Consider the following 40,934-nt stretch of genomic DNA (forward strand, 5'->3'; position numbering starts at 1 on the left):
GGCTGGCATGCCCAACAGGTCGCTGTAGAAGTGCCGTGGGCTCAACGTGGCGGAAAACAGCGTCACACTGCGCGCCGCCTGCATGCGTGGTGCCAGCAGCCGCGCCGGGGTGACATTGCGCAGGCACAGGGTGGCCAGCCGCCGTTTGCGCGGGCCCTGGCGCTGGCTGATGTCGAACAGAAAGTGCTCGTCGAACAGTTCGGCAACCCGACAGAACTGCAAGGCCTGATAGAAGAACTGCAACACCTGAGGGTCCATGTGCGTGGGCGTCTGGTTCATCTGCTCCTGAATCAGCCCGACGCACTGCTGCAGGGCACGCAACAGCCCTTCAGGCAGCGACTCGCTGGCCTGGTACGGCGCACGCTGCTCTTTATACAGCGCGTTCCATTGCCTGTTGAGGCGGTCCAGCGCACTGACCAGCCCGGGCGGTTTGCTCTGGCGCAATGCCAGCAGCTGGCCCTGGTCAAGGCTGGCGCTGTACATGCCGCGCCCACGCTCGACCAGGTTGTGCGCTTCGTCCACCAGCACTGCCACTCGCCACTGGTTGAGCTGGGTCAGGCCGAACAGCAAAGCATGCGCATCGAAGTAGTAGTTGTAGTCGGCGACCAGCACGTCGGCCCAGCGCGCCATCTCCTGACCCAGATAGTACGGGCACACCTGGTGCGCCAAGGCCACTTCACGCAGGTTGGCGCGGTCGAGCAACGACACTGCAGCAGCAGCCTCGCGCGCAGCCGGCAAACGGTCATAGAAGCCTGCGGCCAATGGGCAGGACTCACCATGACAGGCCTTGTCCGGGTATTCACAGGCTTTGTCGCGAGCGATCAGCTCCAGTGTGCGCAAGGCAGGTTGGGGCGTGGCATCGGTGATCTGGCGCATGGCGTCCAGCGCAAGCGCCCGGCCCGGCGTCTTGGCGGTGAGAAAGAACAGCTTGTCCAGTTGCTGCGGCACCATGGCTTTCAGCAACGGGAACAAGGTACCGAGGGTCTTGCCAATGCCGGTGCTGGCCTGGGCCATCAGGCAACGGCCGGTGCTAACCGCCTTGTACAAGGTTTCAGCCAACTGCCGCTGGCCCTTTCGGAACTGTGGGTAAGGGAAACTCAGCGCCAGCAGGCCTTGGTCACGTTCGGCCAAGCGTTGTTGCTGCAATCGGGCCCAGCCCAGAAAGCGCTGGCACTGGGTTTCGAAGAAGGCCTGCAACTCGGCAGCCGAACAGTGCTCAGTGAACAGCGTCTGGCTGTCGCTGTCCACGTCGAGGTACACCAGCGCCACCTCGATGGCCGGCAGTTGTCGCGCCTGGCACATCAACCAGCCATAGACCTTGGCCTGTGCCCAGTGCAACTGACGGTGATTGGCCGGTTGACGCGCCAGATCGCCACGGTGCGTCTTGATTTCCTCCAGGCGATTGCTGCCAGGGTCATAGCCATCGGCACGGCCCCGCACCGTCAGGGTTTCGAACTGGCCTTCAAGGGTGATTTCCGACTCGTAGCCAGCAGCCCGCCGTGCTACCACCCGCTGATGACCCTCGATACCCTCCTGGGCGGTGGGCGACGGCGTGAAACGCAGGTCCAGGTCGCCAACCTTGGCGCTGAACTCACACAAGGCGCGCACCGCTACGCTGTAACTCAAGGCGATTCGCTCCAGCGCACGTGGCACACCGCCACCGGCAGGCCGTGTTGCCGGCAGAACTCCAGCCAGCGCAGCTGATTGTCCTGCAGGCGGTCACCGGGCCCCTTGACCTCGACCATGCGATAACGGCCCTGCTCGGGCCAGAACTGGATCAGGTCGGGCATGCCGGCACGGTTGCTGCGAATGTCCTGCAACAGGCGCAGAAAACATTGCTTGAGCGCAGCGGCCGGCAAGCAAGCCAAGGCCTGCTCCAGCAGTGCCTCGCTGAGCATGGACCAGAACACGAACGGCGACTGCAGCCCCTGTTTGGCCACGTAGCAGTCGAGAATCGCCTGGCGGTGGCTGCCATCGTCTAGCCGCCCGAGGCAGCGTTCGAACAGTGCACTGCGCCGTTGCTGGAAGTCGCTGTCGTGCAGGTCCTGTGGCGCGACCTGGAACGGGTTGAAGAATGCGCCGGGCACCGGGGCGAAGATGGCCTCCCAGCACAACAGGCCAAACAGGCTGTTGAACAGTGTGTTCTCCACGTAATGCGCCTGCCCCCCCTCTTGCATCAGGTGCTGACGCACGGCTTCTTCAACGCCCAGCGCAGCATGCCCGCGGGGCAGCTCGAGCTCGATCAGTTCCAGCGGCGTGGTGCGCTGGCGCCGCTGTGGCGGGCCGCCAAGTTTGCGCGCCAGGCGTGGCAGCATGCGCTGCAGCGCCTGCTCCTCCAGCGCGTTGGCAGGTGCCGCAGCCAGTTGCAATGCCAATGCATGGGCCTGGTGCCACTGTTCGCTGCGCTCCAGCACCCTCACCTGGCGAATGCGCGCCTGGGGATGGTTGCACTGCGCATACACGGCCGAGGCCAGGTCCCACTCACCCAGGCGCTCGCATTGTTGGCCCACGGCGAATTGCAGCCGTGCATGGCGCCGGGCCAGCCAGGGGTTGTCGCTGTGCAGGCCCTGCAGGGTGGCAAGGATCGGCACCGGGTCACCGCCCTGCTCCAGGCGTTCGGCGCACTGGTGCAGGGCCATGGCCAGGTCGACATCGTCACGTTGCTGCAGGGCGCGAGAATCGGAGCTGAACGGTACCTGCTCGTAACGCAGCAAGCCCAGGTCGGCGAGGACAAAATCTGACCAGTCCTGGTACAGGTTGCCGAAGAACAGCAGGCGCATGCGGTCGCACAGAGGTTGCAGGCACCACTGCAGAATGCGCACCTCACTGTCGGGAAACCATTCGGCCAGTGACCGCGCCGCCAGCGCCAGGGGTTGCAATTGTGCCAACAGCTCATGCTTGGCTGCGCGCGGGCGGCTCAGTTGCCGGGCGAAGCAGCGGGCCAGCTCTTCTTTGCGCAGCAACGCGAACAGCTGTTCAAGCTCCAGTTGCTCGGGCTCCCTTACCCAGCCAAGGGCCAGCAACGGCTGCAGCGCCAGCGCGGTATCGCCGATTTCGGCGTAGTCGAGCCGATCGCTGCGAAACAACTCGCCTTTGCGCATGACCATACGCACCATCAAGGCCTGGGATGGCGCTTGCAGTTGCCTGAAGGCACGGATGAAGGCCAGTTCCTGGTCATCGAGCAGGTCCTGGTAGCGCTGTTCGACCCACGACACTACCTGGCGGAAGTTATGCAGGTAGTAGAACGGGTCGTCGACGGAATGGGCAATCACGGGATAGCATCAGGTAGCAAAAACAGACACTGGTTATACATACAGAAAAGCGTACCTGACAAGAGCCGTGGGTCAGCCCGTTGACTCGTTCATTTGACTTGTCGGCCCCTTCGCAGCAACTGTCAGCGCCTGTAAGCGTCTTGGTTTCAACTCGAGAAGCGGATATTTCGCCCGCAGTGCACCTCAAGCGCCTGCGCCAGTCGCCTTACCGCCCGCTGCAGTTCATCCGGGTGCCCGCCCAGCCAAATCAGCGCGAGGTGTTGGGGGTAATGCCCCTGCAGGCCGAACTGCTCGCCCGGTAGCGCATGCAATGCAGAGCCAGCCAACGCCAAGGCAATACCGTCCCACGCCAGCGGCTGGCGGAAACTCACCCACAGCATTTGCCCACCTTGCGGCAGCTCGAAGACCACCCGCTGGCCGAATTGCGACTGCAGCACATGCGCCAGGTATTGCGTGCGCCTTTGCAAGTCTGTGCGCTGTTGGACCAGTTGCGTTTCGATTTCCCCCTTGCCGAGCATGTGAGCAAGCGCCTGCAAGCGTAGCGGCGCAAGCCGAAACGCTCGCTCGGCGAATGCCTTGGCCAACACGGTGTCACGGCTCAGTAAATAGGCATACGGCGCCTCCGCCCCCACCGCGGCCTCGAACGTGCCCATCACCAACAGCCAGCGCGGGTCGATCCAGTCACGCAGGCGTGTGCTCGGCGGCCCGTCGTAACAGAGCTCGCTGTCCAGGTCGTTTTCCAGCAGCCATACCGGGTGTTGGCCAAGCAACAGCCCAAGCTGCTGCTGATAATACGGTGAAACCAGCCGCCCTTGTGGCATGCCCAGGCAAGACGGCATGACCAACAGGTTTACCGGCTCGCTAGCAAGCAGCTTGGCCAAAGCGTGCAGCTCGGGGTTGCCACGGGCATCCCGTGGTACCTCCAGCACGCGCATGCCGACACGTCCCAGGGCGCGCAACACTTGCCAGCAACAGGGCGAATGCACCAACGCGGTACCACCTTGCATGGCCAGTGCGGTCAGCAGCGTCTCCAGCAACGCCAGCACATCGGGGGCCAACTGGACATCATCGGCATGCCAGTACTGGTTGGAGCAGCGGGTGTATCGCTCAGCCACAGCATTGCGCAAACGGGCGCTACCCAGCGCTTCCCAGGACGCAACCCTGCGATCACGCTGACGAGCCAAACGCCGTTCATGACCAAGCAGAATGCGCTCCAACAGTGGCTGTGTCGGCAAGGGAGGCTGCCGGGCCACGGCCACAGCCTGATCTTTGCCGCCGTTTTGTACGTAATAACCCGACCTCGGCAGGCAATGTACACGGCCCTCCTCCTCCAGCAGGCTGTAGGCACTCTGTACCGTGGCCAACGACACCCGTAACCGCCGGGACAGCTCACGCAATGACGGCAACCGGCATGTGCCAACGCCTGCAGCCTGGTCGATCAACGCTTCCAGGTAGCGATACACCTTGCGATACGCGAACTCGCCTGGGGCCGCTCGCCCCATCAAGGCAGCCCCGCAGCACCACGCCGCCGCCCCACCGCCTGCTGCGGTAGCAACCTCAGGTGTACATCCCGACGGGCCAAGTGGTTAAGCAGGCGCCATCCCGTCAGCGGTAACTGCCCATCATAAATCTGCCGCAGTTGCCCCAACGGCAGGCCACTGGTGTTCACCAGCCAGGCTTTGACTGCATCAGGGCAGGGTTTGCCTTGCAAGGCCCTGTGCAGGTACGGCAACGCCACGACCATATCGGCATGCCGGCACTGCAAGAACCGCTCGAGGTTTTTCCCCTGCCTGGCAAACGGGCTGAACAGCAGGCACACCATTTGGGCCTGATTGATGCCGTAGGCTTTGCCAAATAGCAACGGGGTGGCGTCACGCTGCTTGCTGCCACCCGCCTGCCCTGCCAGCTTCAGCGCTGGGCGACCGGCCTGCGGCTCCAGGCTACGGGCACGCAGTTCATGCAACTGTGCCGTGGCTAGCGAGTCGACGAACTCAGACAGCGGCAAAGCATCCGCAGCAGCCTCGAAGTGACAACCCAGCATCGCGTCAAGCTGCTGCTCTTCAAGCAAGTGCGGTAACAGGTCATCAATAGCAATCAGCCGCACCGTCGCACGCTCCGGTACGGCGCCCGGTACCAGCCCGTGCTGGCCACCCGGTGCGCCCCCAACAGCGCCGTGCAATCGGCTCAGACCTTGGGCCAGTGCCGCCAGGCACTGGTGCACTGCATGCGGGCCACGCTCGCCGGCCAGGCGCAGGCTACGCCGGGCCCACGCCAGGTATCGGCGCCGCTGGAACCCGGGCACGGCAGTGACCAATGCATCGGGAGGCACCGCTGACTGCAATGCATGATCCACGGCCCCCGCCAGCTCCAGGTGCAAGCGGCAACCCAGCAGGGCTTCAGGCCTGGCATCGATCATGTGGCCGAACATCAACAACGCATCCCTGGCGAGCAGCCAGCGCTCCGGCATTACCGAAAGCCGACGACTGAACGGCACCACTGCGCGCCCCTCGATCATCTGCAATTGCACCCGCGGGTCATCCTGCATGAACAGGGCGCTAAAACTGCGCTCGTGAGCTTCCAGCGTGGCGCTGTCGGCAACCGGCAGGCTGACCACCAATACCCGCAGCTGGAAGGTTACCGGCGAACGCAGGGCAATGCTCAGTTGCGCGGCACGCAACATGGCCAGCAGCCGGCTGCTATGGCGGTCGCTACCTTGCAATAGCTGCAAGCTGAAAGTACCGATGTACTCGGGCCCGCCTGCAGCAACCAACAGGCGTTGTATCAACAACTGCAAGGAAGCGCGCTGCGCCTGAGACATGTGGTTCAACAAGCGCTCAAGTACTTGCTGGTAGATATAATGCATCGCCTGGTCGTGAATAGCAGTCACGCAATCACCTCATCAACTTCATGTAGCCAGCGCATGCCGTACCAACCATTTCAACTTGAACATGCGCCAAACTTACCCAGAAGAAATTTCCTACAACTTAAATGAAAGTAATGACGTAACCCTTCACTGTCGCCAGGCCATCGATAAAAAACCACCGCTGCGATGGCCTGTCGCTTTCACTTGTTGCTCTATACCAGGCATAGCCATGCTCATCTCACGTTCCTTGCACAAACTATCATTGGGCCATTATCGAGAGGGAGGCAGCGCGAATTGAAGACACAGTTCACGGTAAAAAAACCATTCAGCGGCCGTGTCAGTTCACAGTGGCTCGCAAGGGAAAAGCGTTCAAGGCTGAATATTTGGCGGGATATTTCTGAAACCCCAAAGACCACTGACTTATATGTAGTCCGCGTCGCAACTTATTGTAGGAACAGTCCTACTTTAAAGTTGAATCACTTTACCCCGCGCACAAAAAACCCGGGGGCTGCCCGGGTTTGCTGGTCATTTCAGTAACCGTCAGTGTTGCGCCATGTCCAGCACCACGCGCCCGCCGCACGGGCATTTGTCCATGTAACGATGCGCCTCGACCACCTGCTCGAACGGGTACACCTTGATGATCTGCGGCGTCAGCAGTTGGTCGGCGGTGAACTGGTTGATATCGCGCAAGGCACGCTGCAGTGCCACCTGGTCCTGGCTGATGCCAAGCTCTGGCTTGCCGGTGAAATTACCGATGCAGTGCACATAGAACTGAATGTTTTTCTGGAATGCCGCGCAGGCCGGGAACGGTGTCTGGTTGCCGCCTTGCAGGCCGTACAGCACCAGGCTGCCACGCGGCGCCAACACATCGCCCAACAGCGACATCTGCGGGCCACCCATGCCATCGAGCACCATGTCCACGCCGCGGCCATCGGTGTACTTGCCAATCTGCAACAGCAGGTCCTGCTCTTCAGTGACAATCACTTTGTCTGCGCCCAGACCCAGCAGGTACTCTCGCTGCGCCGCATCCTTGGTAGCGGCGAACACTTTCAGCCCCAGGGCCCTGCCCAGCTGCACGAAGGCAGGCCCGGCGCAATGACTGGCATCGGTGACCAATGCTGTCTGCCCAGCCTTGGCCCGAGCCAGGTCGACGTAGGCGAAATAGGCAATCAGCAGCGGGGTGTAGTGCACGCTGGCTTCGATCGGGGTGAGCACATTCGGGTAGCGAGTAATGGCTGTACGCGGCAGTACGATGACATCGCCATATACCGGGTGGTCGTTGGCGCTGGTTGCCGGGAAACTGGCAACCCGGTCACCGACGGCAATGTCATCGACCCCTTCACCGACCGCCGTCACCACCCCGGCCATTTCGTGACCGATCCCTGCTGGCAGACGTGCCTGGGACGGTGCCAGATTCTGGCGCCAAAGCACGTCATACCAGCTGACGCCAACCGCTTCGACGCGGATCTGCACCTCGTCGGCAGCGGGTGACGGTTCGGCCTGCTCTTCGCAACGAAGCACGTCAGCAGCGCCGAACTTGTGGAAACGGATCATGCGGGACATCGCATACCTCGCCTTTGTGAACCTCTAATTACCACTGACTCTATCCGGGCTTTGCCCGTTAGACCATCAGTGGCCATTAATAGTCGACATGCTTGTCATCGATTGGGCACCTGACTTTCCCTGCGATTGGTCCCCCTAAACCCGTGCAGGGTAACAGCCTTTGGCCTTAAGATTCACCTCTGCCCCACATTAGGCGAAGCGCACCGATGAATCGAAACGACCTGCGTCGTGTAGACCTCAACCTGCTGATTGTGTTCGAAACGCTGATGCACGAGCGCAGCGTGACCCGCGCCGCAGAAAAACTGTTTCTCGGCCAACCGGCCATCAGCGCGGCGCTGTCGCGCCTGCGCAACCTGTTCGATGACCCGCTGTTCGTGCGCACCGGGCGCAGCATGGAGCCGTCGGCACGGGCCCACGAGATCTTCGCCCTGCTGTCACCGGCACTGGATTCGATTTCCACGGCAGTCAGCCGCGCTGCCGAATTCGACCCGGCCACCAGCAATGCAGTGTTCCGCATCGGCTTGTCGGACGACGCCGAGTTCGCCTTGCTGCCGCAACTGCTCAAGCGCATTCGCGCCGAGGCGCCCGGTATCGTGCTGGTGGTGCGACGGGTCAACTACTTGCTGATGCCAACCCTGCTGGCCTCGGGCGAGATTTCGGTGGGTGTCAGCTACACCAGCGAACTGCCGGCCAACGCCAAGCGCAAGGTGCTGCGCCGCAGCATGCCGAAACTGCTGCGCGCCGACAGCGTACCCGGCAGCATCACCCTGGATGACTTCTGCGCCCGGCCCCATGCGCTGGTGTCGTTTGCCGGGGACTTGTCCGGTTTCATCGACGAAGCCCTCGAGGAAATCGGCCGCAAGCGCCACGTGGTGCTGGCGGTACCGCAGTTCAACGGGCTGGGGAGCTTGCTGGCAGGCACCGATATCGTGGCTACGGTACCGGACTACACGGCGGATGCACTGACGGCCGCCGGCGGCTTGCGGGCCGAGGATCTGCCGATACCCGTGCGCAGTTTCGAACTGCACATGGCCTGGCGCGGGGCACAGGACAATGACCCGGCGGAGCGGTGGCTGCGGTCGCGGATACAGATGTTTTTTGGGGATCCTGACAGTCTTTAGGCGTCGTCGGGCGGGCTGTTGATGAGTGCAGCTCCGACCGGACTCTTCTGCGACTGGCTATACCGGCCCGTGACTTTCAGCGGAAAGGTGAACATCCAGCCGGTGAATAATTGACTGATTCTCCGACATCACGCTGAATAAAATATGTGCAAATGTAAAAAATCATGATGGCATAATGCCTCGGAAACCAGCAATATCCACACGTTCCCAGCGGATATGAAGGAGCGGTTCCGATGACATGGCCAGTCACGCTGAAACTCGACAGAGCAGCCTACCCGCTCAGCGTGGTGCAACGCGCCGCTTATTCCCTGGCCGACATTGTCGCGATCCAGGTCGGTATTGAAACCAATCTGATAAGCCTCACGGCCCATCCCGCTGAAGCAAGGCTAACGCTTTCCCCGGAGCAGGCTCACTCGCTGATCCTCCAGCATCTGAACGACTTCGCCCTACGCGACCATATCAATCGCGAAACAGCAGGGTTGCGCGAAGTCCTGGCCCGAGCCGCGCTCGCTGGATGTGGGGTTTCGCAGTGACACTGATTGCGACAGACGCCAAGCACTACCGCTTGCTGCCTTTTCGATTCATGCGCATGAACACGGGACATGACCGTGACATCCTACTCACCTCCGATACCGGTGAGTACCTGCACGTTAACGACGCGCAATTACGAGCCCTCAGTTACTTCGACGTTCAAGCAGGTACGCCTTTTTACAAGGACCTGCTGGCCCGCCACTTCATCTACGAACCAGGCCGCCACGACCCGTTCCCGGAAATGACCGCGCAGTATCGCAGCCGCAAGGACTTCATCTTCCAGGGCCCTGCACTGCACTTGTTCGTGGTTACATTGCGCTGCAACCACACCTGCCAGTACTGCCAGGTGTCGCGGGCCCCTCTGGGAGGATCCGGCCATGACCTGTCGGAAGCGGATGCACAGGCGGCGGTCGCTCGCTTGTTCGAATCGAACGCTCCCGCCCTGACTGTGGAGTTTCAGGGTGGCGAGCCGCTTCTGGCCTTCGAGCGCGTCCGCCAGATTGTCGAATGGGTCGTTGAACGGAACGTGGTCGAACAACGGGATATCCAGTTCGTCATCACCACCACGCTGCACCACCTGACGGAGGAAATACTCGACTTCGCAGAACAAAATCGCATCCAGTTTTCGACCTCGCTCGATGGGCCGGCGCCCTTGCACAATGCCAACCGCCCTACCCCGTCACGAGACTCGTACGAACGCACCGTAAAAGGCATCCACTGGGTCCGTGAGCGCCTTGGTCATGATGCAGTTTCCGCGCTGACCACGCTGACTTCAAGAAGCCTCGAACAACCTGAAGCGATCATCGATGAATATGTAAGCCAGGGCTTCACCAGCATCTCACTTCGGCCTCTGAGCCCTTATGGGTTTGCCACCAAGAGTGCTCATCGACTTGATTACCCTATTGAGCGATACCTGGCCTTCTACAAAAGGGCACTGGCCTATTTACTACGTATCAACCAAGAGGGCGTATACCTCTCAGAGAGTTATACGAGCCTGTTGCTGAAGAATATCCTGACACCCTTCTCCTCCGGCTATGTAGACCTGCGCTCCCCCGCTGGCGCAGGCACTGCGGCGCTGGTCTACAACTATGACGGTTACGTCTATCCCTCGGACGAAGCCCGAATGTTGCTGGAGATGGGTGAAGCTGGCTTGAGGCTCGGCACCGTGCAGCAACCCTTGTCTGAATTACTCGCATCGCCCGTTATGAATGCGTTGCTCGCCAGTGGTGTAGCAGAGGCGCTGCCGGGCTGCTCCGATTGCGCACTTGTCCCGTACTGTGGTGCTGACCCCATCGAACACTATGCCCGCCAAGCTGACCCGATCGGACACCGAGTGTTCAGCAGCTTCTGCAAGAAGAACATGGGGCTGCTGAAGCATCTTTTCGGCCTGCTTCGCGATGGCGACGACAACGTGCAGAGGGTGCTGCTGTCTTGGTTGAACAGGCGCTCTTACAACGATATCCGGTTTCCGGGTTACAGGGGCTGATGGCGATGCTGCGCAAAGATACCCACTTCGAAATCCATCACCTGAATGAGCCGAAACTGCTCAAGGTCATCACTCTGGATGAGTTCATCGAACAAGGCCTGGCGGTTTGTGCCGGAAGCGCCGAGTTCGGTGACCTGCTGCTTTGGCTGCCAAACGAAGAACGGCTACGGAGCCCGCATCTGCTCTCATTGCCAGTGGGTGGATTCCTGATTCCGGAACCATTGATCGGCGACTTCGACAGCGCGCGGCCACACCTGCACACCCCTAAAGATGCGGATGTCGTGCAGCCCGGCGATGTCATTGCCATCACACCAGGCAACGCGATGGTGCGAGTGCTCTATCGACGAGGCTCAGACAGCAACCTTCTGTTCATGACTGATCGTTGCAACAGCCTCTGCCTAATGTGCTCGCAGCCGCCCAAAGATATCGATGACCGTTGGCACATCGAGGAGAACCTACAGCTGATCGACCTGATGGACCCGGGCGAGGAAAATCTGGGAATCAGCGGCGGAGAACCCACGCTTTATCGCGACGGCCTGCTCGAAATCCTGGCCAAGTGCAAAGCCGTTTTGCCGCAGAAATCCATTCACGTGCTCAGCAACGGGCGTCTGTTCCAGGACCCGAGCTGGATCGCAGCGCTCTCTGCCATCGGCCACCCTCAGTTGAGCTGGGGCATCCCGCTGTATGCCGACAATGCCGAAGACCATGACCATGTGGTGCAGGCTCCAGGCGCGTTCAGCGAAACCCTGCAAGGTCTTTACAACCTGGCGCGCGCCAACCAGATCATCGAGATACGCGTGGTGCTCAATCGTCTGACCACACCACGCTTGCCAGAGCTCGCCCATTATGTATTCAGAAACCTGCCCTTCGTGCGGCATGTTGCGCTGATGGGTATCGAAAGTACCGGCCTGGCCAGGAAGAACTACGAAGAACTGTGGATTGACCCGCTGGACTATCAGGAGTCGTTGAGCCAGGCCGTGTATTTCCTGTTCAACCGCGGAGTGCCGGTTTCGATCTACAACTTGCCCCTGTGCCTGATCCCCGCCCACCTCTCGCGTTTCGCCCGCCAGAGCATCTCGGACTGGAAGAACCTGTTCATCGATACCTGCCAGCAATGCGCTGCCGTCAAACATTGCTCTGGCTTCTTCAAATCCCACACCGACCGCTGGCAGAGCCGCGGCGTACAACTACTATCGACCGAGGCCTTTAGCGCCTATGCAAGGAGTGCACAGTGAAATTGCTTGACCGCTGGAAAGTCCTGATCAGTGGGATCAGCTTGCTGCCAATGGCAGGTACCCCCCTGGCACAGGCGGGACATCTGTCGCTCGCCGATGCAAATTGGCAACCCAACGATAAGCTACAGCCCCCGGTATTTGCCGATACGCTCAATGCGCCAGACACCGTCAACATCTATGCGGCACATCGCTCGCACAGTTCACACCGGTCCCACAGCTCGCACAGTTCTCACTACAGCGGTTCGGGTGGCTATAGCGCACCTCGCTACTCCAGCCCACCCGCTACCAGTACCCGAAACTACAGCGCGCCGAGTGCTTCGAGCAGCACCTCAAGCAGCAACAGCCTTTATCAGTCGTCTGGCACTACCAGCGGGACAAGTTCGAGCACTTCAAAGAGCCGCGCGACCAATGAGCAGAAAAGCAACCTGGTTACCCGTGTGCAGACTGCGCTGATGGTGCGCCAGTATTACCAAGGCACCATTGACGGGGTGATGGGCAAGGCGACACGTGGTGCGTTGATGGCCTTTCAGATGGACAGTGGGCTGACCGTGAATGGCCGGATGGATACGCCATCGCTGAATGCGTTGGGTATCAAGATTCCATAAGTCGCTTCAGGTTAAAGCTAGGGAAACTCCGAACAAGTTGCTCATCAGTCGAAAATGGGCGGCTTAGGGATGCCGAAAAGCCCGCTTTTCAGTCGCTGATTATTGGATAACCAAGGCAAAGCCTTGGTTATCTGGACTCACGGGCGCACCTCTCCCGCAGCAGGCAATAATTGCCGGCGCACCATCCACAGATTCGACAGGGCAAACAGCGTGGTCAGTTGCCCCGTGTTCTTGGCCAAGCCACGAAAACGAGTCTTCACATAGCCGAACTGGCGTTTGACCACCCGGAACGGGTGCTCCACCTTCGCACGCACTTGCGCCTTGGCCTTTTCGATCTTGCGCTTGGCTTGGTAGAGCACGCTGCGTTTGCTCAAGTGCTTGTAGGTGCTGCGGCGGGCAGCGACCTGCCATATCACCTGCCGTCCCTCGTGTTCTGGCCGCTTTTCCAAGCCTGTGTAACCCGCATCCGCACACACGACATTCTCTTCGCCATGCAATAGCTGAGCGACCTCCGTCACGTCAGCTACGTTCGCGGCGGTACCATGAACGTGATGCACCAGACCCGATTCAGCATCCGCGCCGATGTGGGCCTTCATGCCGAAATAGTACTGGTTGCCCTTCTTCGTTTGATGCATTTCAGGATCGCGCTTGCCTTCCTTGTTGTTGGTCGAACTGGGCGCGTGGATGATGGTAGCGTCGACAATGGTGCCCTGGCGCAACGACAGGCCCTTGTCTTGCAGGTAATTGTTGATGGTTTCCAGAATGCCGGCCGCCAACTGATGCTTCTCCAGCGGGTGCCGGAAGTTCATGATCGTCGTGTCTTCGGGGATCGGAGCGCTGAGCGTCAGACGAGCGAACTGGCGCATCGAAGTGATCTCGTACAGCGCCTCTTCCATGGCGGAATCGCTCAAAGAGAACCAGTTCTGCAGCAGGTGAATGCGCAGCATGGTTTCCAGAGGATAAGGCTTGCGGCCACCGCCAGCCTTTGGGTAGTGAGGCTCGATCAACGCCACCAGTCCACTCCACGGAACCACCTGTTCCATCTCGGCCAGGAAACGCTCGTGACGGGTTTGCTTGCGCTTACCGGCGTACTCGAAATCGGAAAAGCTCATCTGGCTCATGGGATGGCGGACTTGTAGAAGGCAGTTGGACGGAGGGCTATTTCAGCACAGGTCAGATGGCCTGTGCTGACTTGATCGGAGAATCCCTAGAGATCGCAAAGTTACGATTATGTTGACCGGCAACGCCTCTGTCAGCTCGGGTTCGTATGCACGTAGTCGAGCCTTTGCCTTAAGAGGGTTAGTACCGATAGCTTGCCTGCACTAAAAATATATTCGCACTGTTCTCGTAATTTGCACTGTATTCGGGTTGAAGGCCAGAGTTGTTCGCTTGGTTTACCGAGGCTTTGGATTCCCAGAGATAGCCATAAGCAAAGTCTATCGTCAGATCGGGGCTCGGCAAATAAGCGCCACCCAGGGTCACGACTTGGCGGTTACCAACCGGAACGCGCACGCTACGATCGGCATTGCTGATTGGCGACGGATCGTAGGCGTAGCCTGCACGCAGCAACCATTGTTGGTTCAATTGAAAGGATGTACCAACGGCGGTGGACCATGTGTCGTGCCAGTTCAATGGTTCGTCCACACGCTCCAGGCCCGCACTCTGGCCAAGGGCGGAAACATCGCTGTTGATTGCCTCGATCTTTTTCAGTCGACTCCAACGCTTCCAAGTGGTTCCCAGGTAGCCCGTCCAGCGACTATTGAAATGATGGGTGATAGAGGTGTCCACGGATTCGGGCATCGTGATGTCTATCTTGTTGTCATACTTTCCGTCCAGCGGGATAACGCTCGGAGAGCCGGAAACCTCGGTATGCCCTTTTAGGTGATAGCTCACCTTCGAGTGATAGTTAATCCCCCAACTTGTTGCATCACTCAAGTCAACCAAGAGGCCGACGTTGTAGCCAATTGCCGTGTCATCGCCTTTGAGGGTGATCTGTGTGTCCTGGCCGTTGTTCAGGGCCCCGCTGGCCAGGTAATTCTGAAGTTCTGCATCGAAATGGTTTATGGTCGGCCCGCCACCAATGGACACGTAATCATTGATCCGATAGGCAATGGTGGGCTGCAGGGTGACCTCCTTGGTCGAGCTATAGGAACCTTGGTAGCGCCCCTGAAAAGTGCTCTCGTATTCGTTGATCAGACCACTCGGAGCATAGAGGCCCAGACCAATCGAAAAACGATCATCAAGCGGCGTCGACATATAGGCGAAGGGCAGGATCGTCAAAGGTACCGAGTCCCCCTTATTTGTTCCTGCGACACTGCTCTGCGCATCACTAATGTCGTCGCTCCCCGAGATGATCGCCGCCCCGCCGGAAATCTCGGCACGTTTCAACTTGGTCAAGCCAGCAGGATTTCCGTAGATGGTGCTGGCGTCCAGTGCGGAAGACGACCTTCCCGCATAAGCAGTTCCCGCGCTGCTGGCACTTTGTTCGTTAAGAGCAATGCCATTGGCACCTGCAATTGTAGAGGCACTGAGCAGTGCCATTACACTGGTGTACTTAACCCACGCAGCACACTTTCGCTGAGCGGAGAGACACGGGATTTCACAGCCATTGATTTTCATTTTCCACCTCTCGTTTATTGTTTTTGTTGATTGCACGCAGGCAAGGCTTTGCCTTCCTGTGCACTTTTGAGTGCCGGTTGGAGTTGATCGAAGTGGTGTAAAAGAACCTGAAGAAACACCGCCAGGGCAAGACTGCTGGACTTACAAATGCGAGCCAGGGACTCAATTAAGCCATTCGACTTGGAGCTATAGCGCAAGAGCGGCGCCACGATTTACTGGTTAGTTCCGGCCCGGATGCGGGCGAAATGCCCGCGACCAGAAGTGGTCATTCGTTCAGGCTGCGACCCTGACCTAAGGAAGCCTTGACTTCATCGCTTAGTCTTACCGCTTCGGCGACTTTTCCAGCGTCGAAACCGATCCACTCGATAAGCCGGCGCAGCAAGCCTGGCGCTTTCGCCACCAGCATCTGGCTGCGTGGCACCGTCACCAAGTCATGCCGCTGCTCGATGCAATCCACCAGGGCGGCCACCACCTGCTCCAACGCGACGAACTGCCAGATCCCCTGATGGTTATTCCAGACCAGGGTGGAGGACGGCCCATCAACGATCGCCTCCATCATCGGCGTTTGGAAGAAGGTCGGGTGGAACGAGCCGACGCTCACACCGTGCTGACGAAGCTCCAGACGCAAGCTGTCACACAGGGCCCAGACTCCTGCCTTGCTGGCGGTGTAGGCCGTGTTCAACGGCGAATGAACGAAAGCCGCCATAGACGAGATGGCCAGTAGATAACCCTGGCGTGCCTTCACGTGGGGCAGTGAAGCGCGGAAGGTGCGCGCCACGCCGTTGAGGTTGATATCGATTACCCGGTCAAACGTGGCGGGATCGATATGCTCTAGGGCTACCACCGAGCTGACGCCAGCGCCGGCGACCACAACATCAATTCCGCCGAAATGCTGCGCGGCCTCTTTTAACGCCGTTTCCAGACTCTCAATTGAGCGCACATTGGCCACCCAACCGACAGCGACATTAGGCCCGCCCAGGGTGACAGCCATGGCATTCAGGCTATCCAGATCGAGATCCAGCAAGACCAGCTTCGCGCCTTTGTCGCGAAGGGCCTGCGCGGCGGCTCTGCCGAGACCTCCCGTGGCACCAGTGATAGCGATGACGCGGTCGTTTAATGAGTAGCTCTTCATGGGTGAACCTTAAGCAAGTAGTGGGGCATCAACTTGGGCTCTGGGTGCGAACGGTTTCTTCTTCCAATTGGTAGAGCAACCGTTGCAGGTGGGCATCGCGTGTCAGATGCCAGTCTGTGAAGACGTTGAACAGGCCACGCAACAGTGAGATGGGCGCCCAGCGAGCCGGTACAACGATGCGCGGCTGGCGCTTTTGTAGACCGCGCACCACGCCACGTGCCACCTGTTCAGGTGCAATCGCCCGATGCAGGAAGGCCGGCAATAGGGTCTCGTTCATCTGGGTGGCGATGGCGTTGCCACCGAAAGCGACCTTGGCGATGGCGGTCGCCGTCCAGCCGGGATAGAGCACGCTGGCGCTGGCGCCGGTCGCACTTAACTCGGCGCGCAGCGAGCGGGCCAGCGACTCCACCGCTGCCTTGCTCGCGGCATAGGGCGCGTTGGCCATGCCGTTCAAGTAGGCATAGGTCGACGACGTGACCAGCACTTGACCCCGATTGCGCACGACCTCCGGCAGTGCGGCGCGCATCGCGTGCCACACCCCGAACAGATCCACCTCAATGATGCGACGGAACTCCGCTTCGTCGCAGGTGCGTAGGGTCGCCGGTACGCCTCGCCAGGAGATGCCGGCATTGGCGAAGGCCACATCGAGACGGCCGAAACGCTCGACTGCTTGGCGTATCACTGCCTTTGCCGCCTCGGCGTCGGTGACGTCGAACGCCAGCGGCAACACGCGTTGGCTGTTGAACTCCTGAGCCAACTTGTCCACCGCCTCCTGCGAGGTATCGGTCAGCACTAGGCTGGCACCCTGCACATACAGTTCGCGTGCACTGGCGGCGCCGATGCCGCCAGCCGCGCCGGTGATCAGAACCACTTTGCCTTGAAGGTCGTACATATTCTTATCTCTTCGTTGGCGTGCTTGGCACGTTGCGCTTGAGGAAGTCGAGTTGATCACCCACCACCTGCTCGAAGGCTTCGCCTACATAAATATCGAAATGCCCATGGGCATAGCGATGGATCTCATGACGTGGCGCGCGCCTGGCGTGACGCAGCGTCTGCTTCGCCGGTGCCACGCTGTCGGGATCGCACACGCAAAACAGCACGGGGGCCTGGATACGAGGTGTACTGTGCCCGGGGTAGTAGCGAATGATGTCCAGGGCAAAGCGCGCGGCGGCCTCTTTGCGGATGTGCGCACCTGACGGGATCAGCCCGTTATAGCCACTCCAGGCATCCGGCGAAGTCATGAATGCCGTATCGCCAGGTTGACCGGCGAGCGGAACCAGAATGGGTTTGGCGCCGAACCACGAGCCGATACGGTCGGCCAGGGCCAGCAAGGTGAGGCGAAGTGACACCAGAAGTTCGGTGGCAAGACTGGAGCTCAGGCCGTCGGTGAAGGGACATTGGGAAATGACAGCGGCCACCCTGGCATCGTCGGCGGCGGTGGCCAGCACATGCCCGCCACCGAACGAGGTGCCCCAGATAACGACACGCTGCGAGTCCACATCCGCGTGGCGGCGGGCGTGATCTATCGCGGCTTTCCAGTCTTCGAGTTGGCGGTTGATATCCAACAGTTGGCGAGGTTCGCCATCGCTGTCGCCGAAGTGGCGATAGTCGAATACCAGGCAAGCGTAACCGGCGGCGGCGAAGCGGGTGGCAAAGGCCGGCAAGCGCATCTTGCGCGTCCCGCCAAGCCCATGCGCCATCACCACCACCGGGAAAGGTCCTGCGCCCAGTGGGCGGTAAAAGTCGGCAACGCAACGCGAGCCGTTGGAGAAGAACTGGATTGTCGCTGGTGCCAGAAGATCGGTGATCGTGTTCATGAACGGCATCTGCTGGAATGGCTGGAGTGTCATCATTCTCGGCCGCTGCCGTTAGGAAGGCTTGACGGTATCCGACGACTTGCTTGACACTTTGCGCCAAACAACAAAAAGCCAACCGACCCAAAGAGGCCCGATGAGCCAGCCTTTGTATAGGCGCGTGGTGCCCGAGACCTACGTGCAACTGCTCTATGAATACCTGGAGGCGCTCGGTCATGAGCCTGAGTCGGTGCTTGGCCAGCCCTGGCCCACACCTGCCCAGGAGGGTGTCGGCGGCGTTGATGTGGAATGCTGGGATCGCCTGCTGGTGACGGCGGCGCAGGCACTGGACGACCCGCTGCTGGGCCTGCACGTCGGTCAAACCATCAGCGCCCGGCATATCGGTGTGCTCGGTTCGGTGCTGCTGGCCTGTGGTAATTTCGGTACGGCTATGCAACGCCTGGAGCGCTACATTCGCCTGGTGTACGACGTCATTCCCATGACTCGCCGCGACGGCGACGGCTGGTTCGAACTGGTCTGGGATGTCAGCCAGTACCAGCCCGGACCCTTGGTGAACGAAACCGGTATGGTTGCCATAGTGCAGTTCTGCCGTGCCCTAGCGCGCGGCACGGCCAACCCGTTACGAATCGATTTCAATCATCCCAGCCCAATCGATACCAGTCCGTATGAAGCCTTCTTCGGCTGTCCGGTACGCTTCGGTCAGACCGAGGCGGTATTGCGTTTCTCCGCGCAACTGCTCGAACTGCCCTTCAAGAGCCCTGACCCGGCGCTGGTCTCCCTATTGGAACAACATGCGGATCGCCTGCTGGCCCAGTTGCCACAGCAGGATGAATTCGTGGAACAGCTGCGTAAGACCATCACCCATGCTCTGCGCGAAGGTGAGCCGAGCATAGAGCGAATAAGCCCCCAGCTGGGCACCTCGTCACGCACGCTACAGCGCCGTCTACAAGAAGCCGGCACCAGCTTTCGCTATGAGCTGAACTTGGTCCGCCACGAACTAGCGTTGTCGTACCTGCGCGATCCACGCCTGCAAATCGTGGATATCGCCATGCTGCTGGGCTATTCGGAGCACAGCGCCTTCACTCGCGCCTTCAAGGAGTGGAGTGGAAGGTCGCCCCATGAGGCGAGGCAACTCAACTCGGAGAGTTACTGAGCGGGGAGTCCATGGAATTAGGGAAGGCTTCGGGAGCAGGCTCAGTCTCTGTTCGGCCTCGGGACATCAGGCCCTTTTTGAGTGGTCCATTGAGTGGCCGCTGAGCGTTTCGTTATCAGGGCTTGAATCTGCGCTAGCGTGTTGCGAAGACAGGTTGGCGGCCCCCGAAGACTCGATGCAACCTTCAGAGATATGATCCTGCGATCACAACCCGAAGGTGGCCTATGGTTTCAACATCCCAGACGGCCATATGTTCAAGGACTGCTTCGTCGATGGCGGGGTATTCGATGACGACTGGCGTCGATTCCGGAAGCTGTACAAGGTGCGAGTGAATATGTTGGTGTTCTACCCCCATGGCAGCTTGGCTTTGTGCCGCAACAACATAGAGGAAGAGTTCAAGATCCGCGCTTTGGGCGGCGGTTTGCTGGAGGCCATTCTGCAGGAGTGGAAAAACGAGCGTGTGGTACCGCTGTTTGTCAGTGAAGGAACCATGCGGCAGAAGGTAGCTTCGATTCAAAATAGTTACTACCTGTCTGGCAGCGCAGACAAAGTAGAGGTCAACCCTTAATCACGGCCTCGCCTGTCATGCCTTCAGGCACGGCCAATCCCATGGTGAGAATAGTCGGCGCCAAATCGCACCTCTCGTACCTTGGTCAATTAACCCCAACTGGATCCTGCTGCCATGCGCCGCGCTGCTTGCTTACATGATGGCCATAACCGCTGCATCCTTCTAAAAACACCTCTGATCAATGGACTGTAGTATCTGGCAATCGGTCAGAGCTCGCACTATCCCACAAATTCGGTTTTTTCCACTCACTGTTCGATGATCCCTTAATGTGGGACGTGCTTCGCATACCCGACTATTCCAGCGTCAACAAAACACAAATCAGTGTGTGCTGGTCACAAGGCTAGAAAGCCATAGATGGAACTTTTCCACCAACAAGTCAATTTCCTCGACACTGATCGTCAATGGCGGCAGGAACCGAACCACCGCACCATGCCGCCCGCCCAGTTCGAGGATGACGCCCTCGCGAAAACATTGCTGCTGCACGGCCTTGGCCAGTCCGCCGTCGCCAGCCGGCACTCGTGCCTGGCCCGGCGCCGTGGAAACGAACTCCACACCGACCATTAGGCCGCGCCCACGGACATCGCCCATGCACGCAAAGTCGCGCTGCACCTAGCGCAGTCGCGCCTTCATGTTCTTCGGGGACCCCGATAGCTTGTGACTGACTTCCATCGAGAGCCATATCGCAACCCTTGACCGTCGCTGTACGACCCATAACCGACTTTTGAGGTGAAGCAGCTGAAGATCGGTCAACTGAGTATTAGCCCATGGACGCTCCATTATCTTGCAGCGCCCGCGGGCGGTGGCTGCGTACCTCGGCCTCAGGAGCCTTGGCCGCCTGCAAGTGGAAGTCAAACGCCAGTTCGGCAAAACGCTCGCCCTGCACACCGCGATTGTGGGCCGCTGCAGCATCGTCGACAAACTGCAGGTCGCCGATCAGGCCGTCGCGGGTGGCGTAGGCGAAGTCGTCCCACAGGTACTTGTCACCGGCGAAGTTGATCTGCGTGGTCAGGTGGCGGTGGCCTGGAGCCGAGATGAAGAAGTGCACATGTGCCGGCCGCTGGCCGTGACGGCCAAGCAGGTTCAGGCACTCCTGGGTCGGGCCCTGCGGGTCGCAGCCGTAGCCCGATGGCACGATGGAACGGGCGCGGTAGCGGCCTTCGGCATCGGTGACGATGCGCCGGCGCAGGTTATAGTCGGACTGGGTGGAGTCGAAGTACGAGTAGGTGCCCTGGGTGTTGGCGTGCCACAGGTCGACGATGGCGCCGGCCAGCGGCTGGCCGTCGGCATCGAACACCTGGCCCTGGAGGAACATGACCACTCCGGGGTCGGTGCCGTCGTCCATGCGCGCGTCACCCTCGGACAGCGGCGCCCCGGCCACGTACAGCGGGCCCTCGATGGTGCGCGGGGTGCCGCTGGTCAAACCGGCTTCGGCGTCCTTGGCGTCCTGCAGCAGGTCGAGGAAGTGCTCGATGCCCAAGCCTGCCGCCAGCAGGCCTGTCTCGTTGCGCCCGCCCAGGCGGTTGAGGTAGGCGACGGCATGCCAGAACTCGTCCTCGCTGACCTCCAGGTCTTCGATCAGGCGCGCGGTGTCCTGCAGTACGCGAAGCATGATCTGCTTGAAGCGCGGGTTGCCCTCGGCCTGGCCAAGGCCGGCCACTTGCTCGAAGAAGGCCTGGATATCGGCGGTGTGGGAGATCTTCACGGTCATTTCTGCTTACCTCGAATTGTTCTTGTCAGGTAGTCGTGGCTCAAAGTCGAATCAGCGGTCGTTGCTGTGGATCGACGACGGGTGGCAGCACAGGCCGGCGACCTCGATGTCCATGTACGGGAAAAGCGGCAGCTGCATCAACGTGTGGTGCAACGCCTCGACACTGGGCTGGATGCGCCACAGGGTGGTGCCAGCTGCCATCGCACTGCAGACGATGGGCCAGCTCCCTCTCGTCGGCCTTGAGCTGGTCGGCCTTGGCGGCTTGATGTCGACCGGTAGTTTCATGGGCATCTTTACGTGGAACAGCATCATTGTCTCCTTGCTTGCTTGCGATCAGCTGCGGGCGAAACGAGCCAGGCGCTTCGTCTAGGGTCAGGCCCAGCCATGGGTTTGTAGAATGTGCAAAGGCGCGGGTGGTATCGCCGCTGGCCAGGGTCCAGGCCGTTTCCAGGCTGTCGCGCACGCGGCCGCCCAGCAGTTCGCTGACCGGCAGGCCAAAGCGCTTGCTCTGGGCGTCGAGCAAAGCAATCTCGATACGCGACTTGGCAACGGAAATGAAAGAGTGAGGTTACTGCCTCACAGCTCCTTCCCTACTCATATGTTAGAAGTCGCATTTTTTGACTGCTCACGATTTCCTGCACCGAAGACAGGCAATCAATGGCCGCGGATATACTGTTCGAGTTGCAGAATCAGGTCTGCTTGCTCTGCGATTGCAGCCTTGACCAAATCACCTATCGACAGCAAACCCACCAGTTTTTCGTTTTCTACCACCGGCAAATGACGAAGATGTTGTTCGGTCATAATCTTCATGCAAGTCTCAATGCTCTGATGAGGGGCCACTGTTACCACTGGTGAACTCATGATAGACCTGACAGGCGTACCAGCCGAGGAACGCCCCTGCAGGATCATCTTCCGCGCGTAGTCTCGCTCACTGATAACACCGATAACAATACCGTTCTCAATGACAGGCAGCGCACCCACATTGCGTTCCGCCATGGTCCTGACAGCTTCGAGGACCATTTGCTCTGGGGCAACAGCGTAAACTTTACGCTCAGTCTTTAAACAGATCAACTGCGCAACCGTCTTCATAATTGGCCTCTCTTGTTTTTATGACCCGCAAACATCCAGCACAGAACATTAAGCTGGCAAATAATCTGATTAGCTTCAAAAAGTCAAATAGCGACAACCCGCCAGAGACCGCCTTTATAGTCAGTGCTTTCGACTCTGCTCAACTGTCTTTGATGGCGCTTCCATAAATAATTTTTTGTAGTCGGATGAAAAACGCCCCATATGATTAAAGCCCCACCGCATCGCAACTGCAGTGATATTGCCATTGCCTCCACCTTCCAGAAGCGCCTGCCTTACGGCTTCCAGACGAAAGCGCTTCAAGTACACAGTGGGGGTGATGCCGAAATATTTCTTAAAGTCTTCATAGAGTTTGAAGCGCGACACACCCACCGCCCGCCCGACCTCGTCCAACTTGATTTCATCACTGGCGTGTTCATGCAAAAACTCTTTGGCCTTTAATAAATACTCAGGGTAGCGTATTTGCGAGCGACCAGCCAATTCGTTTGAGTAATTATTTGGCTGAGACAAGATCAAACCCTTTATCAACGCTTTTTCAAAATCACCAACAATTGAAACATGGCTAAAAAAATCCCGCGCCTGATCCATCTCTACGAGTAGGTATTTAACCAGACGCCACCATGCAGCGGCGGCTTTGTCACTTGTACTTATTTGGTTTTTGAAGACGATCGGCTGCTGCGCGGGCCGCTGTAGCAGTTCCTCCAACACCTGGCGCATTGCTGTACATGTAATGGCGACCTGAATTTTTCGACAATTACCTGAAATAGACAACTCTTGCTGACCATAAGGCGATACAATTATTCCATTTTCGCTATCCGACGTCAGCAATCCATCTGGCGTCTGCAATTCCTGCTCACCACTGATGGGTAGACTGATGCTGTAACGGTTTAGTACCGACGCATCGATGTCGATACAGACGTCGGTGCCGTATTCTATATATCCAATCACCGTAGACATCGACTTCAATATATTGCCGGCATGTTGAAAATGAAGGCGCTGCGGGGACGATGTCTTGAGTTCGTGAGGGCCGCAGATATTCATCATCCAGGCTTGCGCACCTTGTACATCATGATGCACCGCATGGACGCCTTGGAATTCAGCATTTTTTCCGGCATGAGTGTGCAGATTCATGGCAGCACCACAGAATTTACAGATCAGGCTAACACCATATTACGAGCACCGTTGAGTTACTATCCGAATAACGCAGAAAACATCACAAAAATGCAAGAAAAACAAACCGGCCATACACCTCCATAAGAGGGAGCTGTGCTGCCTCAGAAGCGGATAGAAATCGCCTCGAATCCGGATAGATGCCCCCTGCAGAAAGGCCTTTAATCGGACTGAGCCTAAAAACTACAAAAGGGTGCACCTGATGAACAACTCGAGAAGTATTGCGCAGTGGCAAGAATACATCCAGGGCTGCCTGGATTTCCGTCCGACTGAAGGTATTTATCGTATTGCCCGCGACATGTTTACAGAACCGGAACTGTTCGACCTGGAGATGGAATTGATCTTCGAGAAGAATTGGATCTACGCCTGCCACGAGAGTGAAATCGCCAACCCCAATGATTTCCTGACGATGCGTGCGGGTCGTCAGCCCATGATCATTACCCGCGATGGCAACAATCAGCTTCACGCGCTGATCAACGCTTGTCAGCATCGGGGCGCGACCCTGACTCGCGTCAGCAAAGGCAACCAATCGACCTTTACCTGCCCGTTTCACGCCTGGTGTTATAAAAGTGACGGCCGCCTGGTCAAGGTCAAGGCCCCGGGGGAATACCCTGAAGGCTTCGACAAGGCTACCCGCGGCCTGAAGAAAGCACGGATCGAGAGCTACAAAGGCTTCGTGTTCATTAGCCTGGACGTCAACGGCAGCGACTCGCTGGAAGACTACCTCGGCGATGCAAAGGTGTTCTTCGACATGATGGTCGCTCAGTCTCCTACCGGCGAGTTGGAAATACTGCCCGGCAAGTCGACCTACAGCTACGACGGCAACTGGAAACTGCAGCACGAAAACGGCCTGGATGGGTATCACGTCAGCACCGTGCACTACAACTACGTCTCCACGGTGCAACATCGCCAGCAAGTCAATGCCGCCAATGGCGGCGGCTCCAGCACACTGGACTACAGCAAACTGGGCGCCGGTGATGCAGAAACCGACGATGGCTGGTTCTCGTTCAAGAATGGCCACAGCCTCTTGTTCAGTGATATGCCCAACCCGACTGTCCGCGCCGGTTATGCCAGCGTCATGCCGCGCCTGGTGGAGAAATACGGCCAGCAGCAAGCTGAGTGGATGATGCACCGTCTGCGCAACCTCAACATCTACCCAAGCCTGTTCTTCATGGATCAGATCAGCTCGCAGCTACGTATCGTGCGCCCGGTAGCCTGGAACAAGACAGAAATCACCAGCCAATGTATCGGCGTCAAAGGTGAGTCCGATGCGGACCGGGAAAACCGCATTCGCCAGTTCGAAGACTTCTTCAACGTTTCAGGCATGGGAACTCCCGACGACCTGGTGGAGTTTCGTGAAGCCCAGCGCGGATTCCAGGCACGCCTTGAGCGCTGGAACGAAGTGTCTCGCGGCAGTGAAAAATGGGTCGAAGGCCCCACTCCCAACAGCGAGGTCTTGGGCATCAAGCCGGTACTGACCGGCACCGAGTTCACTCATGAGGGACTCTACATTAATCAGCACGGTTCCTGGCAGCGCTTCCTTCTGCAAGGCCTGGAACAAAAAGCCCTGAAGTTGAAGGAGGTGTGAAATGAGCGCACTACAACATTCCATTGAACAATTCCTCTACCGCAAAGCCGAGCTGTGCGATCAGCAGGATTGGGACGCCTACATCGCCCTCTTCGATGAGCAGAGTGAATTCCACCTGCCGCAATGGGAATCGGAGCATGTGTACACCACCGACCCCAAGCGCAGCATGTCGCTGATTTACTACTCGAACCGCTCCGGCCTTGAGGACCGGGTGTTTCGTCTGCGTACGGGTAAGTCGGCGGCGTCAAACCCGATGCCGCGCACCATGCACCAGATCAGCAACGTGCGGATCAACGAGCTCGATAACGGCTTGCTTGAAGTCAAGGCAGCCTGGGTCACCCTTTATACCCGACAGGGGTTGTCCGAGCAGTTCTACGGCCACGTGACCTACCACCTTAAAGCGGTCGCAGACAGCTGGAAGATCACCCGCAAGCACATCGTGTTGCTCAATGACACCATCAACTCAGTGCTTGATTTTTATCACTTGTGACCTGTGGAGCACGCTGTCATGAACCATAAAGTCGCTTTCAGCTTCGCTGACGGCAAGACCTCGTTCTTCGAGGTCAAGCCAAACGAGTTGTTACTCGACGCTGCGCTGCGCAATGGCGTGAACATCCCGCTGGACTGTCGCGAAGGTGTCTGCGGCACCTGTCAGGGGCGCTGCGAATCAGGTCAATACACTCAAGATTATGTCGATGAGGAAGCTTTGTCCGAACACGATCTGGCGCAACGCAAGATGCTCTCTTGCCAAACCCGAGTGCAATCGGATGCGTCGTTCTATTTCGATTTCGATTCGAGTTTGTGCAACGCTGGAGCAACTCAATTGCTGCAAGCGGTGATTACCCGTGTGGAGCAGGTTTCAGCCACTACCGCGATCCTTCATCTCGACGCTCGCTCCAGCCAACAGCAATTGGATTTTCTTCCGGGACAATACGCGCGACTGCATGTACCTGGAACCAGTGAGTGGCGCTCCTATTCTTTTGCCAACCGCCCCAATCCTACTAACCAGCTTCAGTTTCTCATCCGCCTACTGCCGGATGGCGTGATGAGTAACTTCATTCGTGAGCATTGCCAACCCGGTCAAATCATCGACTTCGAAGCCCCTTTGGGTAGCTTTTATCTACGTCAAGTGACCAAGCCTCTGGTGCTGGTTGCAGGAGGAACCGGTCTGTCGGCCTTCCTTGGGATGCTAGATAACATTGCAGAAAAAGGTGGCTGTGGGCACCCGATCCAACTGTTCTATGGTGTTACTCAGGACAATGACCTGTGCGAAACCCAACGACTTGCGGACTATCGCGAGCGTATCGTAGATTTCGACTACCACCTCATCGTGTCGAGGCCATCAGAGCAGTGGAAAGGGAAAACCGGATGGATTCCTGATCACTTTGACCGAAATGCGTTTGAGGCTGATCCATTCGATATTTACCTGTGTGGCCCTCCTCCAATGGTAGAAGCGGTCAAGACCTGGTTCATCGAGCAGCGAATCGAAAAATTCCAGATGTTTTACGAGAAGTTCATCGAGAGCAATTCAAAACATTAAGAGTCATGGGGAGTATCTGGAATCGACCAGATACTCCCCCCGTTTTTTATCAACTGCCTGGGCCCCGTTCAACTCCCCTTAGCTAAAGATTCAACGATCGAAACGCTCCGCCAGATTTTTCAGAGCCTCGGCCTGAGACTTCAAGTCCTCACCAATTCTTTGACCGTCCAAAGCCTTATCGACGCTCTGTTTCGATAGCTCAGCCACTTGCAGAACCTGCTGTGACAAGCTCCCTACCACTTGCGATTGCTGCTCCATGGCAGAGGCAATCTGCATGCTCATGCCCGATATTTGAGTCAACGAGGAATTCACTCCTGCCAGATTTCCTTGCACCGACAGCACTTCACGAGTGCTGTGTCGCGCGAATTCTCGGCCCTCGTCGGTCAGTTGGACGGTACGTTCGGTAGCATCGCGCAGTTGCAGCAAGAGCGGTTGAATTTGCTGGGTTGCTTCTTGAGTACGTGTTGCCAGTTGCCGTACCTCATCAGCAACAACACTGAACCCCCTACCCGCTTCGCCGGCGCGAGCAGCTTCAATGGCAGCATTCAAAGCCAGCAAATTAGTTTGTCCAGCAATCGAACTGATGATGTTGGTGATAGCGCCAATAGCCTCCGTGGAACTGGCCAACTGTTGGACTGCCACTGCAATACTCCCGACGGATGTACTGAGCTGCTGCATTGCATCAAGGCTCTTGCCGGACAATTGCTCGCCATGGCTGGCGAGCCTGACAGCTTCTTGGGTAGCCAGATTCGTTGCCTGAACATTACTGGCGACTTCCTGGATAGTGGCTGCCAGTTCGCTGAGGGCGGTTACTGACAAGTCGGTTTCATCACGTTGCCGTTCGAGACGCTGAGTCTCGGCCTGAATCAATTGGGCAAGCTCAACTACCTGCCGCTCAACGACGCCTCCAGTCGTGCCGATTCGCGACAACGCGCTTTGCAGGCGGCTTTCTTCTGCAACCAAGGCCATTTCCATTAACGCGGCAGCACCTGGCGCATTACTGTAAATATCGGCGGTCAAACAATCAGCAAACGCTTTGGGATGGGCAACAAAAATCTGCGTAACGGCACGGTTCTGTCGCCAATCCTGAAGGCCCGCCATAACGGCAAATCCAGCCACAACCACAGTACTCTGGGCCCAAAAAGAATCCAGCTGCCAAAGACCTGCCGAAAACAATAGACCCAGCGGCAAGCTCGGTAATGCAGACTCCACCAGTCGATTAAGACAAGAACCCCACTGAAGAACTGCTCCACCAGAACTCAACCGCGAATAGAGTTTTTCAGCGCGCTCTGTCTGCACTTGCGATGGTGAGCTATAGACTGCCCCGTAGGCCTCAATCCCATCAGCGCCGAACACCGGTTTTATGTAAACGTTCAACCAACAGGTTGAGCCATCCTTATGCCGATTCTTCAAAAGCCCCATCCAGGGCTTTCGTTGTTGCAGCGCACTCCACAGGCTACTGAAAATGTGTGCGGGCATATCAGGATGTTTAAGAAGACTGCTTGATTTATGCAACAACTCCTGACTTGTATACCCGCTAAGTTTTATAAACGCTTCGCTAGCGTGGATAATTCGCCCCTGTAGGTCGGTACGGCATATCAGAACAGCATTGTCAGAGGAGCTACGAGGTGCGGACATGACTGAAAGATCCCAAAAGAAAAAAAAGCCTGCCCATAAGGGCAGGCCGAGAGCAACAGTAATTAGGGTGCTATGGCACGATGACTGCGGCGATTTTAAAAGTGATGAACATAGCGCACTTGCACACGACTTCCCTCTGGACGGTTCTCAACGTCCTGTTCGAAGTACGCATTCAAAAACACATGATCGTCCTTGGAGAAGCTATACATCGCTCCCGGACCAATAGCCCATACCTTTTCACGACGGCCGGAAACTTCATGACCATCGACTTTGGTATCGGTGATTTGCTTTAGCCAATAGCCGTTGATACCCAGGCGCAACTGCGGCGTCACCGCATATTCGGTAGCAAAGTTTGCATGCAGGGCCTGGCCAGCTTGAACGTCGTCAGCGCCACCAAACTCCGGGCCCGGATCGTCATTCTTGCCGTTATAAAGATAGTGAGCTCGAACCGACGCCGTCCACTTTGGGGTAAACCAATACGTGGCCGCCCAATAGGGATCAAACGACCAGGCGTTCGCACCGGGGTTGATGGCATGTTTATCGTCGTATTTACCGGTCGGAACATTGACCTGCAATTCAATGCGGTGCGCGAAGCGCGGCCCATCCGGCCCCATGATCGGATCAAACTGGATCATCGGCCCCAATAGCAGATCACCCACGCCACTTTGACCCTTTAGTGCCGCATTATTCAGTCCGTCATCAACATCCATGCTGGTTACAAAAGGCAGCAGAGCGTTCATGCCCAGCGTCGCATTGCCAACGCGAAGATCGGAAAAATAGCTGACTTGTGTCACTGCAACCTGATAATCCAGTTCTTGCTTGGGTAAACCCAGCTCCTTGCCATTTTTATCTCGAAAACGATTAGCGCTATAGTTCTGGAAGTACTCCTGGAAATACCACCCCGCTCCCGCTGGCGGGGCGCCATCGAGAAAACTGGTAAACCCAAGATTGACTACCGGCAGGTCATACGCATACACCGGGGCGATACCCAAGAGACCTGATCCCAACACGCATACCGATAGCAGTTTTATTTTTATCTTCATGACGCTCTCCACTTATAGCAAGGCTAAAGGCAGAGTAGCTGAGTGTAGTAATATGTGCATAAAGGCTATCCGTTTACACCGCCTCTCGGCACACCAGCTACGCTTCAACAACTCTAAATACCCACAGGATGTTCAGCAGGTATTTGTGCTTTTAAAGCCACCATTCTTTCATTGTGCGGCTGATCCGATCATGATCATCGCTCTTCTTTCTGACTATCCACGAACTGCAGGGACTATCCGATATACGCAAATAAAACCAATTGATTGTTTGTTTCAAGCGACGGATTTATCTGCTGCATTTAGAATACGTAACTGCTTGTAAGGCAGGTTTTCAGCGTCACTTGGATAAGCGGCCATAGAGTTTTTCAGCGAATATCAGAGAGTGGCAAGAAGTTCATATGAATAGCAAGAGAAAAGTTGCACTTGTAACGGGGGCTGGACAGAACACTGGGCGAGGTATCGCCCTTCGCTTGGCCAAGGAGGGGGCTGATATAGTATTAGTCGATAAAGATGCAACGCCGCTGAACGATACGGCCGATGAAATCACCGCAACAGGTCGTCGTGTGTCAGTTTTCTTGATCGATATTACCGGGCGAGAACAACTTCGTGACGCAATCGATCATGCTGAAAACACATTTGGTAGCTTCGACATCATGGTCAATAACCCCGGCTTTGAGAGAGAAAACGCCGAGGCTGATATAGGCTATGAAGAAGCTCAACGTCTGATCAATCACGGTATTCAAAGCACATTGTGGGGAATTCAAGTCGCGGCGGATAAATTTCGTCAGCGACGCCAAAAAGGCACGATCATTAATATATCGTCCACTGCCGGCCATGAGAATTCGTCTTTGGTGGATATCCACACCGCGTCCAAAATGGCTGTCCGCGTGTTGACTCAGGCCGCATCCAAAGAGCTGGCCACGGATGGAATCATAGTCACTCTGCAATGCTTCGGAACCATCATTCCTGCAGCAAGATACGTGTCATAACAATAGGCATGCTTCGCCGCTCGGGAAGACCGGCGAAGCTCGACATCTTCAGACTTATCGGCTCAAGCCAGGATGTTGTGCAGCCACTCGATATTGCCCGCCGTGAAACACCAGCGGGTCCCCTCCACCTTGGCGATAGTGTTCGATTTGTCCAAGGAAGATCAGGTGGTCACCCCCTTCATACTGGGTGACATTACGGCAGACCAGCGTGGCGATCACGCCATCGAGAAGCGGCACCCCAGACTCTCCAGCCTTAAAAGCCACCCCGGAAAACTTGTCTGGCGCAGGTCGTGCAAAACGTCCGGAAATATCATGCTGATCAGCGCCCAGAACGTTGATCGCAAAATGATCGCACGACAGGTAGTCCGCAAGACTCGGAGCATTGCGAGCAATACTCCAAAGCACCAGCGGCGGATCGAGTGAGACCGACGAAAACGAATTAGCAGTCATGCCAACATTGCGCCCGTCGGTTGTACGTGTAGTGATAACGGTCACGCCCGTGGCAAATTGCCCAAGCAAATTTCGCAGTTCGCGTGGGTCGCTATCCTGCGCATTGACCAGATCGGGTTGGATGGATTCTGCGGTAAGTGCATTCATGATGAACTCCTGGCTCGATGGCGGCTCAAGCGGCCTGATGAGTTTTTTTCTGAATAAAGGCCTGGCAAGACTGAGCGTCGAACCACCAAGGTGCAAAGATGCGTGGATCATCGAAGCCATTGGCGATGGCCGATGCCAGAGGTTGCGACTGGCTCGCGGCGCCGAGCAGTTCGAGCAGGTGCTGAGGCGGAGGCGTCAGCATTGTGTTGGTCCACTTGACCACATGCTGGGCATAGCTCCAGTACTGCTCGAAGGTGTCGTGCATCCAGTCAGGGCCAAAGTCTTGCGTGCCACGAGCGACAATCGCATCCAGGTAAACCTTGCTGCACTTGGCAGCGTTGTTCGAGCCCTGGCCAGTAATAGGGTCGTTGACCACAAGCGCATCGGCCATGCCAAAAACCTTGCGCCCCGACGGCAACGTAAGCACCGGTTTGCGCACCATCGGCGTGAAGCGCCCGGACAGGAAACCCTTGTCATCGGTCATTTCCAGGGACCGGCAGCGTTCGGCTTCCCAGGGTACGTAGCGATTGACCAGCTCCAGGCTTTTCTCAAGATGTTGCTCGGCAGACGTGATCCCCTGCCAGCAATCCATCGGCCCGCCCGGAATCCCTTCGAAGACCATGATCTCGCAAGGTCCAGTGGTCGTCAGGCAAGGAAACACAAAGTACTCGCCTACACCTGGAATCAGGTTGAAGCTGACCCGGGTAAACGGCGACATCGGTGTCATACCCTTCACATAGGTCAACGACAGCGCCCTTTGCGGCTGTTGAAACTGAGTACGCTCGGCGTCTTTTTCAAACAGATTGACGATTTCGCCCTTGCCCGCAGCCAGCAGTACCAAATCATGGGTGGTCGACAAGAGCTCCAGCTCGGCTACCCCAACATCCTGGATAATGACCTCACCGCCACGCTTTGCGACCTCGTCCAGCCATACCGGCATTTTCAGGCGCTGATCGACGGATTGGGCATAGCGATCCAGCCGGGTACTCCAGCTGAACAGTGGCTCATTGGGCTGCTCTGGGTTAGGCACTGCCAGACCAATACCTTCAACAGCCGGGCATTGGTCTTCCCAGAAGTTCAGCCCCAGATCACGCTCACTCTGCAAGGCGGCGTTGAACATACACTGACTGGACATCACTTTACCGTTGCGAATGTCCTCGCCATTACGATTAGTGGTCAAGGTGACGTGGTAACCCTTGGCGAGCAGGCCTAGAGCGAGTTGCAGGCCGGCTTGACCGGCTCCGACGATGGCGATTCGACGCATTGTTATTCTCCTGGTTATCGACGGTTACAGGTGCAGCATTCGGCAGTCGCCGAACAGGGTTTCTTGTTAGTGGTTTGCGTTACTCGGCAAGCCGTGGTATCGCCGGCAGGTTCTGTTCCGGTCCCATGACCGAGTAACCTCCATCGACGGCATAATCCGCGCCCGTCACAAAGCTGGCGGCGGGTGAACATAGAAACGCCACCACGTTGGCCACTTCGGAAGGTTCTCCCAAGCGCCCTAACAGGTGATAGGAAGCGGCGACCGCATCAGCCTTTTCACGATTGCCGCCGCTGACTTCGGCGATCACTCGCGACCAGGTCCAACCAGGGGATACCGAATTGACGCGGATGCCATCAGCAGCAAGGTCCATGGCCATGCAGCGGGTCAGCTGCACCATCGCGGCCTTCGAGACTGGATAGAGCCAACGCCCGATCTGGGCACACTTGGCGGAGATGGAAGTGAAATTGACAATCGCACCGCAACGGGCTTTAAGGTCCTGATGCACTGCTTGAGTCAATGCCACGGCCGACACCAGATTCACGTCAAGCGCTTGTAACCAATCCTGGCGGCTGGAAGCAAAGCCTTGGTCGCTGTAAGTGCAGGCCAGATTGATCAGCAGGTCGACTCCACCAAAACGTGCTCGAACTTCTTCGACTGCATGCGCGATGAGCTCGTCATCCGTAACATCGAGATGAAAAAATGCGGCTCGCTCACCCAGTTCGGTGGCGACCTTGAGACCCGCTTCACGATCGATATCGAACAGTGCAACGCTAGCCCCCGCATCCATTAACGCCCGAGCCACGGCGGAGCCAATCAAGGTCGCACCACCGCTGATAACAGCCACTTTGTTCTGTAGATGTGACATGGTTATCCCCTTAAACCGACTTATCGGCGCTGGAGGCCCAGCTCGGCATCAACGTATTGGAAGGCAACGATTCATCGAGCAGTTTCCGGGCGGTCACCACACCGGCCACTGGCAACCCTGTCGGGTCAAGCAGGCCGATCTGAACCAGCACGCTGGCCTGATCCCAGTAGATATGTTCGTGATAGAGCTTGGGACCGCGAAACTTCACCACGCCAAGCATCGGGATCTCGACATGGCGCCCGGTCGGTGCCACCCCGGGAAGCATCCAGTCGATCTCGCAGTCATGGGTAAAGCTCATGATGAATTCATCGACGATTTGCGACGCACCGACCGTGCGAGACAAGGGAGTCAGCGTCATATCCTTGGGATTGCCATGGACGAAGTGATGCTGGTAGAAACGGCTCAACTCTTTCGCACCCACGCCGCCGGTCATGGTCGGGATGTGATTGACGTATGGTTCAGCGACCATGGTGGCCATAGTTGCAGGTACGTCCCGAGTATCGAACTCGTGTCGCACGTGCTCATCCCAAAGATCTGACAGGTTGTATTCAGGGCCTAGGGCCCGGCGCAACGCAGCAACCGTCCGTTCGTGTGCCAACAGTGCAGATGGCTTGTGGTAATGTTGGCCACTAGGGCGAGCGAAGGCGTGATCAACTCCCGGATAGACGTAGAGTTCAACACCAGACTTGTTGTGCAGAGCTTCCTGGATTGAGGACCGCGCCTCAGCGGGACAGAACTGGTCTTGTGCGGCCATATGGAGTACCAAGCGCCCCTTCAGCCCTTCAATCTCCGACAAGGCGTTTTCAATGCCCACGCCGTAGTAACCAACAGCACAGGCCACCTCGGGCAACCGACAGGCTGCCAAATAAGCCAGTTTGCCACCCAAGCAGTAGCCGACAACTCCGAGGTCACCCGGCTGACATTGGGGCATGCTTTGCAGAGCATTCAAACTTGCGCGAATATCATCAATACCAAGCGCCTCGTCAAAACCTTGGTAGAGCTCATAAGCGCGACCAAAGTCTGCTTCGGTATACCCTAGTTCGACACCACGCTCCTGACGCCAGTACAAGTCCGGAACCAGAACGGTGTAACCTTCCTCGGCTAACATATCCGCGACTTCACGCATAGCCTGATTGACGCCGAAGATCTCCTGGCAGAGCACCACGCCCGGTCCGCGACCATCGACAGAGGTCGCCAGATAAGCCTGGAAGTGACCGCCGGACAGAACCGGCACGCTGACATACTGGCCTTTCATATCGAATCTCCAAGGGTTCAGGTACGTTGGAGATGATATTGAGCGCGTTCAGTGGTGCCGACTATCCGCAGAATGCAGCACCTGTCCAGGACATGCAGGAAGTTACAAGGATGAACAGGCCCGATGGGCAAAATGAAATAGATCCATGTAAATGACCTGAAAATTATCGGAACGACACCCATTACAAAGAGCCGTCCGCTGTCCTCCAGTACTCGACGAAAACCAAGCACTCAAAGGGATGATCCACACATGAATTGGCGTTAGGGTGATCTGAAGAGAAAAAACGGAGTATCAGACGGTGGCAGCGCGCTGAAACAGTCCAGGCAAAGCCAGCAGAAGCAGCCGCAACGCTGCGAAAGGATGAGTCACGAAATTCCGCACTTGGTCACTGCGGCTCTCTCCATGAAGGCACCAATTGCAGAAATGCTCGCAGTTGTTGGTCAGCAGTCGATACTGATTTTCTCCCACGCGAGACAAGGCTCGCCGGACCACTTCTTCTTGTTGAAAGCTGAACCGTAGGCCAGTATGGATCCAGACCGGACTCCCCAAGGAAAACCGTTTCAGCTCGATTATTTCGACCGGTCCCGGGTGCAAACCTGAACAAAGCCCTGAGTAGTGGACAACTTGATACGCGCCCAAATAAATCCCATGATGGTAATAACCGTTTCGGGCGGTAATGAGATGGCTCCCGACGGCAACCTCTGCGCCGGTAATGTAGTCCCACTCCCACCATTCGTTTTCAGGAACATCCTCTATCTCCAAAGATGCAAAAGACATGTTCATCGCTCTTCGCCCTATCAGAATTGTGGCGGGTTCCGCCCGCAATAATCTGGGCGGCGCTCCCACTTGGTTAATTCAGAAGCGTTGGTATGATATTGACCATCTGCTTCCGCAAGGACTATCCGCTGGCTGCAAAACCTGTCCAAGCCATGCAGAAAGGTTCCGGCTCGACCAGACCGGGATCAGACCTTCACCGAAAGTGGGCGAGGCAATCGAGCTGTACCGGAACCTTTGGTCGGCCACTCTCAGGAATTGCCACGCAGCCTAATAAAAAATTTGGACGCCTGACATTTGCGGGAGGAAACTGGGTTCAAGCGCCATGTTCAGCACAGCCGGCAACAACCTACAGCTCCATGGCATGCTAATTGCCTTGATAATTAGATCGCCCGATGAAGGGCACAAAAAGAAACGGACATGCCCACAGGTTATCCGGTTTATGCAGCGGCTATCCTAATCCTGCAAAGCCTCGGTAACACGAATGTGCGCAATGCCTTGAAACGTGCATGCAAGTGAGGCGACCATGAGCCTGAGTACAATCCTGCAGAGCAGCGGCAGTCTCTTTGACAGAGTGTCGCTATTCACCCAAGAGAACCAGTTGTTTCTACTCAATGACCTGGAGGCCATTCGCAAAGGCGTCAGCAGCGTCTTCACAAATCATGAACTGCATTGCGTAGAAGATACCGGCTGCATTAGTGCACGCATGCACCATGTCAGTCGTGGCCACCTGTCCTTGAACAGGCTGGAATATGGAACAAGGGTTAACATCGACCCTGGACGACTGGGCAGTTTCTTTTTAATCCAGATCCCCATCCGTGGCCAGGCGCGCATCATGTGCGGAGATCATGACTTTATCTCCACCCCCCATAAAGCCTCGCTAATTTCACCCACCCTGCCGTTATCAATGTGTTGGGACGCCAATGCTCCCCAACTGGCACTCCGAATCGAACGTTGCGAAGTTGAATACCATTGTGCTCAGCACCTCGGACACGTGATGGACAAGCCACTGGAGTTTCATCCTGAACTCGACCTGGGTTCACCAGGTGGAAATTACTTCCTCCAACTGATCACCATGCTGGCTGACGCGATTGCATTGGACGAACATCCACTCCACAACTCCCTCGTGCTCAAACAGTTCGAATCCGTCCTTATCAACGCATTGGTCTACGGCCAACCCAACAACCTGCGAGAACAACTGGAGTGCGCCAGTAAACCAAAAACGCTGCCCTATTTCGTCAAGAGGACCGAGGAGTATATGCGAGCTCATGCACACGAACCGCTGAGCATAGAGCAATTGGCCGAGCACGCCGGGGTTAGCGTACGCACATTGTTTTCCGGCTTTCGCGATTTTCGTGATACCACGCCCATGGCCTATCTGCGTAACCTGCGATTGGAGCAAGTGCATCTTGAATTGAGCTACCAAAATCATGACGCGTCGGTAACCGATATCGCGTTCAAATGGGGCTTCGCCCATTTGGGACGGTTTGCTCAAGAATATAAAAAACGTTTTGGCGAAGCACCGTCAACGACGCTTAGATTTCGAAGCTGATAGTCAGTAACTCAAATCATAATGCATTAATAGCTGGAAGTACTGATTCGTTAAGTGTCACCGATTTGGGTGAAATTGGCCGGGCCCGAGTGGCGGGCACCAGGATTTCCCTGATTGGTCGCGGTGTAAGTTTTCAAACCTCGGTCTTCTCCGATCATCCCAATTGGCGAATTAGAGTAGAAGGACAAGAAAATAAGCTGGAGGGGCTGCCGAGTAACGCAAATCTGTTGATTACAGTCACCGATGAACAGCAAATTCTCTGTCTAGTCCCCATGCGGTTTGCGCTGTCATCTTACAAATGCCTAAGGGTCATGGATGACCCACTCTCTGATCGTGTCCCTGGAAGTGGTGTAACTCATCCTGCGGCGCTACTGAGCGTCCTCCCCGCCTATGCTTGATCAGCAGAAAACCAAGATTGACCATGTAAGGATTATTCCTTACCACTCAATCAATACGTCCGGGAGAACGCTCATGCCTGCCATCCACGAAATCGCCACGTTGACCTCGAAGGGGCAGGTCACAGTGCCCAAGTCCGTTCGCCAGCTTTTAGGCCTCGACACGGGTGGCAAGATCGCATTCGACGTACGCGCCAAGGAAGTCGTGGTCAGCCGCGTAGAAGCCATCCATGAGGACCCTGCCATCGGTGCGTTCCTGGGTTTGCTGGAGGCTGATATCCGAAGCGGGCGCAACCTCACCACCCTGCCGGAAAACCTGGCCCAAACCATGCTCGCCAATGCGGGCCACGCTGTAAATCTGGACGAAGATATCGACGGTGAGGTCGCGATCTGATGCTGCAACATGGCTGGACACTGTTGTTCCATGAAGGTGTGACTTTACAGCTACGCAAATTGCAAGAAGCCGCCGCCCGGGGCCGCGCAGAACGACCCACAAGGTTTTGAAAGCAACGCCAACGTCAAGCTGTTTGGGGCATTGAGCCATCTGATCATGGAGGCTGTACCTGCCGACCCGGGCCGTGACGAGCTCCGCCCAGGCAACACGCTGGGTACCGCCTACCGACATTGGCGGCGGGCGAAAATCGGTAGGCGCTTTCGGCTGTTCTTTCGCTACGACTCAAGGTCCAAGGTCATCGTCTACGCATGGGGCAACGACGAAAATACTCTACAGTCCGCAGGCAGAAAATCCGATCCCTACGCCGTATTCGAGAAGATGCTGGGCCGCGGTAACCCTCCTGATGACTGGGACGAGCCCAAAGCATAATCTCCGCGACTGGGTGAGGGATTGCACGTTCGGCACCGCCCCCCCACCCCGGTGCTTCCACTGTAATCCACTCGTAACGCACATTGCGTTTCTGCGCCCCTTCATTCGACGGTTTGCCGGGCGACACCCGAGCGCTGCTGGACTGTCTGTCTCTACCACTAACCGGCAAGGCTTGACTCTACCGTAAGGGGCAGACTTTACCCTTGGCACTTCATTACCCGGAGTTTGTCATGAAGCGCAAACGCATGCTCGTAATCCTCGGCCACCCTTCGAACAACAGCTTTTGCGGCGCTGTGTCCGAACGTTATGTCGAGGCCGCCACGCAAGCAGGCCATGAGGTGCGCCTGCTGCGCCTCGACACCCTGGATTTCGATCCGGTCTTGCACGATGGCTATAACCAGATCCAGTTGCTTGAGCCCGATTTGATCGACGCACAGAACGACATTACCTGGGCCGAACACCTGACATTGGTGTACCCGATCTGGTGGGGCGGCATTCCGGCGTTGCTCAAGGGGTTCTTCGACCGCGTGTTTCTGCCCGGTTTTGCCTTCAAGTACCGCAAGGGCTCGCCCTTCCCGGATAAGCTGCTCAAGGGCCGCACGGCTCATCTTTTGGTGACCATGGACACGCCGCCGTGGTACTACCGGTGGGTGTATCGCATGCCGGGCCTGCACCAAATGCGCAAGACCACCCTGGAGTTCTGCGGCATAAAACCCCTGAAAACCCTGACCTTCGGTCCGGTATTGGGCTCCAAGCCGCAACAGCGCGAAGCCTGGCTCAAACAAGTCCAGACAGTCGCCAGCCGCTGATCGGCCCCGGTCGGGCCGTGCCCCTGCGCTGCCCAGCCGAGCCTCCCTGCTGTGACACCTTGTCCAGGCTTCCCACACCCTGATGCTCGTGCAAAGATGTCGCGCGCCTGTACGAGCACGCGACATCTTTTCGCTTCTGATGCGTCAAAAGAGGGATTTTCATGTACATCGGCAAAGCGGCCCAACTGTCGGGCACCACCGTAAAAAGCATTCGACATTACGAAGAAATCGGCCTGCTGCCCCCCCCGCAGCGCGAAGGCAAGTACCGCATCTACAGCCAGCAAAGCGTAGAACTGCTGACCTTCATCAAATGCGCTCAGCAACTCGGTTTCAAGCTCAAGGAAATGCAGGCCATTCTGCAGGATCATCACGGCCAGGCGCTGCCCTGGGATCTGGCCATGCAGGCCATCGATAACAAAAAGCAGGAATTGATGGGGCAGATCCAGGCCTTGCAGCAAGTGCATGACGGCTTGGTTGAGTTTGAGCTGAGCCTCAAAGATGCTCAGATGCAATGCCAGTTCGAACACCTGGAAAAAGCCCGCTGAATCCGCTCCGCTGCCCCTGAACGGCCATGGCGCACGGTGCCGTTTTCAGCACGCAGGCGCCACGGCGATTTAGCCTGGCACAGCCCCACCCCCCCGGCTGCTCACCCTCTTGCACTGCTGGCTGCGGCACAATCGAGGCAAAGAACCACGGCGAAATCAGCGTGACCAGCAAAATGCTAATGAAGCCGCCGGATGACAGCGCCAGTATCACCAATACACCCAGGTCAATGACGGGTTTGTTGGCGCAGAACAGTCGCGCGACAAAGCCCATCGAGAAGATCACGACGCTGACCACCGTCGAGCGCCCGACGCCCTGCATGGCCGCCAGGATAGCCTCGTCGATCTCGATGCCCTTCTGCACCAGCATCCTGATCCGTGACAGCAGGTGAACGGCGTAATCCACGACGCCCACCACCAGGAACGTCACCAGTGTGGTACCGATGCTCAACTCGATGTCCAACAGGTACATGCTGCCGTACACCGTCACCGACGTGGTCAGCAACGTCAGCATGCCGAGGATGGGCAGACACGGCGTATTCCGGCAAGTCGCCGGCTATCAGCCCGCACTTGATCGCAGTCTGCGTGAACAGGCGGTCGTCCAGCGCGACGTTGTACTGCAACTGGTTGAAGCGCAGCCGAGAGCGAGTACCGGCGATGAAGTCCTCGGTTTCGCTGTGGGTAATGCTGTCGATCTGGTCGAGGTCGGCATAGGAGTAGTCGCTACCCATGAACGCCCCGCGTTTGTCGGTGGTGGAAGTCCTTCGGGTCTGTTGGCTGACCGGCAAATACATCCATTGGCTGTATTCGAGGCCCAGGACCTCGCGCGGGTTTTCGATGTGGAAGGCGACGTCACGCACATCACTAGGCGCGGAGAAATACAGGGTGAAGTTGTCGCTGTCCGGGTAATCCTTTTGCAGGTAGCTGAACTCGCGGATGCGGCTGTTACCTTGGGATCCTGACAGTCTTTAGGCGTCGTCGGGCGGGCTGTTCATCTGACACTCTGTTTTAGCCAGCCGTACATGCGCTTGATGCAGCCGCACTGCAGAGCCCAGGCGCTGTACGAAAAGCCTTGATACTTGTTCATGCTGCGTTGAAAACAGCCTCGGAATGCTCATGTACTCCAGTACAGTCGGGCGCGACCCCGGCCGTTCCTCGGCTGTTTTCGCCTTGCCTGACCTGCGTCTCAAGACTTTTCGTACAGCGCCTAGTGTGGTGTTTCACAAATACCGCCGAGAATCTGAGCTAGGCTCTGTAGAAGCCAACTCTCCAAGGGCATCGACATGGGCCGGCCAGCAACCGTCATTACCCTTTCCGAAACTGAAAAGTCGGAA

General features: G+C 57.2%; 37 protein-coding genes and 5 pseudogenes (1 of these 42 running past the window's edge). 17 read left to right on the forward strand and 25 right to left on the reverse strand.

Translation table 11 applies throughout. The features are described from left to right. The 5 genes from INQ47_RS04400 to INQ47_RS04420 all read right to left on the reverse strand — a co-directional run. Window positions 1-1,626 carry the 5' portion of an ATP-dependent DNA helicase gene (locus INQ47_RS04400; protein ID WP_404701190.1) on the reverse strand. 636 nt of this gene lie to the left of the window's left edge, so the window shows 1,626 of its 2,262 coding nt (coding positions 1-1,626); the start codon lies at window positions 1,624-1,626; its stop codon lies beyond the left edge, outside the window. Next, window positions 1,623-3,272, reverse strand: a complete 1,650-nt coding sequence (locus INQ47_RS04405; RefSeq protein ID WP_404701191.1) for a VRR-NUC domain-containing protein — start codon at window positions 3,270-3,272, stop codon at window positions 1,623-1,625. Before INQ47_RS04405 ends, INQ47_RS04400 begins: the two co-directional genes overlap by 4 nt. A gap of 146 nt (window positions 3,273-3,418) precedes the next feature. Further along, window positions 3,419-4,774, reverse strand: a complete 1,356-nt coding sequence (locus INQ47_RS04410) for a GntR family transcriptional regulator (RefSeq protein WP_404701192.1) — start codon at window positions 4,772-4,774, stop codon at window positions 3,419-3,421. After that, complete coding sequence (locus INQ47_RS04415; protein WP_404701193.1) at window positions 4,774-6,159, reverse strand: hypothetical protein; 1,386 nt, start codon at window positions 6,157-6,159, stop codon at window positions 4,774-4,776. Before INQ47_RS04415 ends, INQ47_RS04410 begins: the two co-directional genes overlap by 1 nt. Before the next feature lie 516 nt (window positions 6,160-6,675). Beyond that, window positions 6,676-7,698: a zinc-dependent alcohol dehydrogenase family protein gene (locus INQ47_RS04420; RefSeq protein ID WP_392522203.1), complete on the reverse strand. Its 1,023-nt coding sequence runs from the start codon at window positions 7,696-7,698 to the stop codon at window positions 6,676-6,678. A 206-nt stretch (window positions 7,699-7,904) separates the two neighbouring features. Between INQ47_RS04420 and INQ47_RS04425 the strand changes: the two genes are divergently transcribed. The 5 genes from INQ47_RS04425 (at window position 7,905) to hxsA (ending at window position 12,676) form a co-directional block, all read left to right on the forward strand. After that, window positions 7,905-8,819 carry a LysR family transcriptional regulator gene (locus INQ47_RS04425; RefSeq protein WP_003253946.1) on the forward strand — a complete coding sequence of 305 codons (915 nt, stop codon included), beginning with the start codon at window positions 7,905-7,907 and terminating at the stop codon, window positions 8,817-8,819. A 233-nt stretch (window positions 8,820-9,052) separates the two neighbouring features. Continuing rightward, complete coding sequence (gene hxsD / locus INQ47_RS04430; RefSeq protein WP_404701194.1) at window positions 9,053-9,352, forward strand: His-Xaa-Ser system protein HxsD; 300 nt, start codon at window positions 9,053-9,055, stop codon at window positions 9,350-9,352. After that, a complete protein-coding gene (hxsB, locus tag INQ47_RS04435) occupies window positions 9,349-10,836 on the forward strand; it encodes a His-Xaa-Ser system radical SAM maturase HxsB (RefSeq protein WP_404701195.1) in 1,488 nt (495 codons plus the stop codon). Before hxsD ends, hxsB begins: the two co-directional genes overlap by 4 nt. Further along, a complete protein-coding gene (gene hxsC, locus INQ47_RS04440) occupies window positions 10,836-12,071 on the forward strand; it encodes a His-Xaa-Ser system radical SAM maturase HxsC (protein WP_339535953.1) in 1,236 nt (411 codons plus the stop codon). The genes hxsB and hxsC overlap by 1 nt, the downstream gene beginning before the upstream one ends. Next, on the forward strand, window positions 12,068-12,676 hold the full coding sequence (hxsA, locus tag INQ47_RS04445; protein WP_404701196.1) for a His-Xaa-Ser repeat protein HxsA: 609 nt from the start codon (window positions 12,068-12,070) through the stop codon (window positions 12,674-12,676). Before hxsC ends, hxsA begins: the two co-directional genes overlap by 4 nt. Before the next feature lie 137 nt (window positions 12,677-12,813). Here the strand turns inward: hxsA and INQ47_RS04450 are convergent, their stop codons facing one another. The 5 genes from INQ47_RS04450 to INQ47_RS04470 form a co-directional block, all read right to left on the reverse strand. Continuing rightward, the gene (locus INQ47_RS04450; protein ID WP_404701197.1) at window positions 12,814-13,797 is read right to left on the reverse strand and encodes an IS5 family transposase; all 984 of its coding nucleotides are present in this window, start codon (window positions 13,795-13,797) and stop codon (window positions 12,814-12,816) included. A gap of 178 nt (window positions 13,798-13,975) precedes the next feature. Continuing rightward, window positions 13,976-15,295 (reverse strand): outer membrane protein transport protein, encoded by a 1,320-nt coding sequence (locus INQ47_RS04455; protein WP_404701198.1) that lies wholly within the window; start codon window positions 15,293-15,295, stop codon window positions 13,976-13,978. A gap of 265 nt (window positions 15,296-15,560) precedes the next feature. Then, a complete protein-coding gene (locus INQ47_RS04460) occupies window positions 15,561-16,427 on the reverse strand; it encodes an SDR family NAD(P)-dependent oxidoreductase (protein WP_404701199.1) in 867 nt (288 codons plus the stop codon). Between the two features lie 28 nt (window positions 16,428-16,455). After that, window positions 16,456-17,319 carry an SDR family NAD(P)-dependent oxidoreductase gene (locus INQ47_RS04465; protein WP_404701200.1) on the reverse strand — a complete coding sequence of 288 codons (864 nt, stop codon included), beginning with the start codon at window positions 17,317-17,319 and terminating at the stop codon, window positions 16,456-16,458. A 4-nt stretch (window positions 17,320-17,323) separates the two neighbouring features. Next, window positions 17,324-18,244, reverse strand: coding sequence for an alpha/beta hydrolase (locus INQ47_RS04470; RefSeq protein WP_404701201.1), 921 nt, complete (start codon window positions 18,242-18,244; stop codon window positions 17,324-17,326). Window positions 18,245-18,377: 133 nt separating this feature from the next. Between INQ47_RS04470 and INQ47_RS04475 the strand changes: the two genes are divergently transcribed. The 3 genes from INQ47_RS04475 to INQ47_RS04485 all read left to right on the forward strand — a co-directional run bounded on the left by INQ47_RS04475 (window position 18,378) and on the right by INQ47_RS04485 (window position 20,128). Further along, complete coding sequence (locus tag INQ47_RS04475; RefSeq protein WP_404701202.1) at window positions 18,378-19,394, forward strand: AraC family transcriptional regulator; 1,017 nt, start codon at window positions 18,378-18,380, stop codon at window positions 19,392-19,394. Between the two features lie 217 nt (window positions 19,395-19,611). Then, a complete protein-coding gene (locus INQ47_RS04480; protein ID WP_404701203.1) occupies window positions 19,612-19,962 on the forward strand; it encodes a DUF4917 family protein in 351 nt (116 codons plus the stop codon). Window positions 19,963-20,026: 64 nt separating this feature from the next. After that, window positions 20,027-20,128, forward strand: a complete 102-nt coding sequence (locus INQ47_RS04485; protein ID WP_404701232.1) for a DUF4400 domain-containing protein — start codon at window positions 20,027-20,029, stop codon at window positions 20,126-20,128. Window positions 20,129-20,280: 152 nt separating this feature from the next. Here INQ47_RS04485 and INQ47_RS04490 read toward each other — a convergent pair whose 3' ends face one another. From INQ47_RS04490 to INQ47_RS04515, 6 genes and pseudogenes are all read right to left on the reverse strand, one after another. After that, window positions 20,281-20,550 carry an aminotransferase class III-fold pyridoxal phosphate-dependent enzyme gene (locus INQ47_RS04490; RefSeq protein ID WP_404701204.1) on the reverse strand — a complete coding sequence of 90 codons (270 nt, stop codon included), beginning with the start codon at window positions 20,548-20,550 and terminating at the stop codon, window positions 20,281-20,283. Window positions 20,551-20,719: 169 nt separating this feature from the next. Next, entirely contained in the window at window positions 20,720-21,670 is a 951-nt protein-coding gene (gene catA / locus INQ47_RS04495; protein WP_404701205.1) for a catechol 1,2-dioxygenase, read from the reverse strand. 51 nt (window positions 21,671-21,721) lie between these two features. Then, window positions 21,722-21,979 (reverse strand): annotated as a pseudogene (locus INQ47_RS04500) (muconolactone Delta-isomerase family protein). Window positions 21,980-22,064: 85 nt separating this feature from the next. Continuing rightward, window positions 22,065-22,217: pseudogene (locus tag INQ47_RS04505) on the reverse strand (muconate cycloisomerase); the annotation flags it as partial. A gap of 107 nt (window positions 22,218-22,324) precedes the next feature. Then, entirely contained in the window at window positions 22,325-22,759 is a 435-nt protein-coding gene (locus tag INQ47_RS04510; RefSeq protein WP_404701206.1) for a CBS domain-containing protein, read from the reverse strand. 120 nt (window positions 22,760-22,879) lie between these two features. Then, window positions 22,880-23,887, reverse strand: a complete 1,008-nt coding sequence (locus INQ47_RS04515; protein ID WP_404701207.1) for an AraC family transcriptional regulator — start codon at window positions 23,885-23,887, stop codon at window positions 22,880-22,882. Window positions 23,888-24,128: 241 nt separating this feature from the next. Here INQ47_RS04515 and antA point away from each other — a divergent pair, with 241 nt between their 5' ends. From antA to antC, 3 genes are read left to right on the forward strand one after another with little or no spacing between them, the layout of a single operon-like run. Further along, window positions 24,129-25,514: an anthranilate 1,2-dioxygenase large subunit gene (gene antA, locus INQ47_RS04520; RefSeq protein ID WP_404701208.1), complete on the forward strand. Its 1,386-nt coding sequence runs from the start codon at window positions 24,129-24,131 to the stop codon at window positions 25,512-25,514. Between the two features lies 1 nt (window position 25,515). Continuing rightward, window positions 25,516-26,004: an anthranilate 1,2-dioxygenase small subunit gene (gene antB, locus INQ47_RS04525; protein WP_404701209.1), complete on the forward strand. Its 489-nt coding sequence runs from the start codon at window positions 25,516-25,518 to the stop codon at window positions 26,002-26,004. A gap of 18 nt (window positions 26,005-26,022) precedes the next feature. Then, window positions 26,023-27,054 carry an anthranilate 1,2-dioxygenase electron transfer component AntC gene (gene antC / locus INQ47_RS04530; protein WP_404701210.1) on the forward strand — a complete coding sequence of 344 codons (1,032 nt, stop codon included), beginning with the start codon at window positions 26,023-26,025 and terminating at the stop codon, window positions 27,052-27,054. Window positions 27,055-27,144: 90 nt separating this feature from the next. Here the strand turns inward: antC and INQ47_RS04535 are convergent, their stop codons facing one another. Further along, window positions 27,145-28,692 carry a methyl-accepting chemotaxis protein gene (locus tag INQ47_RS04535; protein ID WP_404701211.1) on the reverse strand — a complete coding sequence of 516 codons (1,548 nt, stop codon included), beginning with the start codon at window positions 28,690-28,692 and terminating at the stop codon, window positions 27,145-27,147. Window positions 28,693-28,787: 95 nt separating this feature from the next. Further along, window positions 28,788-29,735 carry a transporter gene (locus tag INQ47_RS04540; protein ID WP_404701212.1) on the reverse strand — a complete coding sequence of 316 codons (948 nt, stop codon included), beginning with the start codon at window positions 29,733-29,735 and terminating at the stop codon, window positions 28,788-28,790. Window positions 29,736-30,133: 398 nt separating this feature from the next. Here INQ47_RS04540 and INQ47_RS04545 point away from each other — a divergent pair, with 398 nt between their 5' ends. Then, window positions 30,134-30,724 carry an SDR family NAD(P)-dependent oxidoreductase gene (locus tag INQ47_RS04545; RefSeq protein WP_404701213.1) on the forward strand — a complete coding sequence of 197 codons (591 nt, stop codon included), beginning with the start codon at window positions 30,134-30,136 and terminating at the stop codon, window positions 30,722-30,724. 54 nt (window positions 30,725-30,778) lie between these two features. On the opposite strand, the gene INQ47_RS04550 is transcribed toward INQ47_RS04545, so the two are convergent. The 5 genes from INQ47_RS04550 to INQ47_RS04570 form a co-directional block, all read right to left on the reverse strand. After that, window positions 30,779-31,321 carry a flavin reductase family protein gene (locus tag INQ47_RS04550; RefSeq protein ID WP_404701214.1) on the reverse strand — a complete coding sequence of 181 codons (543 nt, stop codon included), beginning with the start codon at window positions 31,319-31,321 and terminating at the stop codon, window positions 30,779-30,781. Window positions 31,322-31,346: 25 nt separating this feature from the next. Next, window positions 31,347-32,585, reverse strand: coding sequence for a styrene monooxygenase/indole monooxygenase family protein (locus tag INQ47_RS04555; RefSeq protein WP_404701215.1), 1,239 nt, complete (start codon window positions 32,583-32,585; stop codon window positions 31,347-31,349). Between the two features lie 79 nt (window positions 32,586-32,664). Further along, the gene (locus INQ47_RS04560) at window positions 32,665-33,450 is read right to left on the reverse strand and encodes an SDR family oxidoreductase (protein WP_404701216.1); all 786 of its coding nucleotides are present in this window, start codon (window positions 33,448-33,450) and stop codon (window positions 32,665-32,667) included. A 10-nt stretch (window positions 33,451-33,460) separates the two neighbouring features. Further along, window positions 33,461-34,705 carry a dienelactone hydrolase family protein gene (locus INQ47_RS04565; RefSeq protein ID WP_404701217.1) on the reverse strand — a complete coding sequence of 415 codons (1,245 nt, stop codon included), beginning with the start codon at window positions 34,703-34,705 and terminating at the stop codon, window positions 33,461-33,463. 291 nt (window positions 34,706-34,996) lie between these two features. Then, window positions 34,997-35,482, reverse strand: a complete 486-nt coding sequence (locus INQ47_RS04570; RefSeq protein WP_404701218.1) for a lecithin retinol acyltransferase family protein — start codon at window positions 35,480-35,482, stop codon at window positions 34,997-34,999. 523 nt (window positions 35,483-36,005) lie between these two features. On the opposite strand from INQ47_RS04570, the gene INQ47_RS04575 reads away from it, so the two are divergent. From INQ47_RS04575 to INQ47_RS04595, 5 genes and pseudogenes are all read left to right on the forward strand, one after another. Next, window positions 36,006-37,031: an AraC family transcriptional regulator gene (locus INQ47_RS04575; protein ID WP_404701219.1), complete on the forward strand. Its 1,026-nt coding sequence runs from the start codon at window positions 36,006-36,008 to the stop codon at window positions 37,029-37,031. 471 nt (window positions 37,032-37,502) lie between these two features. Continuing rightward, entirely contained in the window at window positions 37,503-37,820 is a 318-nt protein-coding gene (locus tag INQ47_RS04580; RefSeq protein WP_404701220.1) for a type II toxin-antitoxin system PrlF family antitoxin, read from the forward strand. Beyond that, a pseudogene (locus INQ47_RS04585) lies at window positions 37,820-38,249 on the forward strand (type II toxin-antitoxin system YhaV family toxin). Before INQ47_RS04580 ends, INQ47_RS04585 begins: the two are co-directional and overlap by 1 nt. Before the next feature lie 230 nt (window positions 38,250-38,479). Continuing rightward, window positions 38,480-39,058, forward strand: coding sequence for an NAD(P)H-dependent oxidoreductase (locus tag INQ47_RS04590; RefSeq protein WP_404701221.1), 579 nt, complete (start codon window positions 38,480-38,482; stop codon window positions 39,056-39,058). Window positions 39,059-39,219: 161 nt separating this feature from the next. After that, window positions 39,220-39,603: a MerR family transcriptional regulator gene (locus INQ47_RS04595; RefSeq protein WP_404701222.1), complete on the forward strand. Its 384-nt coding sequence runs from the start codon at window positions 39,220-39,222 to the stop codon at window positions 39,601-39,603. Between the two features lie 69 nt (window positions 39,604-39,672). Here INQ47_RS04595 and INQ47_RS04600 read toward each other — a convergent pair. Both INQ47_RS04600 and INQ47_RS04605 read right to left on the reverse strand, forming a co-directional pair. Beyond that, window positions 39,673-40,129, reverse strand: a pseudogene (locus INQ47_RS04600) (MMPL family transporter); the annotation flags it as partial. Further along, window positions 40,125-40,565: pseudogene (locus INQ47_RS04605) on the reverse strand (outer membrane lipoprotein-sorting protein); the annotation flags it as partial. The pseudogenes INQ47_RS04605 and INQ47_RS04600, both read right to left, overlap by 5 nt. Window positions 40,566-40,934 lie beyond the last annotated feature (369 nt).

Origin of the sequence: Pseudomonas sp. 3HC3 (assembly GCF_044904505.1) — a bacterium.
In the GTDB taxonomy this organism is placed as follows: Bacteria; Pseudomonadota; Gammaproteobacteria; order Pseudomonadales; family Pseudomonadaceae; genus Aquipseudomonas; species Aquipseudomonas putida_Y.

What these genes read in the sequence shown, in the direction of transcription:
- INQ47_RS04550 (WP_404701214.1), bottom strand. Translation starts at nt 31,321, where the DNA reads ATGAATGCACTTACCGCAGAATCCATCCAACCCGATCTGGTCAATGCG.
- INQ47_RS04470 (WP_404701201.1), bottom strand. Translation starts at nt 18,244, where the DNA reads ATGAACACGATCACCGATCTTCTGGCACCAGCGACAATCCAGTTCTTC.
- catA (WP_404701205.1), bottom strand. Translation starts at nt 21,670, where the DNA reads ATGACCGTGAAGATCTCCCACACCGCCGATATCCAGGCCTTCTTCGAG.
- INQ47_RS04580 (WP_404701220.1), top strand. Translation starts at nt 37,503, where the DNA reads ATGCCTGCCATCCACGAAATCGCCACGTTGACCTCGAAGGGGCAGGTC.
- INQ47_RS04575 (WP_404701219.1), top strand. Translation starts at nt 36,006, where the DNA reads ATGAGCCTGAGTACAATCCTGCAGAGCAGCGGCAGTCTCTTTGACAGA.
- INQ47_RS04490 (WP_404701204.1), bottom strand. Translation starts at nt 20,550, where the DNA reads ATGGGCGATGTCCGTGGGCGCGGCCTAATGGTCGGTGTGGAGTTCGTT.
- INQ47_RS04560 (WP_404701216.1), bottom strand. Translation starts at nt 33,450, where the DNA reads ATGTCACATCTACAGAACAAAGTGGCTGTTATCAGCGGTGGTGCGACC.
- INQ47_RS04410 (WP_404701192.1), bottom strand. Translation starts at nt 4,774, where the DNA reads ATGGGGCGAGCGGCCCCAGGCGAGTTCGCGTATCGCAAGGTGTATCGC.
- INQ47_RS04465 (WP_404701200.1), bottom strand. Translation starts at nt 17,319, where the DNA reads ATGTACGACCTTCAAGGCAAAGTGGTTCTGATCACCGGCGCGGCTGGC.
- INQ47_RS04510 (WP_404701206.1), bottom strand. Translation starts at nt 22,759, where the DNA reads ATGAAGACGGTTGCGCAGTTGATCTGTTTAAAGACTGAGCGTAAAGTT.
- INQ47_RS04540 (WP_404701212.1), bottom strand. Translation starts at nt 29,735, where the DNA reads ATGAAGATAAAAATAAAACTGCTATCGGTATGCGTGTTGGGATCAGGT.
- INQ47_RS04570 (WP_404701218.1), bottom strand. Translation starts at nt 35,482, where the DNA reads ATGTCTTTTGCATCTTTGGAGATAGAGGATGTTCCTGAAAACGAATGG.
- INQ47_RS04590 (WP_404701221.1), top strand. Translation starts at nt 38,480, where the DNA reads ATGAAGCGCAAACGCATGCTCGTAATCCTCGGCCACCCTTCGAACAAC.
- INQ47_RS04425 (WP_003253946.1), top strand. Translation starts at nt 7,905, where the DNA reads ATGAATCGAAACGACCTGCGTCGTGTAGACCTCAACCTGCTGATTGTG.
- INQ47_RS04475 (WP_404701202.1), top strand. Translation starts at nt 18,378, where the DNA reads ATGAGCCAGCCTTTGTATAGGCGCGTGGTGCCCGAGACCTACGTGCAA.
- hxsD (WP_404701194.1), top strand. Translation starts at nt 9,053, where the DNA reads ATGACATGGCCAGTCACGCTGAAACTCGACAGAGCAGCCTACCCGCTC.
- INQ47_RS04595 (WP_404701222.1), top strand. Translation starts at nt 39,220, where the DNA reads ATGTACATCGGCAAAGCGGCCCAACTGTCGGGCACCACCGTAAAAAGC.
- INQ47_RS04420 (WP_392522203.1), bottom strand. Translation starts at nt 7,698, where the DNA reads ATGTCCCGCATGATCCGTTTCCACAAGTTCGGCGCTGCTGACGTGCTT.
- hxsC (WP_339535953.1), top strand. Translation starts at nt 10,836, where the DNA reads ATGGCGATGCTGCGCAAAGATACCCACTTCGAAATCCATCACCTGAAT.
- INQ47_RS04545 (WP_404701213.1), top strand. Translation starts at nt 30,134, where the DNA reads ATGAATAGCAAGAGAAAAGTTGCACTTGTAACGGGGGCTGGACAGAAC.
- INQ47_RS04450 (WP_404701197.1), bottom strand. Translation starts at nt 13,797, where the DNA reads ATGAGCCAGATGAGCTTTTCCGATTTCGAGTACGCCGGTAAGCGCAAG.
- antC (WP_404701210.1), top strand. Translation starts at nt 26,023, where the DNA reads ATGAACCATAAAGTCGCTTTCAGCTTCGCTGACGGCAAGACCTCGTTC.
- antA (WP_404701208.1), top strand. Translation starts at nt 24,129, where the DNA reads ATGAACAACTCGAGAAGTATTGCGCAGTGGCAAGAATACATCCAGGGC.
- INQ47_RS04565 (WP_404701217.1), bottom strand. Translation starts at nt 34,705, where the DNA reads ATGAAAGGCCAGTATGTCAGCGTGCCGGTTCTGTCCGGCGGTCACTTC.
- INQ47_RS04460 (WP_404701199.1), bottom strand. Translation starts at nt 16,427, where the DNA reads ATGAAGAGCTACTCATTAAACGACCGCGTCATCGCTATCACTGGTGCC.
- antB (WP_404701209.1), top strand. Translation starts at nt 25,516, where the DNA reads ATGAGCGCACTACAACATTCCATTGAACAATTCCTCTACCGCAAAGCC.
- INQ47_RS04515 (WP_404701207.1), bottom strand. Translation starts at nt 23,887, where the DNA reads ATGAATCTGCACACTCATGCCGGAAAAAATGCTGAATTCCAAGGCGTC.
- INQ47_RS04535 (WP_404701211.1), bottom strand. Translation starts at nt 28,692, where the DNA reads ATGTCCGCACCTCGTAGCTCCTCTGACAATGCTGTTCTGATATGCCGT.
- INQ47_RS04455 (WP_404701198.1), bottom strand. Translation starts at nt 15,295, where the DNA reads ATGAAAATCAATGGCTGTGAAATCCCGTGTCTCTCCGCTCAGCGAAAG.
- INQ47_RS04555 (WP_404701215.1), bottom strand. Translation starts at nt 32,585, where the DNA reads ATGCGTCGAATCGCCATCGTCGGAGCCGGTCAAGCCGGCCTGCAACTC.